Raw genomic sequence first — 57,671 nt, forward strand, 5'->3', positions numbered from 1 at the left:
GAAAAACTATCCGTTTTCCCTACCTATGCTTTGTGCACTAGGTTGTTTTCCTGTTATTTACAGATTGTATTCTACTGATGAACTACTCAGTTCTAAGATTATGGGCTTTCGAAATTCAGGTTTAATATAAGTATTAACATTTAACTTCATTACTTCTGGAAAACGTTAAGAATATTCCTTTCTCGGCCGGGGCGGTGGACAAACATAGCTGTACATATAAGTACGGGTACCAGATGTGCGCGTTTGCATAATTCGGCCGCGTTGGCGCGGGAGATCACCAGCCGCACGAGATCGATGTCGATGGAAGACCATATCGCCAGATTGAACCGTTACCTGATGGGATGGATCGGCTATTTTCGATTGGCTTCAGCAAAGTCGTATTGCGAACAGTTCGATCGCAGGCTGCTGCACATGTGCCTATGGAAGCAGTGGAAGCGAGTCCGCACACGGATTCGGCACTGTGAGCGCTCGGCGTGCCCGAATGGACATGCCTGGTGAAGGCCAACACCCTCAGTGGAGCGTAGGAAATGTCCCGGAACACAAACAACGCCCTTCCGACCTCTATTGGGAGGCGAAAGGGCTGAAAAGTCTACTTCCACGTTACTTGGAGCTTTGTTAACCTTCTGGAATCGCCGTATGCAGACCCGCATGTACGGTGGCGTGAGAGCTCGGGGGCTTGCCGTCACCTGCTACTCGACTGGTAGGTCCGTGGCCAGTTGCCCCTATCAACCCGATTAATCCGGTTCAACCGCGAGATTCAAGAAGTTACCCTGCTTGATCGTTCTTGCTTTCATCCACGGCTGGGAATATGCGGCCAAGGAATAGGGGGTGGACAGATTGGATGCAACGACCTGATTCCCCATATACGTCAACGTTTTTAACGAAGTCGAATCGGCGGATACGATTCCGTCACGAACGGCCGGTTGGTTATTGATCGTAATTTGATTGCCCTGTATGTTGATATATTCGGCCCGCAACAGTAAGAACGGATATTGCGTTACCTGATCGACAAACATCTGATTGCCGGAAATATCCACCTTGACGTTGCGTGGAGTCCCCGAACGAGGCGACAGACGGACCAAATATGCGACTCTGCTGGCACGAATGACGTTGTTCCGAATCTGGATCGTGCCGTTGGCAAAATCGAAATAGCATTGGATCGCGAAAGCGTCGTCCTGATCGATTCCAAAATCTGTAAACAAATTACCTTCAATTACAAAATTGAAAAAGTCGTTGGCCAACGGGGTAGGGTTCGATACGCCGAAGCTGATCCCGCTGATGGAATTGTACGGAGAAGCCAGTCCGACCGTAGCACGCTTCATTCCGGAGATTACATTCCCCTTGATCAAAACGTTGCCGGTTCTTCTGCCCTCGGTATAAATCCCGTACAGGCGGTTCCCGTGGCACAGGTTCCCTTCGATCACCGCATTTACGCCTGCATGAAGATCTATGCCCTTCCGGTAATTGAAGCACGCTCTGTTGCCGATGACCTGGATATGCCGTGGAGATTCCGCTTTGGCGCCTGCACAACCGTATCCGGTTGCTCCATCCGGAACGGAGCCGTTGTAATTCAAGTCGCAGTCTGTGATGCTAATGTATTCGACATTGCCGTACCAGATGCCGGCCACTCTGTTGTGATGCAGATGGCATTGGTGGACTGTGATCCGCTGACCGTAAACCGACGAATTCCCCGTCATTACTTCGATGCCGCTGGCGTTAAACCCGTGGATCTCCACGTTGTGAATGAGCACGTCAAAGCATAGGCTGAATTTCAGTCCGTTGACGAGTCCCTTATAACTGTCGCCGGCTTCCGGGAAAAACGTGCCGGTATATTGCAATTGCATATCGCGCACCTGGATGTCGCGGATTCCGTTCCGGAAGACGAACAAACTGGCCGTCTGCATTGTGTCAGTGTCCGTCTGCTCGTAGGTGTAGACAATCTTGGAATCGAAGCCCTGTCCAAGCAGAACAGTATGATCCGCATTGACCTCGATGCGGCTCGTGATGCGGTATGTACCTTTCGGGAAAACAACTGTTCCTCCCTGCGAAAGCGAGGAAATCGCGGCCTGTACCGCGGTCGTGTCGTCGGCGACTCCGTCGCCTGCCGCGCCGAACCGTTTCACGTCGGCAAAAGGATCGGGCCAGGTGGAAAACGGGGGCCCCGGATTGCTTTTAGCCGCAGGGGTTTCGTTGACTCTGCCGTCAAGTAGGCCGTAGACGTTGTCTGAAACGCCGGATTGGCCGAATGCCCCGAGCGGTGGTAGGATCGCTGTGCTTGCGGCTGCAGCCCCGGTGAGGCCGATCGACTGGAGCAGTCTCCGACGAGAAATCAGGCCGGGATTGGTTTTGTGAGTCTCAGAATCCGACCCCCAGTTGCCATGTTTGTTGGACATCAAATAGCACCTCCGATAGCGCTTTCATAATTCAACAATATAGTAGCATCCTGTATTTTACCTGTCAATAATGCAAAGGAGTGAGTTTCTGCGGGTAGCTATCCATATATCCGTCATTAATTAGAATGGGAGCTTTGGCTCAGACAACTGTTGGAAAACGGAGAACGGGGTCACTTTCAGATGAAGCATTAGAAAGCCAATATCGGAGTTTGGAAGCTGGGCATAATCCACTCTTGCGGTCAAAAACCACTCTTGAAAAAGGCATCATCATTTGTATAAATTGCATAAATCTTTGTGGAAAAATAGCGTGTGCATATTGCCGAAGCTACTGCTCCAGTAATTAGTAACTTTTTATCTGTGGACGCACAGACATACTCATTAATCCTATCACATCGTTCAAGGAGCTGTCACCCGCATAACGGTCAAAGACGAGAATGGTGCGCCCGTCTGGAATGCTGAGGTGATGGTGGGTGACGGCACCCTGGTTGGAATAACGAACGCACAAGGCGAGTTGGAAACGAGTGCACTGACTGTCGATGTAAATCAGTACGAGCTTCAAGCGGCGAAGGGAACTTTCTTTAGCCCGGTTATGAAATTTAAAGTATCAAAACATGCGGGAACACCGACCCCATACAATATTAGCGTTACGATGGGGGAGGACACGACGACTTCCCGTGCCTTCACATGGCATACGGACCCAGGTACGAGTGAAACTGTTGTCGAGGTTGCTAAAAACCCGATTTCACGGATTTTAACCAGATCATCCCTGGAGCCAGAAAACAGAAGACTATTTGGCATATTTTAATCACCCGCATAATGGTGTTGACAGTCTTCTGGGTAGTAACTTTTCTTTTTATAAATAAATTTTAATTTATATAGAACGCAATTAATAAACAAACAATGCTACACCCATCGCCAAATCGGGTAAAGAAAGGTAACAACGAAGACGAGGTGGCGATAGAAATGAAGACCGAAGAAATCAAGCGATTGAATGAAGTCTGGAAAGAGGGGCCTCGCCTGGGCAACCACCAAAGCTCACGGAAGAGCAACGCCATCAATTGGCTGCTATGCTGGAGCAACAGCAGCCAGCCGATGTGGGCTTTGAAGCGCGCTATACCTGGACGCTGCCGCTAGTGGCGGAGTGGATCAAGCGGGAGTTTGGCGTTACCATGAGTGTGCGCGGCATAAGCGCGATGCGCGATCAACTACGAAACGGGTAAGGTCCATCACCGGGAAGAAGAAAAAGCCGACGTAGCGGCCTTCATTGAGGTTTTATTAGAAGCAGCCCATGATACCGATAAAGGGCAAAAGGAGAAAATTAGAAAAATCACTATACGCTTATCGTTACAGGCGAAGATAGCAGCTTTAGTGCAACTGAGAGGATAAATATATTGGATATTTAGAGGGTTTCTAATAACCGCTTTTTTTGTTTGCATTGTATATCCTTGGCATAAGCTCCCGTCTCACAAACTGGCTCATACCCGCTAGAACCAAGGTTACCGTTAACCCGAGGAAATGAATCGGGCCCATCCACTCACATTGGTTTCCTTTACGCACGATTAGTTTTCACGGCGACATCTAATCGGTCAAACCCTATATTGCGGGTGGGGGAGAATGTTGTGCTGGCACGATTGATACTGCAGCCTACCCGGAAAGAGAAGGCTTATGGTCAGCCTTCTCTTTCTTGATAAGGACTTTATCGCAGTTCTGTTAATTCCAGATCATCTACCCAGGCTGGTCCGTTTGCCTGCTGGTCCATCTTGAAGTATATCCATATTGTGCTCGTTTTGCGGCTGGCGGTGAAATCGACGCTTGCCTTCGTCCAGTCGCTGTTGTGTTCTGATTGGGTCCAAGTGTACGTGACGGTCGTTCCGTTCGCATCGACTTCCCTGACGCCCAGTGCGACTGAACCAGCAGTCGAGTCGTTTTTCATCCAGCCGGTCAATCTGTACCGATGTCCGGGGATCACTGGAATCTCATTCGCGACATTGTTGTTGATAACATTGAACGTATTGTTCGCATCCGGGTTCAAGCGGGCTGAAGCCTGACCGTTGCGAGCCGTCTCCTTATCCCATACGCCGGCGCGCAAACTCCATCCGTCAGGCTGGTTAGCTCCCGGGACCTGCTTTTCGAACCCCGGGTTGTAGATCGGATTCGGATCGATGGTGACGCTCAGTGCCGCCGTCGCGTAGACCGCCCCTTCCATCCTTGCTTCAATCTGCGCGGAGTATACGCCTTTTGTCACTGTAGCCGGGACAATTATGCCACCTTGCACGATCTTCGTCTCAAGCGGGGCGAGCTTCACGGCAGGAGCAAGATCGACAGCAAGACCACCCTCTGTTACCGACGGCACCAGTTCCACATTCAACGTTCGGGACGTATTGTTAACCAATTCCACCGTAAACGGGTGCGTTCCGGCTTTATGGAGTTCCATATGATCGGGATTCGCCTTTGCAGCGAGCAGCGGAAAGACCTGAACCATGTTCGTTTGTTCTGCTTCCAGTGACATCGCCTTATGCTCGTATACCGCTCTAACGTTCACCGGATATACCCCGGCTTGCATAGAGGCAGGGACGGTGAGCCGCTCGGTCAATGTGAAGCTTTGTCCGCTGTCAAGCTTGCCTATATCTTTACGGATCGCGGCTGTTTGCCACTCCTCCGGCGGATTGACGGTGACTCGGACGCCTTGTAATGCTTTGTCGCCAGTGTTACGGACGGTATAGGTCACCTCCAGATCATCGCCGGCTATCAACTGCTGGGAGCCTGTCTGAACTTCAATCCGAACAGCGGACTGAGCTATCGGCATCACCCGTTCGCGCACGTAATCGATGGATGCGAGCAGCAGCTCGTGCTTTCCCTCCAGCGTGTCGCCGTTCTGCTGTTCGACCCAATGTTCCAGATGAGACAGTTTCCTTAAACTGTTTGTTGCCCGGTCCATCACTTGTTTGACTTCGGGGTACGGTTGCCCGAATTCCCCGCTCAGCTTCTGCAATTCGCCAAGCAAGTGGCTGTTCTGCGCCTGCCAATGTTGATCCTGGATAAGGGTTTGCGACGCCTGCCAACGACTGATTGCTTCGTGCACTCCATTGACAAATGGGGTGATGCGATATACCACCGTTTGCTCTGGTCCGAGATGCGCGGTCAACTCCGGACCCCAATTGTTAAACTGCGCGGGTGGCGCCCCATACAGCAGCTCCACATCATTGCCGGCCTGATCGAGCGGAATGACCACACCCCGGTCTTCTTTCGTCGTATTGATGGCCACGACAAACTGGTCGGATCCTTTCTGCCAAACTCCCCACTGAATCGAACCTTCCACGCTCTCGCGAACCTTGTTGCCCTTTGTCACGAGTTCGCCAATCAGCGCCAATTCATCCTTAAATATAATGAGCCCGGGCCACAGTTCAGATTCTTTAAGCTTCCATCCCGGATCGTTTATGGAATAGTAGCCGAGACCTTTGCTGCCGGCCAGAAAAGCTTGATAGGCCATGTTGCGAACCTGGTCGACCGTAGGGAGGATGTCGTAGACCGTGTCAGGGAGACGGAACGTTTGCAGTACCGTCCATACCGGTTTTACATTTTTTACGGCGTCGATAGCGTCCCGCACTCCGTCGCCTACGTCTGAGATCGGCTGCATATTGGAGAGGTTATATGGATAGACGTCGGTGACCAAAAGATCAGTCGCTTGACCAGTAGAGTGGTAAGCGCCAGGCTCAGCCTCCACCATATAGGTTGGATGATCCGGGTCGATCGAACGAATCAGCTTGTATGCATCCAGCAGTTCTTGCTGGGGAATGTTGTTTGTGGTCGGTTCATCCATAATCATATACCCGAGCAAGGCCGGATGATTCTTTATGATAGGCACAGTCTTGCGGATGGCTTCAAAGTTTTCCTTTACTTTCATGTCGGTGTACAGCGTCACCAATACTTTCAACCCGTAGGCGTGCGCCGCATCCAGCGAGGCGCGGCTGCCTTGCACGGTATTGACGCCGATTTCTTTCAAATACGGATAATCCGTTACACCAGCATGGTAAGCAATAACCGGGAAGAACGGTTCGCCGTCTACAAGTACAGGGCCGTTGTGCGGCAGCGTCGTGGGACGCTCCCAACGATAGATCGTCTTCTCCCGTTGATCCAGTGTCTGTCCCGCGGCATCTTTCAGCGTCGCCTCCACCCGGTAAGGCTGCTGTAGTTCCAAGATCTGAGGATTGAATACGACGCTCAAGTCGGGGACGGCGGCTGCTCCTTCCTGGCTGAATACCGACTCGCCTGTCGATTCTCGGATAACGGAAATATCCGCTTTCTTTCCGTTGAATGTGCCATCCTGCGGCATCAGCACGACATCAATTCGCCCGTCAGACAGGTCGGAGTAGTAATACGTATGGTCGGTGTCCACTATCATCTGCCGCTTGTTTTTCGACTGAACAACGGAGGTGTCGTCAAAGTATACATTTCCGGTACCGTACAGCCGCAAGTAGACGACCATATACTGCGAGCCGGGGGGGGCTTCCGATTCCAAGGTTATTTGATGCCATTGGCCGTCCATTTTCGATGTATCCGCATAGACAGGAAAACCCTTTATGAAGTTGTCGCCCGTTGACTCGGCACCTTTGAAATATTCGATTTTATAACCGACCATTCCTTTGACGTCAGCTGATTTGAACCAGGATTCAATCTGATAGGTGACTCCCTCTTCCACCGGAATTTTCTGGGCAATCCAGGGCTTGTTTGTCGTATTTGTCTGGATGGACACGCCGTAGCTTCCCGTACGGGCCGCCTCGGGGATTGTTCGGATCGCTCCGCCCCAATCGCCGCCGATTGCGGACCAACTCGCAGCCGCTTGGCCGCTTGTGTTCTCAAAGCCGGGGTTCTTCAGCAAATTCCCTGTGGCGGAATCAGCTGAAGCGGTGGTCGGAGAACCGGTCCAAACAGCTAACGAAAAGCATAACGCTAAAAGTGGCGCATGGAATTGTTTAGGTGGCTTCATCAATCAGTTCCTTTCATGGCTATGGCTTGCGCTGCATCGCGCAAGATTCCGATTGTTTTTGTATTTCATAAACAAACACGTTGCTTTTAGAGATAAATGCGCTTTCAAATTACGGATGCGGGCGTTGCGATGGCCCGGGTCAGCCGGCGGGGCATCCGTCTCGAAATCAGGCTGGTTCAAGGCTGTCGATCCGCTCATTTCCGACTTGATCGACAGCCTCGTAATGCAACCAGGGTTCGTTGTGAATCCGTTGTCCCTCGAGCATGGGACGGAATTGCCTATCTGCGCTTCTCTTCGATTTGTTTGTTCGAGCTTTCTTCGGCTTCGCGGAATGCTGTATTAATGTCTTTTGTGCCTCGGAAGTAGTTTGGCAGCAGTTCTTTGTAGATAACGGTTTTGACGATGTCGTCGTATTTGGTCGTACGGAACGGCTTTCCGACTTTGTCCTGGAAGAAGGCGGCGAGGTTTTTGCCTTCGACTCCTTCCAGATCTTTGCCGTACTGGCTTGCTGCCGCCTGGCTGTCGATGATCGGTACCATGCCTCGCCGGGATTTCAAGATCTGAACCTCTTCCGACAGCATGTAGGCGATGACCCGGAACGTTTCGTCCATATGTTTGCCGTTTGGAGGAATGCCGTAGAAAGGCGAGATCATCTGCGTTCCCTCGCTGGTGTTGCCCGTAAAGGTCGGCAAGGAAACAACATCCCAGTCGAGTCCGTTTTTTGCCGCTTCCGGAAGCGTGGCGAGCATGTTTGGACCGGAATACATGGCGACGTCTTGCGCTTTCTCAAACGTTCCTCCGTTTTCGTTGCCAGGGATGAGCAGGAAGCCGCCCATCGTTTCAACCCATCTTCTCCAGCCAAGACTGTCGAGCAACGATTTGAAGGTATTCGGATCGATTAGCGGCTGCATGAGCTGGTTTTTCCAGGTCAGATTTTGATGTTGGAACTGAAATCCTTTATATTTGACCGTTCCGTCCGTGCGGGTCACTTTTTTGGCCAGGTCGTATACCTCATCCCAAGTCATCCCGTCCTTCGGGTATGGAACGCCGAATTTGTTGAAAATGTTTTTGTTGAAATAGAGCACGTTGGTGCTTAACGTATACGGGATGAATAAAGTCTCTCCCTTGTCGGAGTATGCCTGGATCGACTCTTTTACATTGGGCAAAAACCGGTTCATATCGAACCCGTGCTTCTGGATAAACGGGTTCAGGTCCGTCAGCAGGTCGTGATCCCGGAAATTCCATAACGTTCCGATCGTATAGGAGATCAGATCGGGGATATTCCCGGAAGCAGCCAGATGCTCCGGTTTTAAATTTGCGCTTGCGAGTACCGGTTTGACCGTAATATGCGGAAACTTTTTTTGGATAATCGAAGCTTCCAACTCCATGACCGCCGGCTTCAAATCGGTATAGTAGGTCAACGTGAACGGCTTGGGCGGTTCTTCCCGCTCGCCTTGAACATTTTCCGGATTGCGGCCGTCGCTGCATGCGGTAGTGAGAAGCAGAATTGCGAGCGCTGAAAGCGTATATGTTTTAACCATGCATAGCCCCCGTTTTTATTCGAATTTCCTGTTCGAAACAGCACGTTTGAATCGTAGTGATCGGATCGGTCAAAGATTTCTGGTTGGGTACATCCCTTGGTTCTCCTCTTCTGCGACGAGCTCTGTCGCTTTATATTGAAAAGCGCTTTCAAGTTGATTATACTGATATCGCAAAAGGAGGAAATATATTAATTTATAAAAAAATATACTCTTTTACTGTTGCGCCAGAAAGTTTATTTTCACTAAAGCGTTAGGGAGTTCCGGGTCGATGAGGGTTCCGGAATAGAGCCTGGAAATCGCCGATTCATCTGTTGGAAATGGGGGAAAGCGGACATGACTCTTGCCTATCCAATTTCGTTGGCAGGCACATTTCACTGGAAAGAGAAGCCGAGATTTATTCTCAGCATGGAGCGTGGAGTCGCATGGACCATGATCGCGGTTGAAGAAGGATCGTTTCGATACCGAATCGGCGGCTCTCAAGGGGAAGGCCGTCCTGGCGATATCGTATTGTGCCCGCCGCATTTTGAATTCCATCGGGAGATGCTGACGCCGTTATCATTTTTCTATATCCATTTTTTTTATCGGGAGCAGGAGAGCGGGGAGGAAGAAGGACTGATCCGTCTGCTGGATCATTTATTCGGCTACAGGTTTACAACACCGGAGCAGGATCGGCTGTACAACAACTACCGGCATCTGCTCAGCTTCTTTAAAAGCAGCAATCGGGCTTCTGGAAGAGGAGTAACCCACTTCGTCAATGACGTGTGGATGCTGTTCTGCGTCGAAATGGAATCGTTGGCGCGGTACAAGGAGATCGTTCACGACCCGCTTATGAAGGAGGCGAAGGACTGGATCGACCGGAACGCTCACCGTCCACTTCGCCTGCAGGATGTTGCCGACTTGTTCCATATGCAGCCGGGTCAGTTCACCATACGATTTCAGACCGTCTTCGGTCAGCTTCCTTCCCGCTACCTGTTCTCTGTCCGGATGGAAAGAGCGAAGATGCTGCTGACCCAGACTGACTATACGATCGATCATATCGCCCGCCTCATCGGCTACGATAATGGGTATTACTTCAGTCGGGTGTTTACGAAATATTTGAAAATGAACCCGTCCAAATTTCGCAAAATCCATTCCATTTTGTTGTGAGGAAGGATTTTGCTTCGCCATCGTCCAGGAAGGTAGCCGTTATCTCAAATCTCGTTGTAAACAAGCCGCCGCGGTAAACCGATAGGCGGCGGCCCGTTTTTTTTAACGTTAAAGACAATCATGCCGCTATGCGGCACCGCTGATCACCCTGGCGGATGCCGAGATCGGTTCACGTATGAGTTGAAGAAGTTACTGGATACGATCCCGGTGTTGGAAAACGAACCGCAGAGCAGATCCTAGCGGAAATCGGAACCGATATGTGCTTGTATCACTTAAAGAACGGTATGTCCGCTTGGGGCCGGGCCGCCAACACGTCCTCCAATCCCGTACAGCAGGCGTCCAGATCGGTGACGCCCGCCCAATACAGTTTCAGCTCGCTGCGCACCCGTTTCAGCGTATGGGCCGAAAGCCGCAAGTCGGAATGAAGACGGAAACTGCGAATAATTTCCCGGTACAGCATAAATCTCGAAGGTTCGTTAGCCGGTGCAGGGTGGTTTGGAGCCAAACCGCGCTCGGCTGCTTTTTTGAGAGCCGGGATGCTGAGCGTCCAGCGACGGATGAGACTTTGGTAGTCCAATGAGATCAGCTCGCTAATCAGGTGCCTGGCCGCCTCCTTCTGTGCCGATTTGGCGGATACTGCCAATCCGACGACGATATTGAGCGTATGGTTGGTCCGCAGCGCTGGCAGCGGAGCGATATCGAAGCTGAACGGGGCATCCTTCAACAAATTCAAACCGAAATAGGTCGTCATAATCATCGATATTTTACCGCCCCGAAACAGCTCTTCCGCTTCTCCGTCGCTTTGGGACAAAAGTGAGGTTATGCCTTGCTCATTCAAAATGTCCCGGCTCATCCGAACCGCTTCCCTCATCCCGGGACCGGAGAAATCGACTTGTCCGGCCTCTCCCTCGGCAGCGGATTCTCCGCTTTGCAGCAGAAAGATTGGCCAACGGTTGTCAGACAGTGCATGATAGTAGAAGCCGACCCGTTTATGCTTCCTGGAGATTTCCGCTGCAATGCGCAACAGGTCGCTCCAAGTCCAACTGCTGTCCGGCTCGGGCAAATCGTATTCAGCGAAGTGTTCTTTATTGTAGCCGAGTACGACGGGTGAAAAGGCGAAGGGCAAAGCGTGCAGCAACCCGTCGACACGGAACGCCGGAAGCAGAAACGGATATATATCCTCGGAAGTTTCCAGCGGTTCGAGAAGTTCCTTCAGCCGGCCGGATTCATTGAGCTCCCCGAAGCTGAGCGGGTTGAACATGGCAATGTCGATTAGACCCGATTCCAAATAATGATGCATCAAATGAAGATCGTCAAACTTGAACGGGATCGGGATCAATTCCACGCCGATATCCGGATGCCGCTGCCTGTACTGTTTTACAAGTTCGGATAAAGCGGCCTGCCTCCACATGGAAGGATAGTAGCCCAGACGAAGCACGACGGCCGGCTTTGGTTCAGGCCGACTCACTTTATTGCCGATCCTCGGAACCTTTAACACATAGCCCTGCTCGACAAGCAGGTCCAGTCCTTTCCTGACCGAATGTTTGCTGATCTCGTACCGTTCCGCCAACTCCACCTCCGAAGGCAGAAAATCGCCGTCATTCAGCTTTCCGCAAGCAATTTGTTCCCGGATACCGGAGATCATGCCGTCCAGTTTCGATCTCAGTTCAGATTGCCTCATTTTCCGGCTCATTCCGGTACCTCCTCATTCTCTGATATGTATCTGATTGAAATATGTTCTATCCGATATTTACAATCATAAGCTCAATTATAAATAAAAACAGATTCATTGTCACTTGTTTTCATTTGCCTTCACTTACCTTCACGTCTGAATCATTCAGTTCAGCAAAATCGTGGCGACAACGTCTAATTTCTTTGTTGACAACGAAGATTTAATACCGATATAATTCAATCAGATTCGTATCAATAACGAACAATTAGTATATAGTATCTGAATCTGATTCGTTTGTGATATGAATATCTGTGGAACGATGCAGGAGACATTGAAACATGCTTACGAGAATTACAAGACAGTGCCGGAACTCTCGATGGGCAGGGTAATCCGGTACGACGATACGAACCAATGAGGAGAGCATTCCGATGAATCGAATCACTATGGAACCGGTTGAAATTATAAGGCCAGCCGTCTCTCGGACCGGGACGCTTGAGGAATTGGGAGTTCCTGTACATAACTCCACTTCCCACGCCGCCGCTTTCGCGAAATCGGGAGAAGGCCGCACGACCATGTACTTGTCGCTGGACGGCTCGCAAGGTGAAGATGCCCGGCTTGGCATCGTAGATCTGGACGAGGAACGGCTGATCGAGGCGATTCGCCTCCCGGATGCGATGGGCGGATTTACGATGACCGTCGCCAACGATCGCAGCGTATATGTCGCTTCACATAATAAAGGGAACGTGTACCGGTATACTCCGGAAGACGGAAAACTCGATACGCTGGGGAAGCCGACTCCCGAAACGACGTTTGGGTACTCTCTGATTCCGGTAGGAGACGACTCGGTGTTTGGAGGGACGTACCCGGGAGCGGCATTTTACGAATACAGACCCGGTCGGGGCTTCAAGATCCATGGCCCGCATCCGTTTGAGCCGGGCGAGCATTATGTGCGTAGTCTAGCACATTGGCCGGAAGCCGGGGTCACTTATGTTGGAATTGGCTCTCATCCGCGTCTGAAACGTTATGAGCATGCAACCGGTCAGATCCGGGAGCTGCTGCCGGAAACATATAGGAACGATGAGTTCGTATACGATCTGAATATCGAGGGGGGAAGCTTGTTCGTCCGGCTGAATCCGTCCAACCGGATGCTCGTGTACCGCTTGGCTTCCGACAGCCGCGGCCTGATAGCGGAAGAACTGGTGAGGGAAGTGCCGAACGTCGGCAGCCTCGGCGTGTCCGAGGAGTATGACGGCTCGATTTATTACGTCTCCTCGGCTGGCTCGCTTCACCGTTATGATATCCGGACCGGAGAAGCGGTATCTCTCGGAATCGATACGACTATAGCTCCTTTTAAACTGAGCTTCGTGCAATTGGCGGATCAGGCGTCTTTCCCCGGACGGACCTTGATCGGAGTAGGCTGCCGAATGGGGAAAACCCGTCTGTTCAAATACAACCCGGCAAAGGGGACGATCCGTATAACCGATTTGGACATCCCGGGTGTGCCGACGAATGTGCAATGCGTCGTCGCGGGCCTCGACGGTCAGATCTATGCAGGTGCTTTTCTGGTAGGAGGAACCTCCGTATACGATCCGTCCACCGGACTTTTTACCGAGCATAAAGGAGTCGGACAGATTGAAAATATGGTCGAGGTCGGCGGCAAGATGTACTTCAGCGTGTATCCGTATGCCAAGCTGTTTGAGTACGACCCGACTCAGCCATGGACGATGGCAAACGGCGGAAGCAATCCCCGTTTATTGTTCAACTTGTCCGCGGAGGAGCAGGACCGGCCGTACGGTCTGACTGCGGGCGGCGGAGTGCTGTACATCGGTACCATATGCGGCTATGGCAAGCTGGGAGGCGCGATCACCGTCTTCGATCCGCGTTCCGGCACGCGCAAAGTGTATCGCAATCCGCTCCCCGATCTCAGTATCGTATCGCTTGTCCATCGCGGCGGCAAGCTGTACGGAGGAACGAATGTATGGGGAGGGCTCGGCATCAAACCTGCCCGTACCGAAGCGGAATTGCTCGTCTTTGATACATGCTCGGAGGAAGCGAGAGGAATACCGATGCCGGTACCCGGATTGAAAGCGATTACGGCGCTGACGTTCGGAACCGACGGATTGCTGTGGAGCATGGCGGAAGGCTACGTGTTCGCCTTCGACCCGGTGGAAGAGAGCTATGTGTATTTGGCGCATTTATTTCCGGACATTCTGTACGGCGAGCATTCGATATGGAGAGACGCTTCTCTGCAATTTGCCCGAGACGGCGCTCTTTACGGTACGGTGAAGGGGAAATATTTATTTCGTTACGAACCGGGAACCGCATCCTTGGAGACGCTCGTGGAAGATGGAGCGCGTTTTCTGGCCGAGGACCGCGAGGGGCGGCTTTATTTCTCGGACGGGAAGACGAGGCTCCGGCGGTACACGCTATTGGACTGATGAAAAAAAGAAGCTTCTTCTACTATGAACAGAAAGGAGAACTTCCTTAATGTATCGTTCCAAAACGATGGGTACCTGCTTATTTGTCTTTCTGTTGGCCCTCGGTACAACGGTGTCACCTCCGAAGCCTGTTGAAGCCCATGTCATTTCGGGCGTCTACGAAATGCTCGGGACTCCGCTCAAGCGGGTCGTTGGCGTCGGAGGCGCGCCATTTGACGGTCCTGACGGAACGCCTTACATCAGTATCTCTGTGAACGGTTCTCCGGCCCAATTCGTCTCCATTCACGCGCTTACGCTTCAGGTGGACAAAGTGATCGAAATTCCCGGAACGTCGAGCGCTCCCTCTATGATAACCGGCACTGACGGCAACGTATATATCGGGACGACCGGCTCTGCCGAATTGTTCCGCTACGTACCAGGTACCGACAAATTGGTATCGCTCGGAAAGCCGATCGCGGGAGAGACGTACCTATACGGCTTGGCGAACGGTCCGGGCGGAAAACTTTACGGAGGCACTTATCCGGGCGGCAAAATGTTCGAGTACGATCACGCAACCGGCAACTATCGCAATTTCGGCACGCTCGTACCGGGCGAGAAATATATACGGGCGGCTGTCTATGATGCTGAACGCGGGCTGTTCTACGTCGGAACGGGAACAAGCAACAAGTTGGTCGAATTCGATCCGGTCACCGGTGCCGTATCCGTCAACTGGATGCCCGCGTCCTTGTCGATCGAGGAATATCCGAACCGGATCGATCTGATCGGAGGCAAACTGTTTATCCAACTGAACAAAACATCCAAGCTGGTTGTGATGGATAAACTGACTAAGGCAGTCGAGTATGAGCGTTCTGGCGTATCGGCCGACGTTATTCCGTCGCCGGACGGAACGAAGGCGTATCTGTTTACACCTGGCGACGCATACGTGCACGAGTACGATTTTTCTTCGAAGCAGACTGCACTTGTCTTCCGGTTCGGCAAATATAACGGCTGGAAATCCGCAAGAATGATCCAAACCGGAACTCCTCAGACGCCGACCTATACTTTATCCGCTTGGGCGGGCTATAATGCCGCGGTAACGTACGATTTTGCGGCCTCCAAGCAGCGCGGTCAAACGATCGACGTACCGGGACAGCCGATCGAGATCCGTTCGATCGCGGGAGGTCAGGACGGAAAGATATATGCCTCAGGCACTCAGGGCGGGGTTGGCATCTATAATCCGACAGCCGGCGTCATGGAGCCTGCTTCGCTCGGAATTAGCCAAGCAGAAAGTATTACGGCTATCGGGGATGTGCTTTATTTCGGGATATATCCTCAAGCGCGTTTGGCGATGTTCGACACATCAAGCCCGCCGGGAACCGGTAATCCTTCCGAAATCGCGAAGCTGCCGTCCGACAGCTTGCAGGACCGACCGTTTGGTATGATTGGGGTCAAGGAGCTCGGCAAGGTTTTCATGGGGACCGTCCCTCAATATGGCCAATTGGGTGGCGCATTCGCCGTCTACGATCTGCCCACGAAAGCGCTTCAAACCTACCGGAACCTGGTACAGGACCAAAGCATCGTGACACTGGCCTATAAGGACGGAAAAGTGTATGGGGGCACATCGGTATGGGGCGCTTACGGCGCGCACGCTCCGACGACGGCGGAAGGCAAGCTGTTCGTGTGGGATGCGGCCGCCGGACGGAAGGAGTCGGAAATCGTCCCCGTTCCCGGGAAGAAGGCGGTAACGTCGTTGATTGTCGGTCCGGACGGCAACATATGGGGATTTAATGAAGGAATACTGTTTATTTATAATGCCGACTCCCGGACTGTAACGGAAACGCACGAGATCGTGCCGATCCGTTATGCAGGTACGTTATGGACGGACGCGTTCATGGCTGTAGGCAAGGACGGCAACGTATACGGAACGGCGCGCGGGACGTTTTTCCGTATCGACGGCAGGACGAAGCGAGTAACGATTCTGGATAATGCTCGCCAATTTTCCAACCTTACGGCAGGGGGGGACGGAGATCTGTACATGCGCTCGGGAATCGAAGGTAAAAGGCACGAGCTATGGAGGTATACGAATCCGGATCTTGCTCTGGCACGAATGAACGAACAAATCGAAGCGGCGGCGGAAGGAAGCCTGGGGCAGCCACTCTACGAGCAGATCGGTAACGGGGTGCGGCAAGCAATACGTCACTGGCAGGCCGGTCGCAGGGATCAAGCCGACACGTTTTGAACAAGACCGCAGATGCTTTAAAACGCGACAGCAAATGTGCGAGCGAGCCGGCACGCCGTGTACTCGGTGCGGGATTAAACGAAATCATACAGCTAATACAAGGAACGTTGGGGAGTTTATACAAAACGAAAGGGTGAAAGATGTGAACAACAAAAGGGAGTTATTAGCCGTCTGGCTTATCTTGACGTTTGTTCTCGTTCTGGTCGGGTGCGAAGCGGGAGGAAAAAGCGAAAAGGGTAAAAATTCGGATTCGTTGCAGCCGGCGGCTGATAAACCGAAGGAGCCGGTAACGCTTACGTTTTATAACCCGAACTCGGGCGATTTGAAAGAAGACTGGATGGCGCAATACGGAAATGCCATACAAAAAAAATTCCCCCATATCACGGTCAATTATGTGCAATCCCCGGATACTAATCCGGCAGGCCATCTCGCCAATATGATTTCGGCACAGGAGCCAATCGACGTAATCCTCAATGCGGACACGAATCATTATCGGCTGATCACACCTTTCAAGTTCGAATATGATATGACGGAATTGGTCAAGAAGCACAACTTCGATTTAAACCGATTGGAGCAAAGCACGGTTGATGCGGTGAGGGCCCTTTCGAAGGGCGGGCTTTACGCGTTACCATTTAAAATGAATGTTCTTTCTCTCATGTACAACAAAGATCTGTTCGATAAATTCGGCGTGCCGTATCCGAAGGACGGGATGACGTGGGATGAAACGTATGAACTGGCCAAGACGATGACCAGAAAGGAAGGGGAGACGCAATATAGAGGCTTCCTTACCCAATCTTACAATATCGCTTGGATGAATCAGATGTCGCTCGGCTTTGCCGATCCGAAGTCAGATAAGCCGTTGTTATACAGCGACGACCGCTGGGGGCAGTTTGTACGGAACTTTAATCGGTTCTATGAGATTCCGGGAAACGCACTTGCGGAAACGAATTTCCGCGGGGTCAGCAACGCTTTTCTGGTCAATAAAGTCGCCGCCATGTACGCCTACACGATCCCTACCACGAAGCAGGACGTGAACTGGGATATGGTTTCGCTGCCGGAGTTCAGCCATCTCCGAGGAGTAGGCTCGCAAGCGATGCTGACGCTTGCTTATGTAACGAGCATTAGCAAGCATAAGGACGATGCCTTCGAGGCCATCGCCTATATGACGAGCGATGAGTACCAGATGAACATTTCCAAGCAGGCGCTCGGTCTTCCGGTCGTAAAGACGCCAGCGGTCAAGGACGCCTTCGGCATCGACAATCCGAACCTGCAAGGGAAAAACCTGAAATCACTGACGAGTAACAAACCGGCCGCACCGTTCCAGCAATCGGCTTATCAAGCGATTACGAATAACCAGCTCGAAAAAATATGGTACCAACTGGGCAAAGGTCAAATGGATGTGAACACGGCGTTGCGTACCGCGTCGGAAATGGCCGAGAAAGAAATTGCGAATTTGAAATCAAGCGGGCAGTAATTGCATTCAAAAACGTTGGACTTCAAGCCGACACCACTAACAGCGGATGCGAACCGTTCTGCTTGGATAGACATTAAGGCTTACGAGATAGCGGGTTGTTTTACGGAATTGAGGGAGATGCGAGAAAAGAAAACGCGCCGAAAGGGGCGTTTTTTTACGTTTGAAGCGCTTGAACCCAAGCTTTTCGTAAAAAATGAATCCTTTTGGCCCCATTCAAAGTAATATAAGTTATAATACAAAAACATGAATTTGCAGAGGAGGCTCATATGGGGATTTTGTCACGATTTAAAGATATTATGGCGAGCAACATCAACGCCTTGTTGGAGAAGTCGGAAGATCCGGAAAAAGCGGTGGATGCGTTCATGCGTCAAGCGCACATCGACCTGGGTCAGGTCAAGGCGGAGACGGCTTCGGTGCTGGCTGACGAGAGAAGGGCGAAGCGTACGCTCGACGAGTGTATGGACGAAATCGCCAAGCTGCAGCGTTACGCCGAGAAGGCCGTGGAAGCCGGCAGCGATGCCGACGCCAGAAAGTTTCTGGAGAAAAAGGCGCCGCTCGTCGAGAAATCGGCCCGGCTGCAAGTTTCATACGACTTGGCGGCTGCGAACGCGGCAAGCATGAAGCAGATGAAGGACAAACTCGAATCCGACATCAGCGGGCTGGAACAGCGTCGTCTCCAATTAAAGACGAGAATGGCCGCGGCCAAAGCGCAGCAAAAGGTGAATGAAGCAGGGTCGCCGGTAAAAGGCCGCAACGATTCGGTATTCGATAAGCTGGAAGATCAGGTCAACAGCGCGTACTATGAAGCTATGGCGATTGCCGAGCTCCGAGGGGAGAAGAAGGAAGATATCGACGAGCTGTTCGCCGAGTTCGAGAAACAGACGGGCACAAGCACGAAGGCGGAAGAGGAACGGGCCGTCATCAAGGAGAATAAAAAGCCGAACGAGTAACAGCTCTTCGCGCATGAGGTGAACAGATGCAGGTAATCGACTACAAGTGCCCTAACTGCGGCAGCGGCATGGTGTATGACAGCGAATCCGGGATGTTGTCCTGTCACAGCTGCGGCCGGCAAGACAATATTGAGACGCTGCCCGATCCTCTTGCTTCGGTGAATCCGACGTTTGCCGGAGACGAGGCCCAAGAATATCACTGCAACAGCTGCGGCGCCGTCATCTTGACGGAAGCGGAGACGGCCGCTACGACATGCAGCTTTTGCGGCTCCGGCGTCGTGCTTGGCGACCGGTTAACCGGCAAGCTCGCTCCGGCCCAGGTCATTCCGTTTGCGATCAGCAAGGAAGAAGCGATGACCACGTTCCGGAAATGGTGCCGAAACGGGCTGCTGACGCCGAAAGGGTTTATGACGGCGGATCGGATCAAAGGGATCACCGGCATTTATGTGCCGTTTTGGCTGTACGATTTGAATAATCAAATCGAGGTCCGGGCGAAAGCGACCAAAGTAAAAAGCTATACCCGAGGCGACTACCATATTACGGAAACGTCGCATTTCGACGTGTACCGGAACATCCGGCTGAATTACGTGAAAGTGCCGATCGACGCCGCGGCGAAAATGAATGACGAGCTGATGGATAAATTGGAGCCGTTCCCGTACAATCAGCTGAAATCGTTTAAAACGCCGTATCTTGCCGGTTATATTGCGGAAAAGTACAGCTATACCGATAAGGAGCTGTTCCCGCGGGTTAAAGAAAAAATCAGTTCTTATATCGATGCTTACATACAGTCCACGATGAGCGGATATTCGAGCGTGAACTATACGAACAAGCAGATCGATACCCGGTCGGTCCGTGCCGACTATGTGCTGCTTCCGGTATGGGTTGTCCATTACGATTACAACAAGCTGGAGCATACGTTTGCGATGAACGGGCAGACCGGCAAAGTCGTCGGCAAGCCGCCGATCAGCAAGGCGAAAGTGACCGCCTGGTTTGCCGGCATATCCGGGATTTCTCTGCTGTCCCTGAAGCTGATCTCCTGGTCGATGGGAGGGGGATTCTGGTGAACAGGAATAAAGCGTCAGCGTTCGTCCTGATGTTCCTCGCCTTGTTCGCGGCGTTTGCTCTGGTGGCGGTACCGGGCGAAGCGGCCGCGCAGGTTCAGAAGCAATTGATCTATGACGAAGCCGGGCTGCTGAACCCGGAACAAATCGGCAAACTGACGGAGCTGGCGAGCGTATACGGAGCCGAGAGAGAGACCGACTTTCTGATCGTCACCTCCAAAAACGCTGAAAACGGCGACGTAAAGAAGATGACGCAGAACTTTTACGATCAGCATGCGCCCGGTTACGACAAGCCTCACGGCAATGCAGCCATTTTGATGCTGGATATGCGCAATCGCGAAGTGTATCTGGCCGGTTTTTATAAAGCGAAGGAATATTTGGACGACGGCCGGCTGACGAAAATACGCACCAAGATTACCCCGGATTTGACGAGCGGCGATTATGAGCTTGCTTTCGAGACGTTTATAAAGACAGCTCATCACTATATGGGATACCAGCCGGGCGTGAATCCGGACAACATCTTGTTTCAGTTCTGGTTTCAGTTGACGGTGTCGCTTGTTCTGGCGGGAATCATCGTGGGGATGATGGCTTATCATTCAGGCGGCCGCATTACCGTAACCCGGCAAACGTATGAGGATGCCGGCACCTCGGCTATTCTGGATAAAAACGACCGGTACCTCCATACGACGACAACGAGACAGAAAATCGAGAAGAAAAGCGGCGGCTCGGGCGGAGGCGGAGGCGGTGGAACTACCGGAGGCGGCCATTCGCATAGCGGTAGCAGAGGATCATTTTAACTTGAAGGAGATGGAACGGCGATGGTGTTTTTTAGCAACCAGTTTGCAAATGTGGTGGAATGGGAAGAGTTTCGCGAGGATATGATTTTCTGGAAGTGGAGCAACCGGGAAATCAAAAAGGGCAGCAAGCTGATCATACGTCCCGGTCAAGACGCGATCTTCCTTCATAACGGCAAAATCGAAGGAATCTTCGAAGATGAAGGGGAGTACAACGTCGCTTCGCAGATCATCCCTTTTCTGTCGACTTTAAAAGGGTTCAAGTTCGGCTTTAACAGCGGGATGCGGGTGGAAGTGCTGTTCGTCAATACGAAGGAATTTACCGTGAAATGGGGGACGCAAAATCCGGTAATGATCCCGACTCCCCAGCTTCCGGGCGGCATGCCGATTCGCGCCAACGGCACGTTTAACTTTAAAGTAAACGACTATGTGACGCTAATCGATAAGGTGGCCGGGGTCAAAAACAGCTATCTCGTGGAAGATGTCAAAATCCGGATCACATCCGTACTGGACCAGCTGCTGATGAAGTGGATCAGCCGGGAAGGCAAAGATATGTTCAACCTGCAGGCAAATGCGTTCGATATTGCCAAGGGCATCCGCGAAGATCTGGATATGCAGGTGTTGGATATCGGCATGACGATCACGGGTTTTAACGTGATGAGCTTTAATTATCCGAAAGAAATTCAGGATATGATTGCGAAGACGGCTTCCCACGAGATGGTCGGCAATTTGCAAAAATATCAGCAGATTTCCATGACGGACGGCATCGCCTCGGGCAACGTGAAAGGCGGAGGAGCCGCTGCGGATATGGCCGGTATGATGATGGGCATGAACATGGCGAATGAAATGATGAAAAATATGAATCAAAACCAGAAGCCGCAGACAGGGGGGAATTCTGCTCCCTCTTCTTCCGGAAGCGGCCAAAAGCCGAACTTCTGTCCGAACTGCGGCACGAAAAACGAAGGGGCGAACTTCTGCGGCAATTGCGGCCAGAAGCTGGCGTAAGAGAGGCGGCTGCGACAGAAAAGAGGCTAGCCCAACAGGCATTGTTCGAATTTTCAGCCCTGCTTCGAACCGATTTTCTTGAGAAGAAGGACCTCATTCTCCGCGTCTATCGTGGAATGTGAGGTCCTTTCGGTTTGGAAACAGGGAGGTTCTCCTGACGTGTCGGCCGCGGGAAACAGATATCGGAAGTGTTACTTCCGGGTTGAATTCGGAAGCTGCAGTTTTGCCTTGTAAAACGTTTAATGCAGTAAAACTATTAAAAACTTGAAGGTTCCCACCGATAATATAAAAAAAGGAAAGATAGGTGGGAAATGGTTTGGAGCGACTTAGAGAAATTTTTAGTAACTTTAGGAGAACAGCATTTTGTCGTTTTATGGACGACGTCCTCAAACTGATTTTAATCATTTATTCGTTTGGAATTATTGGATTTGCGGATTTTGATGCAGCAAAGGAAATTGTAATTGCCAAAATCGTAATTGCGGTGTTAATGGTCTTGTTTTATTTTATCAAGTATTTTCATTATACTAGAGTTTTTATTATGGGCTTCGCAGCACAGCTTATGCTGCATCACATACTTACCCAACGACCGGACTTATCCACAGCAGCGGCAGCTGAAATCATCAAGTTCGTTCTTGTTGTGGCAACGGATCTTTTTGCTCTTGTCCTTTTTTGTTCTGTGCTGATGTCAGTTAAAGTTTTTTATCCTTTGAGTAAATTCGTTTTTTATTCCATAATTGCTTTACTAACCCTTTTATTTCATTTTTCGCTGGAAAGCTTCGATTGCCTGGACCTCGTTTCGACATTCGAAGAGTATAAGGCATGTAAGAAAGACTATGGCTATCTTGAAGCGTTCAGCGTTAGTACATTGAATATTTTTGTGATCTACATTTCGGTTTTTGAAGCACTATCGAATGTCGCGGTATTTTTAGCGAGGGAAAAAAAGCGAGAACCGAACGGTTCTGCCGATCACGGCTGAATGCGAAAAGACCGTCTGGAGCCATTTCGCGGGCTTCAAACGGTCTTTTGCGTCTTTAAAAGTTAAATCATCTTGGCAGTCTTGCCTATGGAAAGGGCTTTTTACGTCTTGTCTCCATGCCGGCTGGCGAGCGCGCCATGTTCTACACCCCCTGCTGCTGGAGCAGGTGATGGTAGAAGCCTTGGTGCCGGACAAGCTGCTCGTGCGTACCGCTCTCGACAATGGCGCCTTGGTCAAGCACGACGATCAGATCCGCATGGCGGATCGTGCTCAGCCGGTGTGCGATGATTAGCGTCGTGCGGCCTCGCAGCATCTCGCCCATATTGTGCTGAATGATTCGCTCCGATTCCGTATCGAGAGCGCTTGTCGCTTCGTCGAAGACGAGAATCCGCGGATTGCGGACGAGGGCGCGCGCGATGACGATCCGCTGGCGCTGACCGCCTGACAGCCGGATGCCGCCTTCGCCGACAATCGTCTCGTAGCCGAGCGGCAAAGCTTCGATGAACTCATGCGCCCCCGCCAGCCGGGCAGCCCGCTCGATATCTTCATAGTCGACTTCCTCGCCGCTCATGGCGATATTTTCCCGCACCGAGCCGCGAAACAGCACCGTTTCCTGCTGAACGACGCCGATCTGCTTGCGGATGGAAGCGGCGTGCACGTCTCGCAGCGGATAACCGTCGACATAGATAGCTCCGCCCGACGGCTCCAGAAGCTTGAGCAGCAGCTGGGCAATCGTCGATTTTCCCGAGCCGCTCCGCCCGACAAGCGCGACCGTTTGTCCGGGTTTCAGCTCCAGGTCGAGGTTTTGCAGCACCATCTTCCCGCCCCGGTAGTACCGGAACGATACGTTATCGAAACGAACGTGGCCTTGAATGGACGGAAGCAATCGCATGTTGTCCGGCTGCGGGTGTTCGGGGGTCGCTTCATACACATCGTTCAGCCGTTCCATCGAGATGCGCGCTTCCGCAAGCTCCCCGAACCGCTGCGAGATCATTTCCAAAGCGAACATAAAGGAAGTGAACAGAACGGTGTACGCCACCAGAGCGCCAACACTCAACTGATCTTCCAAGACGAACATGGAGCCGAAATACAGCAGCGCCACATGACTTAACGAGCGAAGGCCCGATCCGGCCGCTTTGGCGGCGGCCTCCAGGCGGTTGCCCTGGAGCCGCAGTACAAACAAGCTTCCCAGCTTGTTCATCAGCTTTCCGCGAATGGTCCGTTCCATCGATAATCCTTTGACGGTCGCGATCGCGTGCACCGCCTCCACAATCTGCGTCTGGGATTCGCCTTCGGCGATGAGCTGTTTGCGGAGATTGCGGCGAATTTTGGGCAGAAGATAAGCGTAGAGACCGATGTACAGCGGCAAAAATACAAAGGAGAGGATGGCCAGACCGATATGGTAATACGCCATCAATGCTCCGTATACCAGCAAGGTCAACAGATCCAGCAGCAGCTCGATCGCATGGTCCGTCATCAATCGGCGAATCTTTTCGTTCTCTTGCACGCGTGTCAGGATGTCGCCCGACGTCCGTTTCGTGAAATAGGAATAAGGAAGCCGGAAGAGTTGCCGGTAAAAGCTGTCCAGCATCGCGCGATCGATCGCAAATGCAAGCCGTCCGATCAAGATCTGACGGATGGCGATGCCGGCGGTATTCAAGCAGACAAGCGCCAGCATAGCTGCCGCAAAAATATGAAGCAGCGGCCAATTGTCCGCCTGTAACACCCGGTCAAAGATTTGCTGTGTGACAACCGGAAAGGTGAGGAACACCAGCTCGATCGCTGCGGATAACCCCAATGCAGATACGAGCAGCTTCCGGGAAGGGGAAGCATAGCCGAGATAGCGTTTCCACAACATCTCCTTGTCGTTCAGCGGTGTGAGCGGCCCGGCGGGCTGCACGTCGATAACGAAGCCGGTCCAATGCTTGCCGAAGGTGTCCGAAGAGACGGTGTTGAGGTAGCCCAGAGCCGGATCGGCTACAATGAGGCTGCGCTCGTTTACTTCGTAAACGACGATATAATGGTTGCCGTCCCAATGTGCGATGAACGGAGTCGTCAGCTCATGCAGGAGACTGGCAGACGTATGCAGTCCTTTGGCCGAGAAACCGATCGATTCCAACGTTTCGATCAACCCGAGCATGGATGTTCCTTCCGCGCCTATGTTGCAGCGTTCGCGCATCCGGTTGATGCTTGCGCGTAATCCGTAATACCGGCAGATCATCGTAAGACACGAAGGTCCGCAATCCATCTCGCTTTGCTGCATAAGCACCGGATATTTCATCCGGTTTGACCACCATTTCCACGGTTTACCGGTTAATCCGGCGAAAGGCTCGGACAGATCGTCCGACGGATCGGCCCCGCTCGGGAGTGCCGTCCCGGGTTTGGCCTTCTCCGGATTATCGATCATCGTCATCGCTTGCGTCGTATAGTGGGAAGAAATCGAACGTATCGCTTCCAGGATGACCGGGTGTTTGAGGATCAGCTCGTCAAATTCCGTTTTCGCAAGGCGGAAAACGGTTACGGCCTCGGCAGCCCGGATCGTCGCTTTGCGCGCTTCGCCCGTCAACAAGGCAAGCTCTCCGAAAAAATCCCCGGGGTACAGCCGGTTGACAATTGTCGCCTCCGGCCCTTTCTCGACTAGTGCAGACCCGCTCTTCATTATATAGAAGGCGTCTCCGGCTTCCCCTTCGAGAACGAGGCAGGCTTCGGGCTCGTAATGGCGGACCTCCAGCCGGTCCAGCAGCGAACGAAGCGTTGCATGGTCGATATGAGAAAGGACCGTATTGCTTTTCAGGAACGTACGGATGATGTCCGAGGAAATATATTGCCTGAAATAGTTGTCGATGGCGGGGTGCCGGGCAACCATCTGCTGGAACGGACGGCGGTCGAGCCGCAGCACCTCCAGCGGGGTGGAGGCGCGAATCGTAACGGGCGGGGCCGTCTCGGAGCCCAGCAGACGTTGTTCGCCGAAATGCTCCCCGGGCTGCAGCAAGCCCAGATTCGTTTCTTTGCCTGCAATGTTCGTTCCGATTTTTCTCGCATTGCCGGTTACTATTAGATAGAAGGCTTCCGGAGGATGGTCCCGTTCCAGAATCGTTTCCCCCATCGCGAAGGTTTCCAACTGAAATTGGCCCGCAAGCACCTGCTTCTCTTCGTCTGTAAATACATCGAACAGCGGGTGTCGATTCAAAACTTGAATACCGTTTTCGTTCACGTGCCCCATCCCTCACCCAAGCTCCATACGTCTTCATGAATATCGAGCGTACGCTCATAGGAATCCAGCTTATATTGAAAAAGCTGTTCCCGTATTTGGCCTGCCACCGTCTCGTTAAGCTCCCCGGGATAGATCGCTTCCACCCAAAAAAGGCTGTACCCGTGTCTATGCTCGAACGGGCCAAGCAGCGCTCCTGCGGAAGCGTTAAATACGGCCGCTGCCGTTTCCGGTTCCAAGTCTTCCCGGCTTACGAAACCGGCGTAACCTCCGGATTTGGCTGTGGACGCTTCCGAAGAATACTCGCGCGCAAGCGAGTGAAAATCGGCGCCCTCCTCCACGCGGAACCGAAGCTCCTGGGCTGCTCCGTACCCGCTCGTCACAATCGTGGAAATCTCGGCACGGTCGTATGTGTGGCCGACCTCCAGGAAGCGCCGCCGGACTTCATCCTCATCTACGGTATGCCGGACCAAAGCTTCCCGAAGCACTTGCGGCTTCAGCAGAGAGAGCAGGTCGTCCAACGTCATCCCCCGAAGCTCCAGCCATTCGGTTGCCTGAGCCGCCGTATATAACCCGTTCGAACGGCGGAACCGGTTAACTGCCGTTTGCAGTTCGGTACGGTCAGCCGTCAGCCCTAACGTTTCGGCCCAGCATTCGATAATCAGATCGTGCTTGCAGCGGCCGATCTCCGCCAGTGACGGATCGATTCGCAGCCGCTGGAGAAGCTGTTTCAAGCTCATGGTTTTATGATGGATGCGGAGTGCTGTTAAGGGTGCTGTAGTCAACGTTTCATTCCTCGTTTGTTCGTTCGTTCTGAGAGTATTCTAGCACGCAGAGCCGTATGAAGGCGATTTCTTTATTTTTCTGGACTTTAACGGAACTTAAACTTGCCGTTGTATAATACACCCATCACGAGGAGGGAGGTATTGGAAATGACTGAACAAAAAAACAAGCAGCCCGGCGAAGCAGAATCCGTCGAGCTTACCGATTTGTCGCAGGAAATGTCCGAGCAGCAGCTCAAGGACGTGAAGGGCGGAGACTTGAAAGTAAGCTCAAGACCGATCGTGAAGAAAGTGACGATTCGCCCGTAAGTGGAATATTTTCAACAGAATCAGGTCAGCAGGGCAAAAGAAGCCCCGAGCCGTATGTTGCATACAGCTGTGGGGCTTTTTCGTTTATCCGCTTCAAGGCGGCTGGATCGTTGACCCGTTTAGAATCATCCGCATCGGTCAGGGCTCGACGCCAAATTTGTAGCCGAAACCGCGGATCGTCACGATGTATCGGGGATGAGCCGGGTCTTTTTCAATTTTTTTGCGGAGATTATGGATATGGACCATGACGGTCCGGTCGTCGCTGGTGCCGTCCCAGCCCCATATGGTCTCGTAGAGCTGATTAACGCTGAACACTTGTCTGGGATGCTCCAGCAGATGCAGCAGCAGTTGAAGCTCCTTCGCCGGGATCGATACCGGCTTGTTGTCGACGAACACCTCCAGCCGCTTTTTGCGGATGGTAAGCCATCCGTCCTTCCAGATGTCGTCCGCTAGGCCGCCGGGTTTCCCTCCGGTCGAGCGCTGGCGGCGCAGCCCGGCCTGTACGCGGGCAACGAGCACCTCCGGTTCGAACGGCTTCGTTACATAATCGTCCCCGCCTAGATTTAATCCGGCCACGATATCCCGCGGCTCTTTTTTGCTTGTTATAAAAATAATCGGCAAGTCCGAGCGGTCGCGAACCGTCTGCACGAGCTTCATACCGTCCATACCCGGCAGCATGATATCTGTAATAAGCATATCGTAGGGCGTGCGCTGGAACAGATTCAGCCCTTGCTCCGCATTCGCGGCGATGTCGATTCGGAATCCTTCTTTACGCAAATAAAGGGCTACCAGCTCGCAGATATCGGGATCGTCTTCAATCAGCAGAATCGTCGTCTCCATCGTATCCTCCTTCGGCATAAGCTTCGGCGCCGGCCTTCGAAGCGCAGGCATGGGCGGGGAGCGTGATATAGAAGTCGCTTCCTTCGCCGATTATGCTCTTGACGCCGATCTCTCCTTGATGCCGCGCCACGATTTCCTTGCAGATCGCCAGTCCGAGACCGCTTCCGGCCTTCGTTTGGTGAATGCCGGGGACCCGGTAGCGGCGTTTGAAAATATGGGGCAGCGCCTCCTCCGGAATGCCTATGCCCGAATCGGCCACATGGATGACGACGACAAGCCCGTGATCCGGATCGGCGGCAGGCGCGAATTCGGTCCACACTCGAATGCGGCCGTCGTCCGGTGTGTATTTCACCGCATTGGAGATCAAATTGGCGAATACCCGTTCGAACCGGAACAGGTCCAGAACCGCGAGCGGCTCCTGACCGGGGGGAAGCGGGAGATCCGGTTCTTCCCATATCAAACGAACTCCCTGCGCGCTTGCTTCGGCTGCATACCGGTGACTCCATTGGCGCAATAACGGCAGTAGCGGCACTTCCACAAATTGAAACTGAGTTTCTCCGGTATTCAATTGGCTTAACTCAAGGACGTTGTCGATCAGCTTCTCCAGCATCAGACTGCGTTCGTAGATGCGACCGGCGTATGCAGGAGCTTCCTCCTGCGGGATGACCGCCGTATGAATCGCTTTGGAGAACCCTCTTATAGCGGTGATGGGAGTCGACAAATCGTGGTAAACTTCCGCCAGCAGCGCGCTGCGTACGTTTTCGATCCGGCTCAGTTCCCGGTTGCCTTGCTCCAGTTGCAGATTTAAGGACTGCAGATCGGAGGTTCGCTGCCGGATCGTTTCTTCCTGCGATTCGATCACCTTGTTCAGCTCGACCGACAACAGTTCCGACCGGGTGATGGCCCTTGTGAACAGCAGCGATAAGTTCAACAGCTGGGTCAGCAAAAAAAACAGCAAGCCGAACGAAACTAGCCCCCCGAACGGTACGAGACCGGTATAGTACATCATTTCGTGGATAACGGAGGCGAAAAAGCCTAAAAAGCCGATGACGTTCGTTCGTGATCCGGTTCTATGGCGAAGGGCGGCACGAATATAAACGTACATCACATACAGAAAAACGGGAAGCAGCAAAACGATCACGTAGGGCAGCATGAAATGGGTATACACCCGCGCTGGCGTAATGAGTACAAACAACCCGAATACAGCCAAGGCGGTTGCAAAAAAACGGAACAGGCGCACCATCGCTTCCTGCGGATACTGCTGATTTACAAAGGCGGCCAAGCTGAGAATGGTGGCGATTTCCGACAAGTACTCCAACTTGACTCCCCATTCCCAGGATAAGCCCGGGAACAGCACGTAGACAAACGATTCGCCCAGCAGGGAAGACCTCGTACAGATGGCCAGACAGATTACGCCAAACCATAAGGCGGACCGGTCCTGCTTGCGGAACAAGTAGAGGAACACCGAGAACACCGTCATGACCAGCAGACATCCGGTCAAAAACGCCCATATCATAACCCGGTTGCGATGCAGCGAAGCAATCTTCTCCGCCTCCCCCAATTCGATGGGCTCCCAGATGCCTCCCGTGCGCTGAGCATAGTTGGAAACCTGAATGACAAGTTCGTTGTCGCCGGGCCGCGGCGCAAAGGAATACACCTTCGGATGGCTTCTCGGGATCATGCTTGCTGAATCCGTGCCGACTGTCCCATTGCCGTCCAGATGCTCGCCGTTGATCCAGAGCCGGTATGCCGAAGCGATATTCGGGACATAAAGCCCAAGCGGCCGGCCGCCCGTCTCGCCGGATATAACGAACTTCATCCGATAGGTCGCATAGCCTTCGTTAGACAAAGCTTGTCCGTCAATCGCGTACGATTTCCACTCCGCCGGCACGGAAACGGTCAGCGGCTGTTCAGGCAATCCCCCTGCAAAGTCGCCGGGTTCCAGCAGGCGGTTCCAGTAAAACTCCCAAGGTCCGCTCAAAGCGACGATCCCGTCTTCGCTCGGGTGCCATTGCTGCAGGTTTTGTGTATCCGTCGAAGCGGCCGTCTCAATCGCGACTGTGGCCGTAGTCGTTACCGATAGCGGTGCCTGACACCAAATGAACAGCATTAAAAACAAGGAAACGGCGAATTTCATGAGGGTATCTCCTGATCTGGGTTTGTGTGCGTCATAATGGTTTTGTCGGATGACGGGGAAGTGGAGATTATGATTTGGATTTATGGGTAATTGGAATCAGACAAGAACAACGACACAACGTATTATCGGAGAATCTGCGGGGGATTTCAAGAAAAAGTTTGATGAAGGGGACAAGAGGGGGCAGTAGCGTCGAGAATGGCTTTGAAGCGGTTTATCGAATATGATAAGAGAATACCAGAAAGGACGGAGTGACCCACTTGCCCATGAAGCATAAGTCTAATCGGCTGATCGCCGAAAAATCGCCATACCTGCTCCAGCACGCGTACAACCCGGTAAAATGGTACCCTTGGTGTGAAGAAGCTTTCGAGATCGCAAGGCGCGACAACAAGCCTGTTTTCTTATCCATCGGCTATTCAACTTGCCATTGGTGTCACGTCATGGAGCAAGAATCGTTCGAAGACGAAGAAGTCGCTTCGATCCTGAACGAGCATTACATAGCAGTCAAAGTAGACCGCGAGGAGAGGCCCGATGTCGATCACTTGTACATGTCCGTTTGTCAGGCGATGACCGGGCAGGGCGGGTGGCCGTTGACGGTGATCATGACGCCGGACAAGAAACCGTTTTTTGCCGGGACGTATTACCCCAAAAACCGCAAGTACAACCGGTACGGTCTGATGGATCTGCTGCCGCAGCTTGCGGACAAGTGGCGGGAGGATCGCACCCGGGTGGAGGAGATCGGGGAGCAGATCGTTGAGGAGACGAAAGCGCGGATGCTTTCCAATTTGCAGGGCGAGTTGAACGAGCAGACGCTGGACAAGGCGTTCCAGCATTATACGCAGACGTTCGACGAGACGTATGGCGGGTTCGGCACCGCTCCGAAATTCCCGGCTGCTCATAACTTGTCGCTGCTGCTGCGGTATTACAAGCGGACGGGCGAGAAGCGGGCGCTCGACATGGTCGTGAAGACGCTCGACGCGATGCACCGCGGCGGGATGTACGATCACATCGGCTACGGATTTGCCCGTTACTCGACGGACGAGCGCTGGCTGGTCCCGCACTTTGAGAAAATGCTGTACGACAACGCGCTCCTGGCGATCGCTTACCTGGAAGCGTACCAAGTGACCGGCAACCGCCGGTACGCCGAGGTCGCAGAGCAGATTTTTACGTATGTGCTGCGGGATATGACCGATTCGGAGGGCGGTTTTTATTCCGCGGAGGATGCCGATTCGGAAGGGCGCGAGGGCAAGTTTTACGTGTGGAAGCCGGAGGAGATCGCTGAAGTGCTCGGTGCCGAAGACGGGGAGTTGTTTTGCGAGCTGTTCGATATTACGGCCGAGGGCAACTTTGAAGGAGCGAATAGTCCCAATTGGATTACGCAAATGCCGGATTCGTTCGCACACCGGAAAAACATCGGCGTCTCCGACCTGGAAGGCCGGGTGGACGAATGGCGGCGCAAGCTGTTCGACCATCGCGAGAAGCGGATTCATCCGCACAAGGACGATAAAATATTGACGTCCTGGAACGGACTGATGATTGCGGCGCTAGCAAAGGGGGCCAAGGCACTGAACCGCCCGGCTTACCGGGATGCCGCGCAAAAAGCCGAGTCGTTCTTAGGGTCCAAGCTCCGCCGGGAAGACGGAAGGCTGCTGGCGAGGTACAGAGACGGGGAAGCGGCTTATCCGGGTTATGTCGACGATTATGCGTTTCTGATCTGGGGGCTCCTCGAGCTGTATGAAGCGACGTTCGACCCGGATTACTTGCACAAAGCTTCGGGGCTCGCCCACGACATGCTGGAGCTGTTCGGGGACCGGGAGAAGGGCGGGTTGTTTTTCTACGGGCACGACGCCGAGCAGTTGCTCATGCGAATGAAGGAAACGTACGACGGCGCGATGCCGTCCGGCAACTCCGTCGCCGCCTACAGTTTGCAGCGCTTGTCCAAATACGTCTACGACGCCGTCCTGTCTCAAAAAGCCGACGAGCTGCTGCAGACGTTCGCCGGAGCGGCCGACCGTTACCCGGGCGGACATTCGATGCTGCTGACCGCCCTGGACTTTGCGGCAGCCCCTCCGATGGAGATCGTCATTGCCGGCGATCCGGCGCGGGACGATACGAAGCGGATGCTGGAAGCGGTACAGAAGCCGTTTTTGCCACATGCGATCATCATTCTTATCCCGGACGGAGAGGATGGTGAGCGAGTGAGGGCGGCGATCCCGCTCGTTGCGGACAAAAGGGCGCTTGGCGGCCGGGCTACGGCTTACGTGTGCGAAGGCTTTTCTTGCCAATCCCCGACAGGCGATCTGGAGGAGCTGGAAGCTTCGCTGGACGGAGTCGCGGAAGACTGGTAACCGCCTGACGTCTAACAGCTGAACGACCCGACCTAAGTTTCTCTGCGGTTAGGTAAGCTTAATCAATACTCTACATGATACAAAAATCCGCTCTGCACGCTGATAACAGCACGCGGAGCGGATCTCTTTTACTTCTGCCCATCGTCTCCCGAAGCCAGATCCATCCCCATCAAAATGCCCACGATCGTCACGCCCTGGGGGTTCTTCATGCGTTTGAACCCGTACGGGGCAAAGCCGAGCTTGTCATAAAACAAGATTGCGCGAGGGTTCGTATGATGGCAGACGAGCAGCAGCCTCGGCACGTTCAATTCATCTCGCGCTTTGTCGATCATCGTGCGGATGAGGCAGCCCGCCGCCTCGGTACCCCGGTGCTCCGCCGCTACGATGACGTTGCCGAGATGGCAGTGACGGCCTTCCTCCCAGCCGTAAAAGTTGGCGAATCCAACAATAACGCCGTCAATCGTGACGACGGTCGGCCGCCAGCGCATTCTCACGGCCGCATCGAGCTGCTCCGGAGTAAGCGGGTAAGCCGCGGAAGGGAACATGAAAAACAGCTCTTCTTCGGTTTGCGGTAACGAACAGATTGCCGGATAATCGGCAGGCACTGCGGGTCTGCAACTGTACATGGTTCATACCTCCATGCCCCGCTCGGGGGTATTTGTATTGAGTATATATCGGGCGCACCCGGCAAGTACGCCAAAAGTGCAGTCAAACAATGCCAAAAATTGCAGCGGGGAAAAGGGGCTGCGTCAAAAGTCGCTTGCGATTTTGGCGCTGCTTCAACTCGGTAGTCCTCGATAAAAAGAACCTCAGCTTCCACGTAACAATGGAATTTGAGGTTCTTTCGATTGGAAATGGGGACACGCCCTATCGTGCAGGCACTTTTGGATGATCCCCATAGCTGAATTGCGGTACGCGTGCCTCTTTTTTATTTTTGCGGCAAAATCGCATTCCAGACATCGGTCGTCTCGTACCCCAATCGCCAGGCGGCCACTCCGGCGAGATCGTACTTTTTGGCGATCTCTACGCGGGCTTTGACGGTTTCTTCGTTTTCCAGCCAAAATACGTATTTGTATTCACCTTCGGTATATTCAACCTTATACTGGCCGAATTGCGAGTCCCAAACGGACACGGCTTTTTTGGATTCGATGAGAGCGGGCAGATCTTTCATATAGATGGCACGATTGCTCTCGAGCGCTCCGGTAGCGGAGTTGATTTTCCATTCTCTCACATAAAACGGAATGCCCATCATCAGCTTATCCCGCGGAATCCCGTATTCGAGAAACTCCTTCACACCTTCCTCGACCCAGGCGAGTCCCGCTACGGAGCCCGGCTTGTCGCTGCCGGAGTAATGATGGTCGTAGGTCATTGTAATGATGTAATCGACGATGCTTCCAAGCTTCTCGTGGTCGAAGGCGGTTTGATGGTTCCATTTGACGCTGCCTCGGGGCAAGTCGATCGAGATTTTTAATCCTTTGGCGTGAGCCGCAGCCGTAAGCGATTCGATAAAGGCTGTGAAAGCTTTGCGGTCTTTGCCGGACAAATTCTCGAAATCGACGTTGATCCCATCCACGCCCAAATCGGAGGAGCGGCCCACAAGAGCGGCAATGAACTTCTGCTGGGCGGCCGGATTCGCAAGAAATTGGGTCGTCAGCGTCGAATTAAACTGATTGGCTACGAGCGGATGGACTTCATGGCCTTGACTTTTCAGCCAGGCGACGCTTTCCTTGTTCGACATATCTTTCAAGTTCCCGTCCGCATCCTCCAGTTGGAACCAGGTCGGAGAATCGACATCGAGTCCTGCGGTCGTCTGCACTTGCTTCTTGATCGTGTCGGCAGCCGAGGAGCCGTTCCAGCCCCAGAACAGCAGCTTGCGGAAATTGTTCCAGATGCGGTCCCCATGGTACGTCCGGATCGAAATGTTTTTGTACCACTGCGCATATTGGAGCGCTTCGCCGATCGTCTTGAATTCCGCAACCTTCTCGTTGCTTTGATAGACTTGATAGTATGGATAATTATTCCAAATTTCTTTGCCGTCCGTCTTAATGGAAATATGTAAAAACCATTGGGCATAATAAATCGCATCGTTGATGCTGACGAATTCGTTGATCAGATTATTGCCTTGGTACACTTTGTATTTGCTTTCGTTCGAATAGACGGTTTTTTTGCCGTTCGAGTTGTCGACGACGATCGAGTTGGACCATTTCAACGATTCGTTCACGGCGTCTTCCAAATAAGCAAACTTCCATTCTTCCTTCGTTTGCCCCTTCTGGTACACTTGGTAAACGGCGGCTCCTTCTCTGGCTTTCTGCTTGTCGGCGGCCGAGAGGTTGTCCCATACCCATTGGTTCGTCTCCAGATCGATGACGTGAGCGTTCAAGTAATACGTCGCTTCCTTGATCGCATCGTTCAAATTGGCGAACTCCCAAGTGTCGAGCGTAATCCCGCCCTGGTACAGCCGGTAGCGCGGGTAGTTGTTCCACACCCAGCCGGTGGACTGCATATCGCGGATCGACGCGTGGCCGTAATACTGGGCAACGGCTTTGGCCTGCTCCAGCGTAGCGAACTCCCAACCGGGGAGCGATACGTCATACTGATAAAGTTTGTAACGCGGGTACGTGTGGTGGACCCAGTTCCTCGTCTCGATTTCCTCGACGTAGCTGTGGGTGAACCAGTTGGCGTAAGCGATCGCTTGCTTCAGATCGGAAAACTCGGATAATGCGGCTTCGTTCTGATACACGCGGTACTTCGTCGTCTTGTTCGGGGCGGCGCCGGCCGTAAAAGGAGCAGCCAGCATAAAAACCGACACGAGCAAGGCGGCAATCCATCTTTTCCCTGTCATCTCTCGACCTCTTTCTCTAGCAATCTCGCACTATATCAGACGCCGCAAAACGGAAATAGTTGCGAGATTTCAAAAAAGAAGAGAAAGCGCGAAAAACGCCCCGATGAATCGGGGCGTCAACCACTTCAGCCGGCTGGCGGCTACTCTTTAATTCTGCAGAACATTTCGTCTTCTACGTCGAGCTCCAGATCACTGCGGAATACGCGGCGGTCGAAATGGCTGAGCATGTACCGCTCGATCGCTTCCAGCATATTCGCTTCGACGATATATTGGGAACGGCCGTCAATCGTAACCTCAGCGGAAAATCCGAGACTCTCGTCCCATTCCAGCTGAACGTTAACTTGCGCCGGTTGAACGCCTTTGCGTTCGGCCATATGCGTACAGATCGCGTTAATGATCTCTTGTTCGTTTAATATCATTCTTGGAATCTCTTCTTCGTTTTGTTACGGTCGCGGAAGTACACGTACACGTAACGGATCAGTACGATCAGCGCGACGATCGCCATCACGTTAATCAACAGTCCGAGAATATTGCCGAGGAAGCCCATGCCTCCGAACAATCCGCCGAACAGCATGCCGGCCAGACCGCCGATCATCAAGCCTTTCATAAAGCCGCCGCCGCCGAAGAGGCCGGGTTTTGCAGCTCCTGTGGTAGCAGGGGTAGTCGGATTCGTCGTCGATTTGCCCGGATCGGTCTTCGTCGCATTGTCGGTCGGCGAATACGATTTGTTGCCGGACTTATAACCGCCGACTTTCGGTTTGGCATCTACCGACTCCACGCCGCTGAATGCTACGAACAGCAGGCTAGCCATCAGTACCAGCATCCATTTTTTCATTGTAATTACCCTCCTGTGGAAAGCGTATAAAATTTGCACTGCGTTATGTACTACGAATAGCCTGGGCATCGGTTTCGCTTTTTATTAACTTTTTTTAATGTTTTTTAAATATTTTTTTCGGCGGAGCCGCCGGGAGGAAGGATGCCGGATGAAGATCTGCCGATTGTCGAGTTCAAAACCGTCGTGATATAATATAGGGATGGAATCCAACTTAGAAGTGAGAGGCGGTGGCCGGCGTGTATCCCGAAGCTTACGTCGAATACCTGATTCATTTCCATGCGGATCGCGACTTGTTCGAGTGTCACGAAATATTGGAGGAATACTGGAAGGAACACCCTCACGATCCGAAAAGCAAAACCTGGGTCGGGCTTATCCAAGTGGCTGTTGCGCTGTACCACCACAGGCGGGGCAACCGGAGAGGCGCCGTGAAGATGTTGGCGGCGTCGCTGCTCAATACGGATGATCGTCATCTGCAGTCGCTGGGGATCGATGCGCCGGCATTTCGCGATCAAGTGGGGCGCAGGCTGGAGGGATTATCCTCGGATGATGCGATTCCTTTCACCGATATGGATTTGCCGCTTACGGACGACGCTTTACTCGCATTGTGCGAGAACGTATGCAGGGAGCGGGGACTCGTCTGGAGGCAGCCGAGCGATTCGGCCAACCGTTATCTGATTCACAAACATACGCTGCGTGACCGGAGCGACGTGATCGAAGCCAGGCAAAGGGAGGCTGAACGGAGACGGAACGCAGCCATTCAAGCGGAAGGGTGAGTGGATGAACGCCAGGCTGGAACAGCAAATCCGGTTCATACTGGAGATTGACAAGCTGAAGCAGATTTACCGCAAAAGCCGCATTATCGGCAAGGAGCGGTTCGAGAACGACGCGGAGCATACGTGGCATCTGGCGATGATGGCGATGATGCTGCATGAGCATGCGAACGAACCGAAACCGGACTTGCTGAAATCTTTGAAAATGCTATTGATTCACGATCTCGTAGAAATAGACGCCGGAGACACGTTCGCCTACGACGAAAAAGGGCTCGAAGGCAAATATGACCGTGAAATGGCGGCGGCGCAGCGCATATTCGGCCTTCTGCCGGACGACCAGAGGCAGGAATGCATCGCGTTATGGGAAGAGTTCGAAGCGAGGGAGACGAGCGAGTCGAGATTCGCATCCGCCGTCGACCGGCTGCAGCCGATGCTGCTTAATTTCGAGAATGAAGGACAGTCGTGGAACGAGCATGGCATCACAAGCGACCGGGTGCTGGCCAGAAACCGTCAGATCGGCGAAGGAGCTTCGGAGCTGTGGAGTTATGCCGAGCGACTGGTCGCCGAAGCTGTCGAAAAAGGTTTTATTGCAAAGTAAGCTGCAGCCCTTTGCAGCGCGAAACTCATACTGACACAGGAAGGACTATTGCGATGAAAAGACTGCTGGATCAAATTATTGAATTCAACCGTTCCTTTGTGGAGCAAAATATGTTCGAACCATATATGACTTCTAAATTTCCCGATAAAAAATTCGTCGTGCTGACGTGTATGGATACCCGGCTGATCGAGCTGCTTCATGCCAGCATGAACATCAAGAACGGCGACGTCAAAATGATTAAATCCGCAGGCGGAGTCGTATCGACCGCTTTCGGCGGCATTATGCGCAGTATTATTGTTGCGATCTACGAGCTCGGCGCGGAGGAAGTGCTCGTCATCGGCCATTACGATTGCGGGATGAGCAACTTAAATCCACAGCGGATGAAGCAGAAGTTTCTGGAGAGAGGCATCGAGGAGAGAACGCTCGAAATTTTGGAGAACTCCGGCCTTCATATCGAAAGATGGCTTCGCGGCTTCGAAGACGTTAGCGAGAGCATTAAAAGCAGCGTCAGCCTGATCCGCAACCATCCGCTAGTGCCGAAAATTCCGGTCCATGGCCTGGTGATCGATCCGAAAACCGGCAAGCTGGACGTCGTCGACGCCGGCTACGAGCTGACTGAACAGCCGAAATGAAAAAAGAAAGAGGCTTCCGGTAGTACAGCACGACTCCGGTTAGCCTCTTTTTTGCTGTGGCATTGCCGCTGCGGGTTAGGAACGGTTTGCCGCGGACGTGCGGCGGTCGATCACTTTCATGGACGGATTGTATGTTTGTGCGCTGCTTTTTAATATAAAGTCTCTGGCGTCGCCGCGCTTGTCGACAAGCAGCCGTTCTTCGAAATACACCTCGTGCCGAGGGTCGTAAAAGATCGTAAACACATTGCTGCGCGCCAGCATGTCGTCCTCCTCCGGACTGTCGACGAGCCACAGAGCGGCTACCCCGTTAACGGCGCATCCGCAGCCTTCCGTATCGTAGGCAAGCTTGATCGCGCCTGCCGCGCTTTTGGCAAAATACGTATCGCGTATATGAGCGGCGGCTTCATCGGTAAAATGGATGTTCATCTTGTTCCCCTCCCAAGTTCGGTGCCATATGACCGTTTATTATACCATACAGGGGACCGGGCCCCAAAGTTGATTCCTTTATCTTGAACAAGTATGATGAAACCATCCGTACTTAATTCCGAAGGAGGCACGATTCGCAGATGAGTGTAACTGAACCGCTGGCGGACAAGCTGAAGTCGTTTCGAAGCTATGTCAGGAAAATGAAAAGTTACGGCGAAGCGCTGGATGTGATGTATTGGGATTTGCGCACCGGCGCGCCCAAAAAAGGTGTCGGAGTCCGTTCCGAGGCGATCGGAGAGCTGTCCGCTGAAATGTTCAAAATGTCCGTATCGGACGAGATGGGGCGTTACATAGAAGAACTGATGGAGCCCGGCGTATTCGGGCAGCTGGATGAGCTGAACCGCAAGCTCGTCGAGGAGTGCAAGAAAGAATACGACCGCAGCAAGAAAATTCCGGCCGACAAGTACCAGGCGTACGTCGTGCTGACTTCCCAAGCGGAGTCGGTATGGGAAGAGGCGAAAGAAAAGTCGGATTTCGCCATGTTCCAGCCTTACCTGGAAAAAATCGTGGCCGCCAATCTGGAGTTTATCGAGCTGTGGGGCTATGAGGGACATAAGTACAATACGCTGCTCGACATGTACGAGCCGGGCATGACGGTCGAGAAGCTGGACCCGCTGTTTGCGGGGCTCCGGGAGAAGCTCGTACCGCTTGTGGCGGATATTCAGAAGTCTGCGGACGTTCCCGATACTTCCTTCTTGAAGCAGTCGTTCGACGTCGAGCAGCAGAAGAAGTTCAGCCGGTACATCCTGGGAGAACTCGGCTATGATTTCGATGCGGGTCGTCTGGACGAGAGCGTACACCCGTTTGCCACCGGGTTGAACCCCGGGGACGTGCGGATTACGACCCGGTACTTGACCGACGATGTCACGAGCGCGCTGTTCGGCACGATCCACGAATGCGGCCATGCCCTTTACGAGCAGAACATATCGGAGGACTTGATCGGAACGACGTTATGCACCGGCACCTCGATGGGGATTCACGAATCGCAGTCGCGGTTTTGGGAAAATATGATCGGGCGCAGCCGGTCGTTCTGGAACCGGTATTTGCCGGAGCTGAAGGCGCTGTACCCGGACCGTCTCGGAGAGGTTACGGGGGAATCGTTTTATCGCGGAATCAATGTCGTGCAGCCTTCGCTGATCCGGATCGAGGCCGACGAGCTGACCTACAACCTGCATATTATGATCCGTTATGAGATCGAGAAGAAGCTGTTCGACGGCTCGCTCGCCGTCGCCGATTTGCCGGCCTATTGGAACGAGAAGTACAAGGAATATCTCGGCGTTACGCCTGGTAACGACGGGGAAGGCGTTCTTCAGGACGTCCACTGGTCCGGCGGCAGCTTCGGTTATTTTCCTTCTTACTCGCTGGGCAACCTGTACTCCGCGCAGATCCGTCATACGATGGAGAAGGCGCTGGGCGATCTGGACGATCTGGTTGCCAAGGGCGAATTCGCCGCGATCAAAAACTGGCTTATCGACAACATTTACCGTTACGGCAAGCTGCTCACACCGGATGAGATCATCACCCGGGTTACGGGGGAACCGCTGAATCCGGACTACCTGGTCGATTATTTGCAGACGAAATATAAAGAAATATACAAGCTGTAGCCGATCGGATTGTTACGAAGGTTTACAGATCAAGTGCCGGTATCCGTATAGGATAACCGGCTTTTTTGCGTGGTTCTTCACGCCAAGTGATACAGCTTGAGGCCGGCGCTACGTAAGGTTCGGGAATTTGGCGTCGCCAGCCGCTTTCGGGTGTCGGGTATACCCGTAACTTTATTAACCCTCGGCTAGGCGGCTGCATATGATGATGGCATCAAACCGATGTGAAGGAGGATTGTCCCATGAGCAAAACGTTAAGGTGTCTCCTGATCGCGATCGTGGCCGCCGTTCCCGTGCTGCTGGCCGCCTGCTCGGGCTCCGGAGGCGACCAGACGAAGATTCGGATCGGGGAAGTGACCCGTTCGATCTTTTACGCGCCTCAGTACGTGGCGCTGAGTCAAGGTTTTTTCAAGGAAGAGGGGCTCGATGTCGAGCTGACGACGACCGCAGGCGGAGATAAGACGATGACGGCGCTGCTGTCCGGCACGATTGATGTGGCGCTGGTCGGGTCGGAGACGTCGATTTACGTGTATCAGCAAGGAGCCGACGATCCGGTCGTGAATTTCGCGCAAGTGACCCAGACGGACGGGACGTTTCTCGTATCGCGCAAAAAAATCGACAAGTTCGACTGGTCCATGCTGAAGGGGAGTACGTTTCTCGGCCAACGAAAAGGCGGCATGCCGCAAATGGCTGGAGAATTTACGCTGAAGAAAAAAGGGATCGATCCGCAAAAAGATTTGAAGCTGATCCAAAACGTCGATTTCGCCAACATTCCGGCCGCGTTCTCGTCCGGCACCGGCGACTACGTGCAAATGTTCGAGCCGCAGGCGGCCGTCATCGAGAAGGAAGGCAAAGGGTTCGTCATCGCTTCGTTCGGGGTGGAGAGCGGGCAGCTTCCTTACACGGTCTACATGACGAAGAAAAGCTTCCTGACCAAAAACGCGAAAACGATCCAGAAGTTTACGAACGCCGTCTACCGGGCGCAGCGATGGGTAGCCGACAAATCGGTCGATGAAATCGCCCAGGCGGTCACTCCGTATTTCACCGATACCGATAAAGAAATCGTCAAAGCGGTCGTGAAGCGGTACAAGGAGCAGCAATCGTTCGCCACCGATCCGATCGTCGACGAGAAGGAATGGAACAATCTGCAGGACGTCATGCAGTCGGCCGGAGAACTGAAACAGCGCGCCGATTACAAGACGCTGGTGGATAATACGTTTGCCGCGATGGCGATCGAGTCCGCCAAAAAGTGACGCCGGAGGTAGGTGACTGCAAGTGACGGACAAGAAACCTGCGGTCGTTCTGAACGATGTGACTCACGTTTATGTATCGGACAAAGGCGCATCCTTGGCGGTCGACCGGGTCGGCCTCTCGCTGGCGCAAGGAGAATTCGTCAGTCTGGTCGGCCCGAGCGGCTGCGGCAAGACGACCCTGCTCTCCATCATAGCCGGGCTGATCGAGCCGACGGCGGGCGTTGTGCAGCTGTTCGGTCAGCCCGTGGACGGCCCTTCATCGAAGGTGGGTTATATGCTGCAGCACGATTATTTGTTTCCTTGGCGGACGATACTCGACAATGCCTGCATCGGCCTGGAACTGCAAGGGAAAGTGACGGACGAACACAAAAAAAACGTAACCCGCATGCTCGGGGAGATGGGGCTTGCCGATGTCGTCAGCCGTTATCCCCATCAGCTGTCCGGGGGGATGCGGCAGCGGGCCGCACTGGTAAGAACACTGGCAACTTCGCCCGACATTATGCTGCTTGACGAGCCGTTCTCCGCCCTCGATTACCAGACGAAGCTCCAGCTGGAGCAGCTCGTGCTGGATACGCTGCGCGCCAGACGCAAGTCGGCCATACTCGTAACGCACGATATCACGGAAGCGATCGCGATGAGCGACCGGGTTATCGTGCTCGATCACAGTCCGGGACGGGTTCGGCGGGAGATGAGCATTCCCGGTCCGATTCGCGAAGCCAGTCCGATGAAAGCAAGGGAGCTGCCGGGATTTCATTCGCTGTTTAACGAAATATGGAACGAATTCGAAGAGATGGAAGCAAGGAGGGTGACGTAAATGACCCCTCGACACGGGCAAACGGCGGATACCGGCGAGACGTCCGGCCTGCCGGAAATCATTTACAAGCAGCACCGCAGCCGGAACCGGCGCAGAAGCGTTGCCGTGATTACGACCCAGATCGCCATCCTGGTCATTTTTATCGGCTTGTGGGAGCTGGCCGGACGGTTCAAATGGATCGATGTGCTGCTGTTCAGCTACCCGAGCAAAATCGCCACCCTGCTTGCGGATAAGATCGCCGACGGCACGCTGCTGCCGCATGTGTGGACGACGGTGCTGGAAACCGGAATCGGCTTCGTGCTAGGCACGCTGATCGGAACGGGGGTAGCTACCTTGATCTGGTGGTCGCCATTTCTGGCGCGTGTGCTCGACCCTTACATCGTCGTAGCGAACAGCATGCCGAAGGTGGCGCTCGGCCCTTTGTTCATCGTCGGACTCGGACCGAATATGATGTCGATCATCGCCATTACGCTGGCGGTTACCGTCATTATTACGACGCTGGTCGTCTATTCCAGCTTCAAGGAAGTGGACGCGAATTATGTAAAGGTGGTAAGGATGTTCGGAGGCTCGAGAGCCGCGTCGTACCGGAAAGTTATTTTGCCGGCATCCTTTCCTACGATTGTATCCACCTTAAAGGTGAATGTTGGTCTGGCCTGGATTGGCGTCATCGTCGGCGAGTTTCTCGTCTCCAAGGAAGGGCTCGGCTACTTGATTATTTACGGCTTCCAGGTATTCAACTTTACGCTTGTGCTCGGAAGCCTGGTGATCATTGCGATTGTCGCAACCGTCATGTATCAGATCGTGGCGTACTTCGAAGCGAGGATGAACCGGAAGTGAGAGGGAGTGAGGCTGCGCGAAGCCGCTCCCTTTTTTCGTGCGGAAAAAACCGGATTTTCTGCGGAATCCGTTGACAACCTCGGCAGGAATCGATAAATTAGTCGTAAGCCTGGATCATATGGTCCAACCAACAGGAGCCGAGTGCTAAGTGAAGGAGAGCGCGTCTTGGAAATACCGGAGAAAGTAAACTTGTCGCAAGTGGTAACGGAGAGAATCAAAACTCACATTTTGGAGGAAGGGCTGAAGGAGGGGGACAAGCTGCCCTCGGAGAAACAGCTGATCGAATCGCTGCGGGTGAGCCGGACTGTCGTACGGGAAGCTCTGAAATCGCTGGAGACCGTCGGATTGATCAAAATCAAGCCCGGTGACGGCATCTATGTGGATGGAGCGTCGCTGAAGCCCGTGCTGGATCAGGTCAGCTTCCGCTGGAAACGGGAAGACCGGATCATCAAGGAGCTGCTGCAAACACGCCGGATTTTGGAGCTGGGCGCAGTAGAGCTGGCCATCGAGCTGTACGATCTGAGACTGATCGGCGAGATGGATATATGGATTCGCGAGATGGAGGCCAGAATTAAAAAAGGCGAGCTTCCGATCGAGGAGGATCTGCAGTTCCACCGGGCTTTGTTCCGCTCGACGGGCAACGAGACGTATTGCGAATTTAGCGAAGTGCTGAACAACTTCTTTATCAAAATCCGCGAAAGCCATTTCGGCAACGTAGAGGATACGAAAAAATCGCTCGAGGAGCACCGCAACATTGTGCGGTATATTCGGGAAAAAAACACGGAGAGCGCCAAGGCGGAGATGGAGCGACATCTGGTGCCGCTTAAGAAGTACGTCGGAGGCTAAGGAGAGGAAGAATACCGGAAAGGAGCGGGCAGCCGCTCTTTTTTTGTTGAGCGTGCCCAGAGGTATGCATCTTCTAGCCGGTGAAAATCCGGTCGCGGGTCACGTCACTGGCACACCTCATCACACCGGGATTCCTGCAAGAAACGTGGAGGATGATGAACCGGAAAGGCGCAAGCGGAGTAGATGGAGCAACAACGGCACAATTCGAAGCGAATCTGAACGAGAGAACAGAGGAACTATGGTTACGGCTTAGGCAGAATCGTTACCAAGCTCCACCCGTAAGGCGAGTGGAGATCCCAAAAGGAAATGGGAAGACACGCCCACTGGGCATTCCAACCGTTGAAGACCGTTTGGTACAACGAGCGGTAACAAGAATCGTCGAAGCCATCTATGAACAAGATTTTCTGGGCCTGTCCTACGGGTTTCCGGGAAGAAATCCGCATATGGCGCTTCAAGCGCTCCGAACTTGCATCGTAACCAAGTTCCGAAAGGAATCTTTGGCTTAATCTATCATTCTTTAAGATTTGGAAGGATCATCGACGTGTGGCAGGAGGTGGCTTGCACCGCTGTCCTGTCAGAAGGTGACTGTGAATTAGACTAAATTATAACAGGCTTGTTGAAGAAATGCAGATAAAGAGGTACAGTAACAGGGGGCTAATCTCCCTGTTTTTTGTTGACTGGATGTACTAAAGGATGTCAGGTTGCACTGTTGCAGTAGTAATTGTACAGTAGATACATATTCGATTTCGAAAAAAGTTAGTCGTTTGTTAAATTTATGACGTTTCAATGAGGAAAATTACATCAGTTATACAGCATACTGCTTTACAGTGAACCTTATTTCGATTAGATTTTAAATTAATAAGCTATGTAGCAAGGTTGACCTATCATGTGTTCAAGAAAGGTAGTGCACAAATGGACCAAAGCGATAAATCGAGCCGTAAAAAGTTCCGCTCACGGTTGACGAATATGATTGAACGGTTACGGAATGACATTCTGAGCGGAGTATATAAGCCTGGCGATTTTCTTCCGTCCGAGATGGATCTCGTCAAGCAATACGAACTGAGCAACAAATCCGTGCGAAAAGGACTTGACGAGCTGGTAGCCGAAGGGCTGGTCGTCAAAGTGAACAGAGTCGGCAGCAAAGTAACGGAGAGAGGTGAACGATCCACTGTCGTTACGCTGGGAGTCAGCTCCTCCATCGAATATGATATCGTATTGGCCAAGCTGCTGGAAGATTTCAATACGATGCATCCTCATCTTAGCGTGAAGATCGTCACCATTAACAAGACAGATTATGCGAGTCAGATCAAGAACTATTTGGAAAACGGACTGATCGACGTATTTACCTTGAACAGTCTTCATTTTCAAGAGTTGGCGGAAAGTGGAGCTTTGGAGCTCCTGGAGCCGATTGAAACGGATCTGGAGATATACCCGTTTCTGAACGACGTTTTTTGCCATGAAACGATTCCTTATGCCAAGCCGATTGTGTTCTCGCCGATTGTCCTTGCGTATAATCGCGCGCATTTTCGGGAAGCAGGCGTACCTGAGCCGGACGGAGGCTGGACGTGGGAGGACGCATTGAAACATGCTGAAACGTTATCCCTTGTTAAAGGGAGACATGGGATCTATTTTATTATGGTTTCCGATCTGCGTTGGCCCGTGTTTCTTATGCAAAGCGGAGAGTCATTCAGGCGTGGTCCAGATGGAAGGTACGATATTGCCGGAAGCAAACTTCTGGAAAGTATCAAGCTATCCAAGAAAATTATAAAAGCCCAAAACAATTATTTAGGATTTTTGATTGAGGATAATAAAGATATAACCGATATGTTCCGTCAAGGGAAAGTATCCATGATGCTGGCCAGCTACATGTCGCTGAACGAGTTCAAGGATACGAGTCTCGATTATGATATTTCGCCGGCCCCGTTTATGAATGCGCCGCATACGATGCTGCATGCTATCGGCACGGCTCTCCGCAAAACGGATAAAGAAAATGTGGCGGCCCGATTGTTGCTCGAATACATGTCGTCGCAAAGAGCGCAACGGATCATTCGCAAATGGACGGTCAGTATCCCCGCTATCCGGTCTTTGAATGAAGTTCCCGTAGAACAACCGGATCCGATTAATCGCCCCCCTCGATATTCCCTGTTTCGCGAAATCTTATTTTCTTATCAGTCACAAAGCAGGCTGGGCTTATCCGCAAAATCGTTTAAAACGCTGGGGAGACTACTAAAAAGATATTGGTCGGATTTGATTGACGATGACGAGTTGTGCGCGAGAGTAAAAGAGGAGCTTGTTGACTAGGAGCAGAGGGGGCCCCCCCTCTTTTTTGCTGTACAAAAAAACAACAAAACAGTGAAAATGAAAAATTCTACTGTATATAAGGAGAATTAACGTGTTGACTAATATACTGGAAGTGTTTACAATGAACGTATAAGTAAAGTAGAAGTACAGTTGAATTAAGTTAATTTTGGATCTTGATTTTAATTGTACATCAGCTTGATTGTAGGGGGTGCCGCAACAAAGATTCATTGCGAATATGTGCTTCTGATTATGGGGATTAATGCTAATGCGAAAACACCTACACTTCTTGAGGAGGGTCCACATGAAAAGTTATATGAAAACGGCATTAACCGTATGTGCAACTACAGCCATTGCTCTTTCCCTTGCTGCTTGCGGCAGCTCGAAACCCGAAAATGAGGCGGGGACTACCACGCCGCCTGCGGGATCGTCTGATTCGTCCAATGTTTATGCGGAGAACGGTCTGCCGAAAGATCAGAAAGTGACGCTTAAAGTCGGTTACTTTGAAGGCGGCATGGGTCGTGAATGGTTTGATTACGCTGTCAAAACGTTTCAGGAGAAATATCCGAACGTTAAGCTGGATGTGACTTCTTCTCCTTCTATTGCTCAAGTCGTGCAAACGAAAATGGCGGCACAGGATGACGAGGATATGTTCGATTTATACTCGGGCGGTATTCCCGGAGGGATCGGAAATTACGTTGCGGCCGGAAAATTTGCATCCCAGGAAGATATTTGGGATCGAAAGCCTGCCGATGGCAATGGCAAAACGTTAAAAGAGCTCTTCTATGAAGGAGCATACGAGTCCGTTCCGCGAATTGCGGGGGAAACGTACTCGTTCCCGATTGCTGGAAGCGGTTCAGGCTTAATGTTCAACAAAACTTTGTTCGAGCAAAAAGGTTGGAACCAGAACCCGAAAACATGGAGCGAGTTTTTGAAGCTATGCGAGGATATCAAAGCATCCGGCATCATTCCTATTACTTTCCCTGGTATGTACCCGGATTATATTACGAATGGCTTCAGTGTCGTCAAATTGTTTGAACTGGCTGACTCAAAGGGAACGCTGCCAGCTATCATGGACAATTACAATAATTTTAAACTACCCTACTACCTTGCTCCGGAAAACGTAGAGCGCTGGAATCGGGTATACGACATGGGTAAGAAAGGCTACTTCCCGGAAGGGCTTGCGGCGCTTAACCATACGCAATCGCAAATGCAGGTTTTGCAAGGGAAAGCAGCCATGGTGTCGACAGGGACATGGGTAGAGAATGAAATGAAGTCTTCGGCTCCTGCAGATTTCAAATGGGGCTACATGGCGGTACCGTTCGTTGATTCCCCGGACCAAGCGAAATGGGTGCAATTTACGCCGGGATCAGGCTTTAGCATTTGGGCGGCGAAGCCGGAGCTGAACATAAAATGGTCGAAAGAATTTGTTGTCCACTTATGGAATCTCGACGTGCAAGCCCAGATCGCGGAAAAGGGCGGTATGATTCCGCTCAGAGCGGACTACACGAAGGATCCGGCTCGTATGGCGAAGATCCAAGGAGTGAATAAGTCGTTCATGGAATATGTGGATGCCAACAAGGTCAAAATGCACTCCGCTTATTTCAACGTGGCATTGACAGATCCGGCATACCAGAAGTCGACCAAGCTTGTTACCGAAACAGTTACACAAATCGCTACGGGCAAGAAAGATCCGCTGCCAATGCTTCAGGAAGCCGAGAATTTTATGAAGACAGCAATTGAAGCGCAGAAAAAGTAGATAGTCATGAAAGGGGGGAAACCCCCTTTTCTTTAAGAGGAAAGAAATAGTTTTCAGCTACACTGAAAACTTTCTGCTCGCAAGTAAAGCTACCTCTTACGCAGGGTCATTCACTGTGGAAATGGCTTCAATTCGAAGCTTTTCTTACTCAAGAAGGGAGCGCTGTTCACATCATGATTCAAGCGCATACGGACTCCACCCGACCGAAACGAACCGAATTGCTGCAAAATGCGAAATTCCAGAAGACGATGTTCCTTATCCTTGCAATTGTGCCTACATTCGGCGGTTACTTGCTGTTTGGGCTTTATCCGAACTTGATGTCCGTATACTATTCATTGCTGGACTGGAATGGGATCAACGAACCGAAATTTATCGGCTTGCAAAACTTTGTTAGCATGTTCCAAGACAAATACGTATGGAGAGCACTTCTCCATAACTTGTTTTACATGGCGACTGTACCGCTGCTAGTCATCTCCATCTCGGTGTTTCTTGCCTATTTGCTGACCAACAAAAAATATAAGGGAACTCCCTTTTTGAAGGTACTATTTTTCTTTCCGAACGTATTGCCCACGGTTGTCGTCGCTTTGATTTGGGCGTTTGTATACGACGGCAGCTTCGGGATGTTAAACGAACTGCTCAAATTAATTGGAATCGACATGAACGGCTTTTATTGGCTGGGGGATACGAGGACAGCACTCGCAGCGATCGTGCCGCCGTACGTATGGGCGGGGGTCGGGCTTTACGTCATCATTTTTATAAATGCGATGACGACGGTACCGAAGTCTCTGTACGAGAGCGCCGTGCTGGAAGGCGCGGGAAGCATGACCAGGCTGTTCCGCATTACACTGCCTCTTATGGCGCCTATCATTCGCGTTAGCGCAATCTTTCTCGTGCTCGGGGCGATAAAAAGCGTAGATATGGTTCTTATCATGACCCGAGGGGGACCTTCCGGCTCCACCGATGTAATCGGACTATACATGTTCAATATGGCGTTTGGCGAAGATGTCCGCAACTACGGCTATGCTTCCGCTATCGGCATGTTCCTGTTTGTCATTCTCGTCAGTGCGAAGCTGGCGATAGACAAGCTGTTGCCGAACCGCAGCTACGAATATTAAAAGGAGGCGGACCATGCTAGAACGGCGATCTTTAATGGATGTGGTCTGGTGGATTGTACTCGCCGCCTGGTCGCTGACCATCCTGTTTCCAATTGGTTGGGTATTATTTGAATCACTGAAAACGAACCAAGAGTTTTTCCAAAATATATGGTCTATACCGGAAGTGCTGAAGTGGAGCAACTATAAGGATGCATGGGTCAAATATAAGCTCGGGAACGCCATGCTTAACACGCTCTATTACGTCGGAGTGAGCCTTGTGGTCGGCACATTCCTTACGGCTTTGAACGCCTATGCGCTTACGCGTATGGAATTCAAAGGCCGGAAGCTCATTTGGAGCGTAATCATGCTGTCCCTGTTTTTGCCGGGGATCAACGCGCTTATCCCTCAATACATTCTTATGCGCGATCTGGGTTTGACCAACAGCTTGACCGGGCTTATCCTCATGGACGTTCTTGGGGAAAGTGTATTCTTCCTCATGCTGCTCGGCGGATTTATGCAGTCCCTGCCGATGGAACTGGAAGAAAGTGCGAAAATTGACGGAGCCTCGATTTTTAAAACATTCGTGCGCATTATTTTCCCGCTTGCTATGCCCGGCATCATGACGGTGGCTATATTCAAGTTTATCGGGCTGTACAACAATTTTCTTACGCCTTTCATCTATCTATCCGACGATGATAAGTACACGATCGGTGTAAACATTTATCAAGCTAACATGCGGATGCAATATACGAACGACTGGGTGATGATGTTTGCAGGCGTCATCATTACAATGATTCCTTCCGTAATCATATTCATCTTCTTCCAGAGATGGATTGTTGAAGGGGCAACTATGGGGTCGGTCAAAGGTTAGCGCACAGGAGGGAATATTTATGCTTAGCGGGGATGCGCAGCAATACACGGAGCGATCCAACCGGTTCATGAACATGGCGGCGCAAGCCGCCCGCAGCTGGTATAACTCTGAGGGGGAATGGATTGCCGACACCTTGCCGGCGGACACGAGAGAAAGGTTTTGGCTGGCTGGGCCGTTGTATGCGGCTGGGGAAGCTTCACTAGCCGACGCGATTATTCTAAAAGGAGAAGTAGCCCAGTACGGCGAGATTAGCTTCAACATCTTCGAAACGAATATCGCAGCCAGCTTGCTTGTCGCCCATCGCAGTGACATGTCGGCCGAAGTCCGTTTAAAACTTGAGCGGCTTGTTCGGGACGGGTTTTCTTTCAAGCCGGGAAACCGGCAGCCGGATTTCCAGTTTCACGGTTACAATGACAATATGCCCGCAAAGGCCTCTGCCGGTTTGATCCTGGGCGGAGAGCTGCTCGGATGCCGGGAAGCCGTTGAATATGGACTTTGGAACCTGCGGCAGTACAAAGCATCGCTGGTAAGGAACGGGATCAATAGCGAATTTAACTCTCCCACCTATACCGGGCTGACGATCCGTGCGATAAGTGAAATCGCCGAATACGCCCGCGATGAGGAAGCGCGAAGTGTGGCGCTTGGGATAGAAGAACGGCTATGGCTCGACTTAGCCGCGCGTTTCCATCCGGAGATGGGGGTGCTGTCGGGTCCGTACTCACGGGCCTATACGGTGGATAGCGCCGCTCACGCCAGCACTATATCCTGCTTGTTGTGGTTCTGCCTAGGTGACCGGGTTCATCCGTCGCCGATGGCCTTGTTTGATTTGCCGGATGATCTTGTTCTCCATCATATGGGGGATGTGCCGTTTAACGTTGCTCAGTTCAGCTGGTTTGCAACCGGTACGTATCATATCCCGGATCAAGCTTACCGCATGTTCGCCTCCAAGTCTTATCCATTCCGTGCGGTTGCAACCTGCGAGCTTGGAGCTAGCGCCGGTACCGACTTTCTGGCGCGTTCGAGCCGAATTGAAACGATGCTGTTTCCCGACTTTACGTTAGGCACGTCCAGCAGCCCTCATGGGAGCATTACTCAGAATCATAGCTACTTTGTCACTTTTAAACGGCAAGAAACGATCCGATCGTTTCGTGATATCGGCACGGTGTTTACCAAATTTGCAATAGATGGGGAAGTTCCCGGAACGGTGTCCCATATGATGGACAAAGGACAAGTATACGCGAACAAAGGTGAAGTTGACATCCTGTCTTCCTGTGCCAACACGTTCACCATTCAGTCCGGATCTACGGCTATGGTGCTTACCCATCCTCACCCTACGCTTGATGCGGATGGCATTGAGAAGCCGATATCCGAATTGAGCGAGCTGATTATCGTTTCGACACACGGCGGAGATGTGGAAGAGCTGATTGTAGGAGGGGTTCCCAGGAAGACGTGGTCCGGGACTGTAGAGCGCGGACAATGGATTGTTTGCCGCATCGGGAAAATGTTGGCGGGCTTCCGTCCGATGGCCTATACCCGTTCGGATGGTCCGGTGTCGATTACACTGGAGTCCAATGGAAACTACAACTATATCCGCATCGGATTTTATAAAGGGGAGCCGCGACACTTCTCCCGCGACGAAATGCGGCTCATCTTCGGCGGTTTCGTAGCCGAACATGCAAGCGTGTCGGAATATTGTTCCTTGGCCGCCTTCGCGGAAGAGCTTGAGCCGGGGCGATTTACCGACTATTACTGGACGACGCGCCGGGCGCGATACGTTCGTCCTGCGGGCAGCTCCAGACAGATGCTCGAGCTGGAAACTTCCTGGAGTCCCGGGAGCATGACGCCCCGTTACGCTACGATTAACGGACGCCGGGTAGAGCAGCCGATTGTAGAGATTGATGGTTTGAATGCCGATGAGCTGCCGTTTATGAGCGAACCTTTCGCTCCGATCCCGCCTTTTTTCCCATGGAAGGATTTTTCGACTGTGTGGGCGGATGATCCGTATGCCATTGGGGATCGGGAAGAGTGAGAGGGGGACAACGATATGAACAATAACGATTTCGTAGCTTATTTGCAGCCGGCGCCTAACGGGTTCCGTCCTTTCGAATGGCGTGACGTTACCGGCCGGATTACGGACATCAAGGTCGATACCCATTCCCTTCATCTAAGAACCGTATTGCCTCCGGGTCTGTACCATTGTCGTCTGGAGATGAAAAACGACTCGTTTGATATGAAGACGGCGAATGTGCCGATGGTGCAGGTCCCCTCGGGCAAGCTGGAGTCCGTAGGTCCATGGGATCTGGATCACTTGAACCATGTGATGGCCATGCCGATGGCCAGAACTTATGTGAATGGCAAGCTGGTAGGCGGCTTATGGTTCGATATGCCCGGACCGGTAGAGATGGAACATAGCCGGTTAAGAGCCGAATTCGGCTTCGAAGCCGGGATCGGCGAGACAGAATTAAAGCTTGAGTTTGTAGAACGGGACCGCGATCGGATCGATTGGCAGCGGATCAAATTTCTCGAAATTCGCAAGGACAACCGCTCCTTCCGCGAGCTTCCGCCTCTCGAAACGAGCCGTCCCCGTGTATATCTGAATTCAAAGGATGTCGACAGTGCTCGCGAGCGTCTAGCGGACAATCCGGAATTCAACAGGATCGTCGAGCGGATCCTAAGGGGCGGTATATCGGGCGAAGTCGAATTCGATCTTGTTTGTTTGGCGTATTTACTTACAAAGAATGGTGAAATCGGAAAAACGATTAAACAGACGATTGTCGAAGTGTGCAGTCTCCCAACTTGGTCTCGCAAAGAGGACCCGCTAGTGATGGGAGGAGACAACGACCGCGGAATCTCCCTGAAATTATACATGACTGCGCTCGCCTGGGATTGGTGCTTGGACGTATTTGACGCACACGAGCGGGAAGTCATCAAAAATAAAGTCGGCACCTACTTGCAAAAGCTGTTTGATTTCACCGTGCTGCAGCGGGCGTATATGGGCTGTCCGTCGCCAGAGCCTCATTCGCTTGGCACATGGAACGGCGTGGCGATCGCCTGCATGGCATTTTATGACGATCTTCCGGAAGCCCGCAAGGTGCTGCCTTTTTTTCACGGTCTGTTTTGCGACAGCCTGCGCTTGTTCCCGAAAGACGGCAAGAACGTATGGGTGACCTACTTTCCGTTTCATTTGGTCCGCTATTTGGCGGCGGCGCACACCTTTGGCGGGTTACGCCCGGAGCTTCGCGAAAGCTCTTTCCTGGACCGCCTCGGGAATGCCATGCTCGCTTGCTTCCATGCGCCCAACAGCCAAGAACTGCAGCGAGGATTGCGCACGCGGGAGCATCGTTATATTACAGCGTTTTTGAATCATTTTCATCCTACGCCGGGAATCCAATCGATCTACGAGAGGTTTGTCGAGCAGGAACGACAAACCGCCGGCGATGTCGTATGGACGTTGTTCGATCTTCTGTACGCGCCTCGGAACGCAGAAAACCCGGCAACCTTTCCGCATGCTCCGTTTTTTGCAAAAGATATCGGCATGATTTCTTTTGCTTCCCACGGACAAGCGGCGATTACCGGCGCGCTCTACGCGGGTTTAAAAGCGGGACGTTCTGTCAGCTTCCATATCATGCCGCATAATCGCGAATTCGTCCCGTCTCTGGGAGGACTTCAGCTCAGCTCAGAGGGCAGTCCGGTATTGGTCGATATTTCTTCCTATGGCTTGGACGGCTCGCTGAGCAATGCGATGTGTTTCGAGGACGGCGGTATCTATACGCAAGGGCAGTACCTTAACGGGAATGTAGGACCGGAGCATAGCTCCTATATACGTCGCGCCCTGTTAACCGACCGATTCGTCTACGCTCATGCCATCATCACCGACGAATTGCATCCGAAGCATCAGGTGAGAAATGCGGAGCGGATTGTGATCGTAGATTTGCTTACGGGAGCGTTGGTCGTATCCGATTCGTTCGCGAGTGAGCGGCCTCTCCGCTTTGCGACGCACTTGCACTGCTCCGGTTCAGTGACGGAATTAGGGGACGGCCAGTATCGACTGACGGGCGGGCAAGCGAACTTGATCGCAGGCATTAAAGACGGCGACAAAGGTTTGAGCGACGACGAGAAGGGTGAGATCGTCGTAACTATTTTGAACGGCATGGAGGAGCGGGCGGTCCGGATCGAGGAGCCGGCGTGGCATCCGACTTATATTTATGGCTTGAATGGCATGGCAGACGAGCAGGATATCAAATATGGCCGATTCCCGCGTTACAAGCGCTGGAGGCTCGAATATGAATCGCAGGTAAAGCAAGGCGCTTTTCTTCTCGCGTTGACCAGTAAACCAGGTGAAATATCGGCGCAAGAAAACGAGATCCATTTTTCAGAAAACGTTTCTCTCGTGTTTGGAATCAACGAGCCGATACAGATTTTTGACGTTGCAGCGGAGGCAGAAGCGATTATTGCCGACAAAACCAACCGACGCTTGGCCTTGCTTGGTGTTTGCACCCTCGTCAAGGGGGAAGCGGCGATTGCATTCGAGGTCCCTGTAGATATGGAATTGGAGATTACCGGCGATGGATTCCACGGGACGATATATGCCCCATCGAGTCATTGCCTTCAATCTGCTGAAGGGGTCAGCGTCAGCGAATGGGAATATGCCCCATACAATACCCGTAGTCACAGTCCTTGGAAGGCTAACATTCAGCTAGGCCGCTGACGAGGCGTAAAGACGAATCAATCGGGATAGGTTGAATAGTTACTACAAGGGAGAGAACCTATATTGCGTACATTTAGAGCCGGTGTAATCGGCTGTGGAAGCGCGGGGAAAGTTCACACGGAATGTGTGAAGCAAATTGAAGGATACGATATGGTCGCCTACTGTGACATCTCGGAAAGTAATGCGATTTCCCTTCTGAACCAGTATGGCGGCGAATACGCAACCAGTGATGTCGAACGTTTTTTTGCTGATGATTCGCTGGATGTCATCTATGTTGCGACGCTGCATGATACGCATGCTGAATATTGTGTCCGGGCTCTGCTATCCGGAAAGCACGTTATGGTCGAGAAGCCGCTAGCTTTGACGGTTGAAGACTGTGCTCGTATCGGGAAAGCGGTGAAGGAATCCGGCAAAAAGTTGATGGCGGCTTTCAAGCTGCGCTATTATGAGATGGTCATAAAGGCAAAAGAGCTGATCCCCGAGCCGATTATGGTATCGATGCAGCTAATGGACAACCGGTGGGAGGATCATATTTGGGCGAATGATCCGGTTAAGGGTGGAGGAAACATCCTGTCGCAAGGATGCCATGCCGCTGATATTCTTCGGTTTGTTGTCGGCGGCGACCCTGTCGAAACGTATGCGACGGGAGGCAACTACTACCAAGCGAACGGGATTGCCGACAATATCTCCGCCGTATTCCGGTTCGACAACGGCGTTGCGGGCAATTTGATCGTGGGTGACGCCAACTCTCCATCGTATACAAGCAAATTTTTTATGCAATTGTTCGCCGAGGGCAAATCGGTTACGATATCGGATCGACTCACGACTTTGACATACGACGTGGACGGGGAGAAGCCCCGTGTGTTCCACAGCACCGAAGCCGGGATGCTGGAAGAAAACAAAGCCATGCTTCAGTGCCTGCAGGAGGATTCGGAGCCGCCGATCAACCATATTGATGGCTTGTATGCGTCGATGATGCTTTTACAATCGATTCAATCGCTGAAGAGCGGTAAACCCGAGCCGGTTCGTTCCCTGGTTGAACAATTAAATCATCATTAAGCATACCAAGGCGAAGGATGCGATGCTGCCGTGGCTAATTATGTGAAAATCAGTTGCTTGACTGCGCCGCCATGTCCGGTTGAGGCTAACGATGGAGACGCAACGATCGTTGCCAAAGTTATAGATTATTGGCGTGTTCAATTGGAGCAGGTTTTGCCGGATCGTCCGGATATGATCGTGCTGCCGGAAATGTGCGATGCGCCTGGCAACACCGCGTTTACCGCCTCCCGCAACCAATCGTATTATCGCCACAGGAAGGAACAAATACGCGATTTTTTCGCAGAGGTTGCCAGCAATCATCATTGTTATATCGCGTATTCGGCCGTTCGCGAAATACCGGACGGTTCTTTCCGCAATTCTATCCAGATGATCGATCGCGGAGGAAACGTCATAGGGGTTTACGACAAAAATCATGTTTTAATTGAAGAGAATACCGAACACGGTACGTTGTACGGCAACGAGGCGCCAATTATCCAAACCGACTTTGGTCGGGTTGCATGTGTGATTTGCTTTGATCTGAATTTTGACGAGCTTCGGTTGAAATATGTGAATGCGAAGCCGGATCTCCTCCTATTCAGTTCCCTTTTTCATGGCGGATTCATGCAGCAATATTGGGCGTACTCATGCCGTGCGTTCCTGGCTAGCTCCGTCTTTCCGACTACGCCCAGCCAGATTATATCCCCGGTCGGCGAAATAATCGGTTCGAGCACGAACTATTACTCTTTTGTAACGCGGACCGTCAATCTGGATTGCGCAGTTATTCACATCGACCACAACGGGAAGCACTTCAACGACATTAAGAAAAAGTATGGCAGCAAGGTAAAAATTGACGATCCGGGGAAGCTCGGCTCGGTGCTGCTCTCAAGTGAAACCGATGAATTTACGGCGCAAGATATTATTGCGGAGTTCGGGCTAGAGCTCTTGGACGAGTATCTGGACCGATCGCGGAGCCATAAAAAGTTCCATAATAAAGCACAACCGTCGTAACTAGTACAGTAAGTCCCGCTAAGCGGCCATTACTTGGGGGAGAAGGGGCTGGGGGCCAGTCCTTTACTCTGCTAATGATATTATATTATTTCGGTAAGCCGTAAAAAGCCGCCGTCTCCTATAATCTTCATATATGAATATTATTAATTATTTGTGGAAAAGGCGGGCCGGAGATGGGACAAACACGTAAAGTTTTGCTAATAGGTGCAAACGGTTTTGGCAAACAGCATTTGAACGAGCTCATCCGTCAGCAGGATGAAGGGGTATTGGAGCTTGCTGCGGTAAGTGATTTGCGGTTGTCGGAAGAAGCGGCTGCAGTTGTCGGCGAGCGAGGCATTCGTTTTTATACGGATTATCGGGAAATGTTGGCTAAGGAAAAGGACGCAAGCTTCGTCGTTATTTCAACGCCGATACAACTGCATGCTCGGATGGGAATTGAAGCGATGGAAGCAGGGTATCATGTTTTGCTCGAAAAGCCTCCGGCTGCAGTTATACAGGATGCCCAGAGGATTGCCGATATGGCGAAGAAATGCGGTAAGCTGTGCGCGGTTAACTTTTTCACTCCGTCAAGACGAGCACTTTCCATGTTGACGGGTATCGCCTCGTCCGGCGAGATCGGGGAAGTGAAGGCTATCAAAGGCATCTCGCTGCTCCATCGGTCCGCTTCCTACTTTACAAGGACACCATGGGCGGGGAAATTATCGGTGCAAGGCGTTACGGTGCTTGACGGTACGTTTCACAATCCCGCGGCGCACTTGTTCTACAGCATGATTAATATATCCGAACGTTTGTCCGAGCAGGCTGGCCGGTCAGGGAACTTGACATCGGTAACAGCCGAGTTGTATCGCGCCAACCCAATCGAAAGCGACGATACTTCATGCGTGAGGCTCGTGACAGAAGGCGGTCTCAGTTTGCACCTATACATTACCGTATGTGCCCGTCAAGGGCAAACGCAGCCGCAGCGTATTCGTCTGGAAGGCTCCGAAGGCGCTGTAGAATGGAGCTACGACAATAAAGTGACATTGTGGAAAGGAGCCGACTCCGTCGTCTACGATTGCCATGACGAAAATTTCATGGCGATGCGTTACCGGAACTTGATCGA

Annotated in this window: 42 protein-coding genes and 1 pseudogene (1 of these 43 running past the window's edge); 30 read left to right on the forward strand and 13 right to left on the reverse strand. The window is 52.3% G+C overall.

Annotated features, from left to right (window positions below; all coding sequences use genetic code 11):
* Positions 1-267: 267 nt before the first annotated feature.
* Positions 268-619: pseudogene (locus tag PV433_RS18640) on the forward strand (group II intron maturase-specific domain-containing protein); the annotation flags it as partial.
* A 115-nt stretch (positions 620-734) separates the two neighbouring features.
* On the opposite strand, the gene PV433_RS18645 reads toward PV433_RS18640, so the two are convergent.
* The gene (locus tag PV433_RS18645) at positions 735-2,393 is read right to left on the reverse strand and encodes a right-handed parallel beta-helix repeat-containing protein (RefSeq protein WP_332073566.1); all 1,659 of its coding nucleotides are present in this window, start codon (positions 2,391-2,393) and stop codon (positions 735-737) included.
* A gap of 998 nt (positions 2,394-3,391) precedes the next feature.
* Here PV433_RS18645 and PV433_RS18650 point away from each other — a divergent pair.
* On the forward strand, positions 3,392-3,613 hold the full coding sequence (locus tag PV433_RS18650) for a helix-turn-helix domain-containing protein (protein ID WP_442951554.1): 222 nt from the start codon (positions 3,392-3,394) through the stop codon (positions 3,611-3,613).
* Between the two features lie 476 nt (positions 3,614-4,089).
* Here PV433_RS18650 and PV433_RS18655 read toward each other — a convergent pair whose 3' ends face one another.
* Together PV433_RS18655 and PV433_RS18660 are read right to left on the reverse strand one after the other, a co-directional pair.
* The gene (locus PV433_RS18655) at positions 4,090-7,272 is read right to left on the reverse strand and encodes a carbohydrate binding domain-containing protein (protein WP_332073568.1); all 3,183 of its coding nucleotides are present in this window, start codon (positions 7,270-7,272) and stop codon (positions 4,090-4,092) included.
* A gap of 386 nt (positions 7,273-7,658) precedes the next feature.
* Positions 7,659-8,921: an ABC transporter substrate-binding protein gene (locus PV433_RS18660; protein WP_332073569.1), complete on the reverse strand. Its 1,263-nt coding sequence runs from the start codon at positions 8,919-8,921 to the stop codon at positions 7,659-7,661.
* A 429-nt stretch (positions 8,922-9,350) separates the two neighbouring features.
* Here PV433_RS18660 and PV433_RS18665 point away from each other — a divergent pair, with 429 nt between their 5' ends.
* The gene (locus PV433_RS18665) at positions 9,351-10,067 is read left to right on the forward strand and encodes an AraC family transcriptional regulator (RefSeq protein WP_332073570.1); all 717 of its coding nucleotides are present in this window, start codon (positions 9,351-9,353) and stop codon (positions 10,065-10,067) included.
* Between the two features lie 268 nt (positions 10,068-10,335).
* Here PV433_RS18665 and PV433_RS18670 read toward each other — a convergent pair whose 3' ends face one another.
* The gene (locus tag PV433_RS18670; RefSeq protein ID WP_332073572.1) at positions 10,336-11,760 is read right to left on the reverse strand and encodes an extracellular solute-binding protein; all 1,425 of its coding nucleotides are present in this window, start codon (positions 11,758-11,760) and stop codon (positions 10,336-10,338) included.
* A gap of 407 nt (positions 11,761-12,167) precedes the next feature.
* Between PV433_RS18670 and PV433_RS18675 the strand changes: the two genes are divergently transcribed.
* The 8 genes from PV433_RS18675 (at position 12,168) to PV433_RS18710 (ending at position 22,655) form a co-directional block, all read left to right on the forward strand.
* Positions 12,168-14,177 (forward strand): hypothetical protein, encoded by a 2,010-nt coding sequence (locus tag PV433_RS18675; RefSeq protein ID WP_332073573.1) that lies wholly within the window; start codon positions 12,168-12,170, stop codon positions 14,175-14,177.
* Positions 14,178-14,226: 49 nt separating this feature from the next.
* Positions 14,227-16,395, forward strand: a complete 2,169-nt coding sequence (locus tag PV433_RS18680; protein WP_332073574.1) for a hypothetical protein — start codon at positions 14,227-14,229, stop codon at positions 16,393-16,395.
* Between the two features lie 142 nt (positions 16,396-16,537).
* Positions 16,538-17,869 carry an ABC transporter substrate-binding protein gene (locus PV433_RS18685; protein WP_332073575.1) on the forward strand — a complete coding sequence of 444 codons (1,332 nt, stop codon included), beginning with the start codon at positions 16,538-16,540 and terminating at the stop codon, positions 17,867-17,869.
* Between the two features lie 266 nt (positions 17,870-18,135).
* A complete protein-coding gene (locus PV433_RS18690) occupies positions 18,136-18,819 on the forward strand; it encodes a PspA/IM30 family protein (protein WP_332073576.1) in 684 nt (227 codons plus the stop codon).
* A 26-nt stretch (positions 18,820-18,845) separates the two neighbouring features.
* Positions 18,846-19,883 (forward strand): TFIIB-type zinc ribbon-containing protein, encoded by a 1,038-nt coding sequence (locus PV433_RS18695; protein ID WP_332073577.1) that lies wholly within the window; start codon positions 18,846-18,848, stop codon positions 19,881-19,883.
* A complete protein-coding gene (locus PV433_RS18700; protein WP_332073578.1) occupies positions 19,880-20,677 on the forward strand; it encodes a TPM domain-containing protein in 798 nt (265 codons plus the stop codon). The genes PV433_RS18695 and PV433_RS18700 overlap by 4 nt, the downstream gene beginning before the upstream one ends.
* A gap of 21 nt (positions 20,678-20,698) precedes the next feature.
* Positions 20,699-21,679 (forward strand): SPFH domain-containing protein, encoded by a 981-nt coding sequence (locus PV433_RS18705; protein ID WP_332073579.1) that lies wholly within the window; start codon positions 20,699-20,701, stop codon positions 21,677-21,679.
* A gap of 316 nt (positions 21,680-21,995) precedes the next feature.
* Entirely contained in the window at positions 21,996-22,655 is a 660-nt protein-coding gene (locus PV433_RS18710) for a hypothetical protein (RefSeq protein WP_332073580.1), read from the forward strand.
* 142 nt (positions 22,656-22,797) lie between these two features.
* On the opposite strand, the gene PV433_RS18715 is transcribed toward PV433_RS18710, so the two are convergent.
* Both PV433_RS18715 and PV433_RS18720 read right to left on the reverse strand, forming a co-directional pair.
* A complete protein-coding gene (locus PV433_RS18715) occupies positions 22,798-25,869 on the reverse strand; it encodes a peptidase domain-containing ABC transporter (protein WP_332073581.1) in 3,072 nt (1,023 codons plus the stop codon).
* Positions 25,866-26,651 carry a peptidylprolyl isomerase gene (locus PV433_RS18720; protein WP_332073582.1) on the reverse strand — a complete coding sequence of 262 codons (786 nt, stop codon included), beginning with the start codon at positions 26,649-26,651 and terminating at the stop codon, positions 25,866-25,868. The genes PV433_RS18715 and PV433_RS18720 overlap by 4 nt, the downstream gene beginning before the upstream one ends.
* A gap of 147 nt (positions 26,652-26,798) precedes the next feature.
* Between PV433_RS18720 and PV433_RS18725 the strand changes: the two genes are divergently transcribed.
* Entirely contained in the window at positions 26,799-26,957 is a 159-nt protein-coding gene (locus PV433_RS18725; protein WP_332073583.1) for a hypothetical protein, read from the forward strand.
* A gap of 138 nt (positions 26,958-27,095) precedes the next feature.
* Here the strand turns inward: PV433_RS18725 and PV433_RS18730 are convergent, their stop codons facing one another.
* Together PV433_RS18730 and PV433_RS18735 are read right to left on the reverse strand one after the other, a co-directional pair.
* Positions 27,096-27,797: a response regulator transcription factor gene (locus tag PV433_RS18730; protein WP_332073584.1), complete on the reverse strand. Its 702-nt coding sequence runs from the start codon at positions 27,795-27,797 to the stop codon at positions 27,096-27,098.
* A complete protein-coding gene (locus tag PV433_RS18735) occupies positions 27,772-29,934 on the reverse strand; it encodes a sensor histidine kinase (protein WP_332073585.1) in 2,163 nt (720 codons plus the stop codon). The genes PV433_RS18730 and PV433_RS18735 overlap by 26 nt, the downstream gene beginning before the upstream one ends.
* 257 nt (positions 29,935-30,191) lie before the next feature.
* On the opposite strand from PV433_RS18735, the gene PV433_RS18740 reads away from it, so the two are divergent.
* Positions 30,192-32,279 (forward strand): thioredoxin domain-containing protein, encoded by a 2,088-nt coding sequence (locus PV433_RS18740; RefSeq protein WP_332073586.1) that lies wholly within the window; start codon positions 30,192-30,194, stop codon positions 32,277-32,279.
* A 128-nt stretch (positions 32,280-32,407) separates the two neighbouring features.
* On the opposite strand, the gene PV433_RS18745 is transcribed toward PV433_RS18740, so the two are convergent.
* The 4 genes from PV433_RS18745 to PV433_RS18760 form a co-directional block, all read right to left on the reverse strand.
* Positions 32,408-32,905, reverse strand: coding sequence for a GNAT family N-acetyltransferase (locus tag PV433_RS18745; protein ID WP_332073587.1), 498 nt, complete (start codon positions 32,903-32,905; stop codon positions 32,408-32,410).
* Between the two features lie 302 nt (positions 32,906-33,207).
* Entirely contained in the window at positions 33,208-35,121 is a 1,914-nt protein-coding gene (locus PV433_RS18750; RefSeq protein ID WP_332073588.1) for a glycosyl hydrolase family 18 protein, read from the reverse strand.
* A 140-nt stretch (positions 35,122-35,261) separates the two neighbouring features.
* Entirely contained in the window at positions 35,262-35,540 is a 279-nt protein-coding gene (locus tag PV433_RS18755) for a YxcD family protein (RefSeq protein WP_332073589.1), read from the reverse strand.
* Positions 35,537-35,956 carry a hypothetical protein gene (locus tag PV433_RS18760; RefSeq protein WP_332073590.1) on the reverse strand — a complete coding sequence of 140 codons (420 nt, stop codon included), beginning with the start codon at positions 35,954-35,956 and terminating at the stop codon, positions 35,537-35,539. Before PV433_RS18760 ends, PV433_RS18755 begins: the two co-directional genes overlap by 4 nt.
* Positions 35,957-36,183: 227 nt before the next feature.
* Between PV433_RS18760 and PV433_RS18765 the strand changes: the two genes are divergently transcribed.
* The 3 genes from PV433_RS18765 to PV433_RS18775 are packed head-to-tail and all read left to right on the forward strand — an operon-like array spanning position 36,184 to position 37,956.
* Positions 36,184-36,729: a DUF309 domain-containing protein gene (locus tag PV433_RS18765; RefSeq protein WP_332073592.1), complete on the forward strand. Its 546-nt coding sequence runs from the start codon at positions 36,184-36,186 to the stop codon at positions 36,727-36,729.
* A gap of 4 nt (positions 36,730-36,733) precedes the next feature.
* A complete protein-coding gene (locus PV433_RS18770) occupies positions 36,734-37,324 on the forward strand; it encodes an HD domain-containing protein (RefSeq protein ID WP_190924902.1) in 591 nt (196 codons plus the stop codon).
* Between the two features lie 53 nt (positions 37,325-37,377).
* A complete protein-coding gene (locus tag PV433_RS18775) occupies positions 37,378-37,956 on the forward strand; it encodes a beta-class carbonic anhydrase (protein ID WP_190924901.1) in 579 nt (192 codons plus the stop codon).
* A 75-nt stretch (positions 37,957-38,031) separates the two neighbouring features.
* Here PV433_RS18775 and PV433_RS18780 read toward each other — a convergent pair whose 3' ends face one another.
* Positions 38,032-38,382: an iron-sulfur cluster biosynthesis family protein gene (locus tag PV433_RS18780; protein WP_332073593.1), complete on the reverse strand. Its 351-nt coding sequence runs from the start codon at positions 38,380-38,382 to the stop codon at positions 38,032-38,034.
* A gap of 140 nt (positions 38,383-38,522) precedes the next feature.
* Between PV433_RS18780 and PV433_RS18785 the strand changes: the two genes are divergently transcribed.
* From PV433_RS18785 to PV433_RS18850, 14 genes are all read left to right on the forward strand, one after another.
* On the forward strand, positions 38,523-40,046 hold the full coding sequence (locus PV433_RS18785; protein ID WP_332073594.1) for a carboxypeptidase M32: 1,524 nt from the start codon (positions 38,523-38,525) through the stop codon (positions 40,044-40,046).
* A 239-nt stretch (positions 40,047-40,285) separates the two neighbouring features.
* Positions 40,286-41,296: an ABC transporter substrate-binding protein gene (locus PV433_RS18790; protein ID WP_332073595.1), complete on the forward strand. Its 1,011-nt coding sequence runs from the start codon at positions 40,286-40,288 to the stop codon at positions 41,294-41,296.
* 22 nt (positions 41,297-41,318) lie between these two features.
* Positions 41,319-42,110, forward strand: coding sequence for an ABC transporter ATP-binding protein (locus PV433_RS18795; RefSeq protein WP_332073596.1), 792 nt, complete (start codon positions 41,319-41,321; stop codon positions 42,108-42,110).
* Positions 42,111-42,947 (forward strand): ABC transporter permease, encoded by an 837-nt coding sequence (locus PV433_RS18800; protein WP_332073597.1) that lies wholly within the window; start codon positions 42,111-42,113, stop codon positions 42,945-42,947.
* 165 nt (positions 42,948-43,112) lie between these two features.
* On the forward strand, positions 43,113-43,793 hold the full coding sequence (locus tag PV433_RS18805) for a FadR/GntR family transcriptional regulator (RefSeq protein WP_332073598.1): 681 nt from the start codon (positions 43,113-43,115) through the stop codon (positions 43,791-43,793).
* Between the two features lie 912 nt (positions 43,794-44,705).
* Entirely contained in the window at positions 44,706-46,094 is a 1,389-nt protein-coding gene (locus tag PV433_RS18810) for an extracellular solute-binding protein (protein WP_332073599.1), read from the forward strand.
* Between the two features lie 301 nt (positions 46,095-46,395).
* Entirely contained in the window at positions 46,396-47,850 is a 1,455-nt protein-coding gene (locus tag PV433_RS18815; protein ID WP_332073600.1) for an extracellular solute-binding protein, read from the forward strand.
* 173 nt (positions 47,851-48,023) lie between these two features.
* Positions 48,024-48,965, forward strand: a complete 942-nt coding sequence (locus tag PV433_RS18820) for a carbohydrate ABC transporter permease (RefSeq protein ID WP_332073601.1) — start codon at positions 48,024-48,026, stop codon at positions 48,963-48,965.
* A gap of 13 nt (positions 48,966-48,978) precedes the next feature.
* Positions 48,979-49,815, forward strand: a complete 837-nt coding sequence (locus PV433_RS18825) for a carbohydrate ABC transporter permease (protein WP_332073602.1) — start codon at positions 48,979-48,981, stop codon at positions 49,813-49,815.
* Positions 49,816-49,834: 19 nt separating this feature from the next.
* Entirely contained in the window at positions 49,835-51,844 is a 2,010-nt protein-coding gene (locus PV433_RS18830; RefSeq protein WP_332073603.1) for a hypothetical protein, read from the forward strand.
* A gap of 15 nt (positions 51,845-51,859) precedes the next feature.
* Positions 51,860-54,523, forward strand: a complete 2,664-nt coding sequence (locus PV433_RS18835; RefSeq protein WP_332073604.1) for a hypothetical protein — start codon at positions 51,860-51,862, stop codon at positions 54,521-54,523.
* A 63-nt stretch (positions 54,524-54,586) separates the two neighbouring features.
* Complete coding sequence (locus tag PV433_RS18840) at positions 54,587-55,582, forward strand: Gfo/Idh/MocA family protein (RefSeq protein WP_332073605.1); 996 nt, start codon at positions 54,587-54,589, stop codon at positions 55,580-55,582.
* A gap of 30 nt (positions 55,583-55,612) precedes the next feature.
* Complete coding sequence (locus PV433_RS18845; protein ID WP_332073606.1) at positions 55,613-56,569, forward strand: carbon-nitrogen hydrolase family protein; 957 nt, start codon at positions 55,613-55,615, stop codon at positions 56,567-56,569.
* 173 nt (positions 56,570-56,742) lie between these two features.
* Positions 56,743-57,671: the 5' portion of a Gfo/Idh/MocA family protein gene (locus tag PV433_RS18850; protein ID WP_332073608.1), read on the forward strand. 325 nt of this gene lie beyond the right edge of the window; the window shows 929 of its 1,254 coding nt (coding positions 1-929); its start codon is at positions 56,743-56,745; the stop codon falls past the right edge of the window.

It is taken from the genome of Paenibacillus sp. GYB004 (assembly GCF_036577605.1).
GTDB classification, from domain to species: domain Bacteria; phylum Bacillota; class Bacilli; order Paenibacillales; family NBRC-103111; genus Paenibacillus_AB; species Paenibacillus_AB oceani.

Bases quoted from the DNA above. Each gene is read 5' to 3' on its own strand.
- PV433_RS18775 (WP_190924901.1), top strand. From the start codon at position 37,378: ATGAAAAGACTGCTGGATCAAATTATTGAATTCAACCGTTCCTTTGTG.
- PV433_RS18670 (WP_332073572.1), bottom strand. From the start codon at position 11,760: ATGAGCCGGAAAATGAGGCAATCTGAACTGAGATCGAAACTGGACGGC.
- PV433_RS18645 (WP_332073566.1), bottom strand. From the start codon at position 2,393: ATGTCCAACAAACATGGCAACTGGGGGTCGGATTCTGAGACTCACAAA.
- PV433_RS18780 (WP_332073593.1), bottom strand. From the start codon at position 38,382: ATGAACATCCATTTTACCGATGAAGCCGCCGCTCATATACGCGATACG.
- PV433_RS18735 (WP_332073585.1), bottom strand. From the start codon at position 29,934: ATGAAATTCGCCGTTTCCTTGTTTTTAATGCTGTTCATTTGGTGTCAG.
- PV433_RS18800 (WP_332073597.1), top strand. From the start codon at position 42,111: ATGACCCCTCGACACGGGCAAACGGCGGATACCGGCGAGACGTCCGGC.
- PV433_RS18825 (WP_332073602.1), top strand. From the start codon at position 48,979: ATGCTAGAACGGCGATCTTTAATGGATGTGGTCTGGTGGATTGTACTC.
- PV433_RS18760 (WP_332073590.1), bottom strand. From the start codon at position 35,956: ATGAAAAAATGGATGCTGGTACTGATGGCTAGCCTGCTGTTCGTAGCA.
- PV433_RS18750 (WP_332073588.1), bottom strand. From the start codon at position 35,121: ATGACAGGGAAAAGATGGATTGCCGCCTTGCTCGTGTCGGTTTTTATG.
- PV433_RS18770 (WP_190924902.1), top strand. From the start codon at position 36,734: ATGAACGCCAGGCTGGAACAGCAAATCCGGTTCATACTGGAGATTGAC.
- PV433_RS18695 (WP_332073577.1), top strand. From the start codon at position 18,846: ATGCAGGTAATCGACTACAAGTGCCCTAACTGCGGCAGCGGCATGGTG.
- PV433_RS18660 (WP_332073569.1), bottom strand. From the start codon at position 8,921: ATGGTTAAAACATATACGCTTTCAGCGCTCGCAATTCTGCTTCTCACT.
- PV433_RS18730 (WP_332073584.1), bottom strand. From the start codon at position 27,797: ATGGAGACGACGATTCTGCTGATTGAAGACGATCCCGATATCTGCGAG.
- PV433_RS18820 (WP_332073601.1), top strand. From the start codon at position 48,024: ATGATTCAAGCGCATACGGACTCCACCCGACCGAAACGAACCGAATTG.
- PV433_RS18830 (WP_332073603.1), top strand. From the start codon at position 49,835: ATGCTTAGCGGGGATGCGCAGCAATACACGGAGCGATCCAACCGGTTC.
- PV433_RS18790 (WP_332073595.1), top strand. From the start codon at position 40,286: ATGAGCAAAACGTTAAGGTGTCTCCTGATCGCGATCGTGGCCGCCGTT.
- PV433_RS18705 (WP_332073579.1), top strand. From the start codon at position 20,699: ATGGTGTTTTTTAGCAACCAGTTTGCAAATGTGGTGGAATGGGAAGAG.
- PV433_RS18665 (WP_332073570.1), top strand. From the start codon at position 9,351: ATGATCGCGGTTGAAGAAGGATCGTTTCGATACCGAATCGGCGGCTCT.
- PV433_RS18675 (WP_332073573.1), top strand. From the start codon at position 12,168: ATGAATCGAATCACTATGGAACCGGTTGAAATTATAAGGCCAGCCGTC.
- PV433_RS18690 (WP_332073576.1), top strand. From the start codon at position 18,136: ATGGGGATTTTGTCACGATTTAAAGATATTATGGCGAGCAACATCAAC.
- PV433_RS18835 (WP_332073604.1), top strand. From the start codon at position 51,860: ATGAACAATAACGATTTCGTAGCTTATTTGCAGCCGGCGCCTAACGGG.
- PV433_RS18755 (WP_332073589.1), bottom strand. From the start codon at position 35,540: ATGATATTAAACGAACAAGAGATCATTAACGCGATCTGTACGCATATG.
- PV433_RS18785 (WP_332073594.1), top strand. From the start codon at position 38,523: ATGAGTGTAACTGAACCGCTGGCGGACAAGCTGAAGTCGTTTCGAAGC.
- PV433_RS18725 (WP_332073583.1), top strand. From the start codon at position 26,799: ATGACTGAACAAAAAAACAAGCAGCCCGGCGAAGCAGAATCCGTCGAG.
- PV433_RS18815 (WP_332073600.1), top strand. From the start codon at position 46,396: ATGAAAAGTTATATGAAAACGGCATTAACCGTATGTGCAACTACAGCC.
- PV433_RS18810 (WP_332073599.1), top strand. From the start codon at position 44,706: ATGGACCAAAGCGATAAATCGAGCCGTAAAAAGTTCCGCTCACGGTTG.
- PV433_RS18680 (WP_332073574.1), top strand. From the start codon at position 14,227: ATGTATCGTTCCAAAACGATGGGTACCTGCTTATTTGTCTTTCTGTTG.
- PV433_RS18745 (WP_332073587.1), bottom strand. From the start codon at position 32,905: ATGTACAGTTGCAGACCCGCAGTGCCTGCCGATTATCCGGCAATCTGT.